Origin of the sequence: Rahnella sp. RcJ3 (assembly GCF_009498575.1) — a bacterium.
Taxonomy (GTDB): domain Bacteria; phylum Pseudomonadota; class Gammaproteobacteria; order Enterobacterales; family Enterobacteriaceae; genus Rahnella; species Rahnella aceris.
Genome location: NZ_QSNX01000012.1, coordinates 1 through 57,507, shown reverse-complemented (window position 1 = coordinate 57,507; position 57,507 = coordinate 1). Strand labels below are relative to the sequence as shown.

The 57,507-nt window shown below is 48.0% G+C and carries 55 protein-coding genes and 6 pseudogenes (1 of these 61 only partly in view); 33 read left to right on the top strand and 28 right to left on the bottom strand.

The genetic code is table 11. The features are described 5' to 3' along the window. Together DXU84_RS16490 and adhP are read right to left on the bottom strand one after the other, a co-directional pair. Positions 1 to 460 carry the 5' portion of an extensin family protein gene (locus DXU84_RS16490; protein WP_013576164.1) on the bottom strand. The gene continues 239 nt to the left of window position 1, outside the view, so only the first 460 of its 699 coding nucleotides appear in the window; its start codon is at positions 458 to 460; its stop codon lies beyond the left edge, outside the window. 342 nt (positions 461 to 802) lie between these two features. Beyond that, entirely contained in the window at positions 803 to 1,816 is a 1,014-nt protein-coding gene (gene adhP / locus DXU84_RS16485) for an alcohol dehydrogenase AdhP (RefSeq protein WP_112152163.1), read from the bottom strand. Between the two features lie 598 nt (positions 1,817 to 2,414). Here adhP and DXU84_RS25415 point away from each other — a divergent pair. From DXU84_RS25415 to DXU84_RS16475, 3 genes and pseudogenes are all read left to right on the top strand, one after another. Further along, entirely contained in the window at positions 2,415 to 4,070 is a 1,656-nt protein-coding gene (locus tag DXU84_RS25415) for a methyl-accepting chemotaxis protein (protein WP_250981401.1), read from the top strand. 56 nt (positions 4,071 to 4,126) lie between these two features. Next, positions 4,127 to 4,382, top strand: a pseudogene (locus DXU84_RS25020) (alkyl sulfatase dimerization domain-containing protein); the annotation flags it as partial. Further along, positions 4,356 to 4,964, top strand: coding sequence for a hypothetical protein (locus DXU84_RS16475; RefSeq protein ID WP_370461798.1), 609 nt, complete (start codon positions 4,356 to 4,358; stop codon positions 4,962 to 4,964). The pseudogene DXU84_RS25020 and the gene DXU84_RS16475, both read left to right, overlap by 27 nt. Before the next feature lie 200 nt (positions 4,965 to 5,164). Here DXU84_RS16475 and DXU84_RS16470 read toward each other — a convergent pair whose 3' ends face one another. Continuing rightward, entirely contained in the window at positions 5,165 to 6,076 is a 912-nt protein-coding gene (locus DXU84_RS16470; RefSeq protein WP_153376244.1) for a cation diffusion facilitator family transporter, read from the bottom strand. 911 nt (positions 6,077 to 6,987) lie between these two features. On the opposite strand from DXU84_RS16470, the pseudogene DXU84_RS16460 reads away from it, so the two are divergent. The 3 genes and pseudogenes from DXU84_RS16460 to DXU84_RS16450 all read left to right on the top strand — a co-directional run. Continuing rightward, positions 6,988 to 7,296 (top strand): annotated as a pseudogene (locus DXU84_RS16460) (replication endonuclease); the annotation flags it as partial. A gap of 420 nt (positions 7,297 to 7,716) precedes the next feature. Continuing rightward, a complete protein-coding gene (locus tag DXU84_RS16455) occupies positions 7,717 to 11,214 on the top strand; it encodes an SIR2 family protein (RefSeq protein WP_370461793.1) in 3,498 nt (1,165 codons plus the stop codon). A 25-nt stretch (positions 11,215 to 11,239) separates the two neighbouring features. After that, the gene (locus DXU84_RS16450; protein ID WP_153376242.1) at positions 11,240 to 11,542 is read left to right on the top strand and encodes a hypothetical protein; all 303 of its coding nucleotides are present in this window, start codon (positions 11,240 to 11,242) and stop codon (positions 11,540 to 11,542) included. 69 nt (positions 11,543 to 11,611) lie between these two features. Here DXU84_RS16450 and DXU84_RS16445 read toward each other — a convergent pair. Beyond that, positions 11,612 to 12,247, bottom strand: a pseudogene (locus DXU84_RS16445) (phage portal protein); the annotation flags it as partial. Here DXU84_RS16445 and DXU84_RS25410 point away from each other — a divergent pair. Beyond that, positions 12,215 to 12,452: pseudogene (locus DXU84_RS25410) on the top strand (phage late control D family protein); the annotation flags it as partial. The pseudogenes DXU84_RS16445 and DXU84_RS25410 sit on opposite strands and share 33 nt — an antisense overlap. Positions 12,453 to 12,532: 80 nt before the next feature. Here DXU84_RS25410 and DXU84_RS16435 read toward each other — a convergent pair. Further along, positions 12,533 to 12,946, bottom strand: coding sequence for a GNAT family N-acetyltransferase (locus DXU84_RS16435; protein ID WP_112152157.1), 414 nt, complete (start codon positions 12,944 to 12,946; stop codon positions 12,533 to 12,535). Positions 12,947 to 13,093: 147 nt separating this feature from the next. Here DXU84_RS16435 and DXU84_RS16430 point away from each other — a divergent pair. Continuing rightward, positions 13,094 to 13,314, top strand: a pseudogene (locus DXU84_RS16430) (DNA-binding transcriptional regulator). A 41-nt stretch (positions 13,315 to 13,355) separates the two neighbouring features. Here DXU84_RS16430 and DXU84_RS16425 read toward each other — a convergent pair. Next, positions 13,356 to 13,724: a hypothetical protein gene (locus DXU84_RS16425; protein WP_223510347.1), complete on the bottom strand. Its 369-nt coding sequence runs from the start codon at positions 13,722 to 13,724 to the stop codon at positions 13,356 to 13,358. A 251-nt stretch (positions 13,725 to 13,975) separates the two neighbouring features. On the opposite strand from DXU84_RS16425, the pseudogene DXU84_RS16420 reads away from it, so the two are divergent. Beyond that, positions 13,976 to 14,143: pseudogene (locus DXU84_RS16420) on the top strand (integrase); the annotation flags it as partial. Between the two features lie 308 nt (positions 14,144 to 14,451). Here the strand turns inward: DXU84_RS16420 and DXU84_RS16415 are convergent. The 4 genes from DXU84_RS16415 to ftnA form a co-directional block, all read right to left on the bottom strand. Then, complete coding sequence (locus tag DXU84_RS16415) at positions 14,452 to 14,787, bottom strand: YebY family protein (RefSeq protein WP_013576173.1); 336 nt, start codon at positions 14,785 to 14,787, stop codon at positions 14,452 to 14,454. A 50-nt stretch (positions 14,788 to 14,837) separates the two neighbouring features. Then, positions 14,838 to 15,722: a copper homeostasis membrane protein CopD gene (gene copD / locus DXU84_RS16410; protein ID WP_153376238.1), complete on the bottom strand. Its 885-nt coding sequence runs from the start codon at positions 15,720 to 15,722 to the stop codon at positions 14,838 to 14,840. A gap of 3 nt (positions 15,723 to 15,725) precedes the next feature. After that, positions 15,726 to 16,112, bottom strand: coding sequence for a copper homeostasis periplasmic binding protein CopC (gene copC / locus DXU84_RS16405; RefSeq protein ID WP_369794827.1), 387 nt, complete (start codon positions 16,110 to 16,112; stop codon positions 15,726 to 15,728). Between the two features lie 138 nt (positions 16,113 to 16,250). Beyond that, a complete protein-coding gene (gene ftnA / locus DXU84_RS16400; RefSeq protein WP_013576176.1) occupies positions 16,251 to 16,757 on the bottom strand; it encodes a non-heme ferritin in 507 nt (168 codons plus the stop codon). Between the two features lie 406 nt (positions 16,758 to 17,163). Between ftnA and DXU84_RS16395 the strand changes: the two genes are divergently transcribed. Continuing rightward, positions 17,164 to 17,394 (top strand): DNA polymerase III subunit theta, encoded by a 231-nt coding sequence (locus DXU84_RS16395; protein ID WP_013576177.1) that lies wholly within the window; start codon positions 17,164 to 17,166, stop codon positions 17,392 to 17,394. Positions 17,395 to 17,413: 19 nt separating this feature from the next. Here DXU84_RS16395 and pip read toward each other — a convergent pair whose 3' ends face one another. The 4 genes from pip to dbpA form a co-directional block, all read right to left on the bottom strand. After that, entirely contained in the window at positions 17,414 to 18,370 is a 957-nt protein-coding gene (pip, locus tag DXU84_RS16390; protein ID WP_112152154.1) for a prolyl aminopeptidase, read from the bottom strand. A gap of 496 nt (positions 18,371 to 18,866) precedes the next feature. After that, positions 18,867 to 20,906: a S9 family peptidase gene (locus DXU84_RS16385; protein WP_153376236.1), complete on the bottom strand. Its 2,040-nt coding sequence runs from the start codon at positions 20,904 to 20,906 to the stop codon at positions 18,867 to 18,869. Positions 20,907 to 21,037: 131 nt separating this feature from the next. Then, the gene (gene yebF, locus DXU84_RS16380) at positions 21,038 to 21,403 is read right to left on the bottom strand and encodes a protein YebF (RefSeq protein WP_013576181.1); all 366 of its coding nucleotides are present in this window, start codon (positions 21,401 to 21,403) and stop codon (positions 21,038 to 21,040) included. A gap of 161 nt (positions 21,404 to 21,564) precedes the next feature. Further along, positions 21,565 to 22,947, bottom strand: coding sequence for an ATP-dependent RNA helicase DbpA (dbpA, locus tag DXU84_RS16375; RefSeq protein ID WP_013576182.1), 1,383 nt, complete (start codon positions 22,945 to 22,947; stop codon positions 21,565 to 21,567). A 250-nt stretch (positions 22,948 to 23,197) separates the two neighbouring features. Here dbpA and purT point away from each other — a divergent pair, with 250 nt between their 5' ends. After that, complete coding sequence (gene purT / locus DXU84_RS16370) at positions 23,198 to 24,376, top strand: formate-dependent phosphoribosylglycinamide formyltransferase (protein WP_119261803.1); 1,179 nt, start codon at positions 23,198 to 23,200, stop codon at positions 24,374 to 24,376. 90 nt (positions 24,377 to 24,466) lie between these two features. Here the strand turns inward: purT and DXU84_RS16365 are convergent, their stop codons facing one another. Further along, positions 24,467 to 24,649, bottom strand: coding sequence for a YoaH family protein (locus tag DXU84_RS16365; protein ID WP_013576184.1), 183 nt, complete (start codon positions 24,647 to 24,649; stop codon positions 24,467 to 24,469). A gap of 161 nt (positions 24,650 to 24,810) precedes the next feature. On the opposite strand from DXU84_RS16365, the gene pabB reads away from it, so the two are divergent. The 4 genes from pabB to DXU84_RS16345 all read left to right on the top strand — a co-directional run bounded on the left by pabB (position 24,811) and on the right by DXU84_RS16345 (position 30,406). Then, on the top strand, positions 24,811 to 26,187 hold the full coding sequence (pabB, locus tag DXU84_RS16360) for an aminodeoxychorismate synthase component 1 (protein ID WP_153376234.1): 1,377 nt from the start codon (positions 24,811 to 24,813) through the stop codon (positions 26,185 to 26,187). Further along, on the top strand, positions 26,184 to 26,786 hold the full coding sequence (locus DXU84_RS16355; protein ID WP_013576186.1) for a CoA pyrophosphatase: 603 nt from the start codon (positions 26,184 to 26,186) through the stop codon (positions 26,784 to 26,786). The genes pabB and DXU84_RS16355 overlap by 4 nt, the downstream gene beginning before the upstream one ends. A gap of 207 nt (positions 26,787 to 26,993) precedes the next feature. Further along, entirely contained in the window at positions 26,994 to 28,358 is a 1,365-nt protein-coding gene (locus DXU84_RS16350; RefSeq protein WP_013576187.1) for an L-serine ammonia-lyase, read from the top strand. A gap of 455 nt (positions 28,359 to 28,813) precedes the next feature. Continuing rightward, positions 28,814 to 30,406 carry an EAL domain-containing protein gene (locus DXU84_RS16345; protein ID WP_013576188.1) on the top strand — a complete coding sequence of 531 codons (1,593 nt, stop codon included), beginning with the start codon at positions 28,814 to 28,816 and terminating at the stop codon, positions 30,404 to 30,406. 76 nt (positions 30,407 to 30,482) lie between these two features. On the opposite strand, the gene DXU84_RS16340 is transcribed toward DXU84_RS16345, so the two are convergent. After that, on the bottom strand, positions 30,483 to 32,042 hold the full coding sequence (locus DXU84_RS16340) for a TerC family protein (protein WP_013576189.1): 1,560 nt from the start codon (positions 32,040 to 32,042) through the stop codon (positions 30,483 to 30,485). A 591-nt stretch (positions 32,043 to 32,633) separates the two neighbouring features. Between DXU84_RS16340 and manX the strand changes: the two genes are divergently transcribed. From manX to mntP, 5 genes are all read left to right on the top strand, one after another. Further along, positions 32,634 to 33,596 (top strand): PTS mannose transporter subunit IIAB, encoded by a 963-nt coding sequence (gene manX / locus DXU84_RS16335; RefSeq protein ID WP_112152149.1) that lies wholly within the window; start codon positions 32,634 to 32,636, stop codon positions 33,594 to 33,596. 90 nt (positions 33,597 to 33,686) lie between these two features. Continuing rightward, positions 33,687 to 34,484 (top strand): PTS mannose/fructose/sorbose transporter subunit IIC, encoded by a 798-nt coding sequence (locus DXU84_RS16330; protein ID WP_013576191.1) that lies wholly within the window; start codon positions 33,687 to 33,689, stop codon positions 34,482 to 34,484. 11 nt (positions 34,485 to 34,495) lie between these two features. After that, positions 34,496 to 35,338 (top strand): PTS mannose transporter subunit IID, encoded by an 843-nt coding sequence (locus DXU84_RS16325; RefSeq protein WP_013576192.1) that lies wholly within the window; start codon positions 34,496 to 34,498, stop codon positions 35,336 to 35,338. Positions 35,339 to 35,444: 106 nt separating this feature from the next. Then, positions 35,445 to 35,903, top strand: a complete 459-nt coding sequence (locus DXU84_RS16320; RefSeq protein ID WP_013576193.1) for a DUF986 family protein — start codon at positions 35,445 to 35,447, stop codon at positions 35,901 to 35,903. 210 nt (positions 35,904 to 36,113) lie between these two features. Next, positions 36,114 to 36,686: a manganese efflux pump MntP gene (gene mntP / locus DXU84_RS16315; protein WP_015690183.1), complete on the top strand. Its 573-nt coding sequence runs from the start codon at positions 36,114 to 36,116 to the stop codon at positions 36,684 to 36,686. Here the strand turns inward: mntP and rlmA are convergent. Then, the gene (rlmA, locus tag DXU84_RS16310) at positions 36,678 to 37,499 is read right to left on the bottom strand and encodes a 23S rRNA (guanine(745)-N(1))-methyltransferase (RefSeq protein ID WP_153376231.1); all 822 of its coding nucleotides are present in this window, start codon (positions 37,497 to 37,499) and stop codon (positions 36,678 to 36,680) included. The genes mntP and rlmA overlap by 9 nt on opposite strands. 147 nt (positions 37,500 to 37,646) lie before the next feature. On the opposite strand from rlmA, the gene pgeF reads away from it, so the two are divergent. Continuing rightward, a complete protein-coding gene (gene pgeF, locus DXU84_RS16305; protein ID WP_112198423.1) occupies positions 37,647 to 38,348 on the top strand; it encodes a peptidoglycan editing factor PgeF in 702 nt (233 codons plus the stop codon). Positions 38,349 to 38,407: 59 nt separating this feature from the next. Here pgeF and cspE read toward each other — a convergent pair whose 3' ends face one another. From cspE to DXU84_RS16290, 3 genes are all read right to left on the bottom strand, one after another. Further along, positions 38,408 to 38,617, bottom strand: coding sequence for a transcription antiterminator/RNA stability regulator CspE (cspE, locus tag DXU84_RS16300; protein WP_002221949.1), 210 nt, complete (start codon positions 38,615 to 38,617; stop codon positions 38,408 to 38,410). Positions 38,618 to 38,658: 41 nt separating this feature from the next. Next, positions 38,659 to 38,775, bottom strand: a complete 117-nt coding sequence (locus tag DXU84_RS16295) for a DUF2627 domain-containing protein (RefSeq protein WP_071823629.1) — start codon at positions 38,773 to 38,775, stop codon at positions 38,659 to 38,661. A 1,123-nt stretch (positions 38,776 to 39,898) separates the two neighbouring features. Next, positions 39,899 to 40,888 (bottom strand): MBL fold metallo-hydrolase, encoded by a 990-nt coding sequence (locus DXU84_RS16290; RefSeq protein WP_153376229.1) that lies wholly within the window; start codon positions 40,886 to 40,888, stop codon positions 39,899 to 39,901. A gap of 187 nt (positions 40,889 to 41,075) precedes the next feature. Here DXU84_RS16290 and DXU84_RS16285 point away from each other — a divergent pair, with 187 nt between their 5' ends. Beyond that, a complete protein-coding gene (locus tag DXU84_RS16285) occupies positions 41,076 to 41,366 on the top strand; it encodes a hypothetical protein (RefSeq protein WP_013576198.1) in 291 nt (96 codons plus the stop codon). A 60-nt stretch (positions 41,367 to 41,426) separates the two neighbouring features. Here the strand turns inward: DXU84_RS16285 and DXU84_RS16280 are convergent, their stop codons facing one another. The 4 genes from DXU84_RS16280 to DXU84_RS16265 all read right to left on the bottom strand — a co-directional run bounded on the left by DXU84_RS16280 (position 41,427) and on the right by DXU84_RS16265 (position 42,910). Continuing rightward, entirely contained in the window at positions 41,427 to 41,663 is a 237-nt protein-coding gene (locus tag DXU84_RS16280; RefSeq protein WP_013576199.1) for a DUF4060 family protein, read from the bottom strand. Between the two features lie 135 nt (positions 41,664 to 41,798). Next, complete coding sequence (locus DXU84_RS16275) at positions 41,799 to 42,101, bottom strand: phage protein NinX family protein (protein ID WP_013576200.1); 303 nt, start codon at positions 42,099 to 42,101, stop codon at positions 41,799 to 41,801. 149 nt (positions 42,102 to 42,250) lie between these two features. Continuing rightward, positions 42,251 to 42,523: a YebO family protein gene (locus tag DXU84_RS16270; protein WP_013576201.1), complete on the bottom strand. Its 273-nt coding sequence runs from the start codon at positions 42,521 to 42,523 to the stop codon at positions 42,251 to 42,253. A 144-nt stretch (positions 42,524 to 42,667) separates the two neighbouring features. Then, on the bottom strand, positions 42,668 to 42,910 hold the full coding sequence (locus DXU84_RS16265) for a PhoP/PhoQ regulator MgrB (protein WP_081481100.1): 243 nt from the start codon (positions 42,908 to 42,910) through the stop codon (positions 42,668 to 42,670). Positions 42,911 to 43,581: 671 nt separating this feature from the next. Between DXU84_RS16265 and DXU84_RS16260 the strand changes: the two genes are divergently transcribed. Beyond that, complete coding sequence (locus DXU84_RS16260) at positions 43,582 to 46,275, top strand: autotransporter outer membrane beta-barrel domain-containing protein (RefSeq protein ID WP_013576202.1); 2,694 nt, start codon at positions 43,582 to 43,584, stop codon at positions 46,273 to 46,275. 183 nt (positions 46,276 to 46,458) lie between these two features. Then, a complete protein-coding gene (locus tag DXU84_RS16255; protein WP_013576203.1) occupies positions 46,459 to 46,695 on the top strand; it encodes a YobH family protein in 237 nt (78 codons plus the stop codon). Between the two features lie 63 nt (positions 46,696 to 46,758). Here DXU84_RS16255 and DXU84_RS16250 read toward each other — a convergent pair whose 3' ends face one another. After that, a complete protein-coding gene (locus DXU84_RS16250; protein WP_013576204.1) occupies positions 46,759 to 47,004 on the bottom strand; it encodes a DUF2766 family protein in 246 nt (81 codons plus the stop codon). A gap of 201 nt (positions 47,005 to 47,205) precedes the next feature. On the opposite strand from DXU84_RS16250, the gene DXU84_RS16245 reads away from it, so the two are divergent. From DXU84_RS16245 to DXU84_RS16235, 3 genes are all read left to right on the top strand, one after another. Next, positions 47,206 to 47,397: a YebW family protein gene (locus DXU84_RS16245; RefSeq protein WP_013576205.1), complete on the top strand. Its 192-nt coding sequence runs from the start codon at positions 47,206 to 47,208 to the stop codon at positions 47,395 to 47,397. A 127-nt stretch (positions 47,398 to 47,524) separates the two neighbouring features. After that, a complete protein-coding gene (locus DXU84_RS16240; protein ID WP_112152144.1) occupies positions 47,525 to 49,165 on the top strand; it encodes an ABC transporter substrate-binding protein in 1,641 nt (546 codons plus the stop codon). A gap of 139 nt (positions 49,166 to 49,304) precedes the next feature. After that, positions 49,305 to 49,520, top strand: coding sequence for a hypothetical protein (locus DXU84_RS16235; RefSeq protein WP_013576207.1), 216 nt, complete (start codon positions 49,305 to 49,307; stop codon positions 49,518 to 49,520). Positions 49,521 to 49,588: 68 nt separating this feature from the next. Here the strand turns inward: DXU84_RS16235 and DXU84_RS16230 are convergent, their stop codons facing one another. Beyond that, complete coding sequence (locus DXU84_RS16230; RefSeq protein WP_013576208.1) at positions 49,589 to 49,876, bottom strand: hypothetical protein; 288 nt, start codon at positions 49,874 to 49,876, stop codon at positions 49,589 to 49,591. Positions 49,877 to 50,209: 333 nt separating this feature from the next. Between DXU84_RS16230 and DXU84_RS16225 the strand changes: the two genes are divergently transcribed. After that, positions 50,210 to 50,407 carry a hypothetical protein gene (locus tag DXU84_RS16225; RefSeq protein ID WP_041673231.1) on the top strand — a complete coding sequence of 66 codons (198 nt, stop codon included), beginning with the start codon at positions 50,210 to 50,212 and terminating at the stop codon, positions 50,405 to 50,407. Positions 50,408 to 50,559: 152 nt separating this feature from the next. Here DXU84_RS16225 and DXU84_RS16220 read toward each other — a convergent pair whose 3' ends face one another. Next, positions 50,560 to 51,057, bottom strand: coding sequence for an anti-virulence regulator CigR family protein (locus DXU84_RS16220; protein WP_153376227.1), 498 nt, complete (start codon positions 51,055 to 51,057; stop codon positions 50,560 to 50,562). A 341-nt stretch (positions 51,058 to 51,398) separates the two neighbouring features. Next, entirely contained in the window at positions 51,399 to 52,652 is a 1,254-nt protein-coding gene (gene icd, locus DXU84_RS16215) for an NADP-dependent isocitrate dehydrogenase (RefSeq protein ID WP_013576210.1), read from the bottom strand. A gap of 132 nt (positions 52,653 to 52,784) precedes the next feature. On the opposite strand from icd, the gene rluE reads away from it, so the two are divergent. The 5 genes from rluE to purB all read left to right on the top strand — a co-directional run bounded on the left by rluE (position 52,785) and on the right by purB (position 57,407). Then, a complete protein-coding gene (rluE, locus tag DXU84_RS16210) occupies positions 52,785 to 53,411 on the top strand; it encodes a 23S rRNA pseudouridine(2457) synthase RluE (RefSeq protein WP_121020071.1) in 627 nt (208 codons plus the stop codon). After that, a complete protein-coding gene (locus DXU84_RS16205) occupies positions 53,404 to 53,850 on the top strand; it encodes an NUDIX hydrolase (protein WP_013576212.1) in 447 nt (148 codons plus the stop codon). Before rluE ends, DXU84_RS16205 begins: the two co-directional genes overlap by 8 nt. A 236-nt stretch (positions 53,851 to 54,086) precedes the next feature. Next, a complete protein-coding gene (gene mnmA, locus DXU84_RS16200; RefSeq protein WP_013576213.1) occupies positions 54,087 to 55,196 on the top strand; it encodes a tRNA 2-thiouridine(34) synthase MnmA in 1,110 nt (369 codons plus the stop codon). A 190-nt stretch (positions 55,197 to 55,386) separates the two neighbouring features. Beyond that, the gene (hflD, locus tag DXU84_RS16195; protein WP_013576214.1) at positions 55,387 to 56,013 is read left to right on the top strand and encodes a high frequency lysogenization protein HflD; all 627 of its coding nucleotides are present in this window, start codon (positions 55,387 to 55,389) and stop codon (positions 56,011 to 56,013) included. Between the two features lie 23 nt (positions 56,014 to 56,036). Further along, complete coding sequence (gene purB / locus DXU84_RS16190) at positions 56,037 to 57,407, top strand: adenylosuccinate lyase (RefSeq protein WP_013576215.1); 1,371 nt, start codon at positions 56,037 to 56,039, stop codon at positions 57,405 to 57,407. Positions 57,408 to 57,507 lie beyond the last annotated feature (100 nt).

The following is a 57,507-nucleotide window of genomic DNA, read 5'->3' as shown; positions in this document are numbered from 1 at the left end:
CGTCGGGCTTGTTATAGACGTTCCTGCAGGCATAACTGCCCAGATGATCAATACGCACCAGCGGCGAACCTAATTCCCGAGTGGCCAGCGGTTTCGCCACCTGCGCGACAAACATTGCGCTGCTCAGTGCAAGGCGACAGCTCGCCAGATAACTCGAACTCAATGAAACATCACCAAATCCGCGAACGCGCACAGAATGAGTCAGCGGACATTTCCCGCCCATATTTCCGGCGCTGTTAAACTCAATCATCCCCTCTTGCTGAGCCCGTTCAAGCACAGCCAGACATTCCTGAGGATTGTTATCCAGCTTCCTTAATTTGTAGCGGGTGATCAGATTCGGCGGGTCATTAATAGTTATCGGTGTGAAAGGATTATATTCAGAAGGCACATGACGGCTTATCCACGGGCCACTGAACCAGGCGATGCCAATAATCACAATGAAGCTAACCCAATATCGCATAGTGTTCCTTTAGCACCACTTAGGTTTAGCAGTACATTGTTTTTCACGCGGAATATTTTGAGTATAGCGCCTGAGTAAATAGTGATCTGACGGGGTTACAAGTCGGGAAATAAACTTACTTAGCTTTGACATAAATAGACATTGAGTTTGTTACTTTTATATCCGAAGACGATGTTTCTTCTCCTGTGTCCACTGTGAACTGTCCTTCATAGTGTGTAAGACCCTCGCATTACCCCTTTCAGCCCGCCCCGAGCGGGCTTTTTTTTATCGGCTATCTCGCACGTAAGTCATGAGTGACGCAGCAAAAGATGCTAAGCCGCGCCACCCGACACACTGAAAACCTTACTTATGCGTAAAGTCGATCACCATTCTGCCTTTAATTTTGCCTTGTTCCATTTCCTGGAAGATCGCATTGATATCGCCCAGCGGACGCTTTGTGACTTTCGGCACCACTTTACCTTCAGCGGCAAACTGGAAAGCTTCAGCCAGATCTTCACGGGTACCGACCAGTGAACCGACGACCTGAATGCCGTCAAGCACCAGACGAGGAATATTCAGGCTCATGGATTCCGGCGGTAAACCCACGGCGACAATACGACCGCCAGCGCGCATCGCATCCACTGCGGAGTTAAAAGCGGATTTCGCCGTTGCTGTTACCACCGCAGCATGAGCGCCACCGACTTTCTCCTGAATAATTTTTGCTGCATCGTCTTTCCGCATATTAATGGTCAGGTCAGCACCCATGTCGGCGGCAAACTCCAGTTGCTGATCATTAACATCAATAGCAATGACTTTGGCATTGAATACATTTTTAGCATATTGCAAAGCCAGATTACCTAGACCGCCCAGACCATAAATCGCGATCCATTTACCCGGCTGAATGCCGGACACTTTTACCGCTTTATATGTCGTCACGCCTGCACATGTCACGCTACTGGCGGCAGCAGATTCCAGACCATCCGGGACTTTCACCGCATAATCGGCCGAGACAATACACTCTTCAGCCATGCCACCATCAGTGGTATAGCCGGCATTGATCACCTGACGGCATAACGTTTCATTACCCGTTGTACAATATTCACAATGCCCGCAGCCTTTATAGAACCACGCGACGCTGGCACGATCGCCCACTTTCAGCGCTGTTACTCCCGGGCCGATTTTCTTAACAATACCGATCCCTTCATGCCCGAGGATGACACCGGTTTTGTCACCGAAATCACCGTTTTTGACATGCAAATCCGTATGACATACACCACAGCACTCCATTTCCAAAAGTGCCTCACCATGTTCCAGGTCACGCAGAGTCTTCTCCACGACGTCCACAGAGTGGTCTTTATTCACAACAGCAGCTTTCATTTTCCTTTCCTTATCGTTGTGGCGGAACCTCAAAGTTACAACGCTATTTATCTGGCTGCAAATGAGAATGAAACGCTTTAACTATCAAGTTTAAAACGTTGGCGGAAAGTTTCATTTCCATTGTTGATGAGGAATATGACGGCAGATACTCAGGCAATATGGGACAGAGTTTTTACTTTAATCATGAAAAATCAATTGGTTAAAAAATCCAGCAGTACAACGAAGGTGCCATATTCCCCCGCTGATTCACGTACTCCACGTTCAGTCATAATTTAATGTGTATTAATTTTATCCACACAATTAACGGTCGGTAATTCTGCTACCCATTTAAATCTGACTGAAACACTTAAAGGACTGGTAATTAGGATGCATATTAGTATTTCCCTATCATTAAGTAATATCTATACTTTTCAACACGAAAGACTCTCCAAATACTTTTCACTTTTATAAATCAAAAAACAGCTCAAGATATAAATTTTGATGCCGATAGTGAGATCAATGAAATATAAAAAAGCTGGCTCAGCTGTTTTATAAATTATAAAAAAATCCGAAGCCTGTTGAGGGCGAATTTATCGTTTAAATACATGAGGATTCTAAAGTGAGATTTATAAGAGATATTAAAATACGAACAGTATTAATAACCATTCTCATCACTTTTTCACTTTTATGGGCCGGAGTATCAGGTTTCGCTTTATACTCACTTAATCAGTTAAAAAGTGAACTGAACTTCACCAATGTTCAACAGCAAAACGGTGACATCATCAATGGTGCCAATGCACAGTATTACCGTGCAGTAACAGCATTGGAACGCGCTATAGCTGGGTTAGAAAAAAACAATAACGGCATTTATGATATTGAAATAAAAGCCACGTTGATTGAATTAGAAAGTCTTAAAAAAGGGTTAGATCAATTTAAAAATATTGATCATGGGAATTTAGACTCCAACACCGTGGACGATATCTATAACAGTTCCTTTACTCTTTTCAACAGTGCTGTATTCCCCATGTATGAATCAGCAGCAGTGAAAAATACAAGTCTGTTCGCGTCTTTAAAAAATGATAAATATCTTCCGCTTAGACGTAACTTTAGTGCAGCCATAGAAAAATATAATGACAAAATTACCTCTCTTAACGCTGAAGCGAATCACAGAATTACCCAGTGGGTTGCATGGTGCCAATATATACTTATAGGTGCTATGGCCCTCAGCGTTGTCATTATGCTTTTGAGCGATCGTTATCTGGCAAACTTTCTTGTTAAACCATTAAACAAAGTGAAAGCTCACCTTGAATCATTGGCAACCGGCATACTTGACAGCAAAATTGCTTTCCAGGGTAAAAACTGCGTTGGACAATTAATACCTTATATCAACAAGATGCAAGATAACTGGGCAAAAACAGTATACGACATCCGAAACAGCGCTGATTCAATTTATAAAGGCTCCAGTGAAATCTCCACCGGGAATACCGATCTTTCCTCCAGGACGGAAGAACAGGCATCAGCACTTGAAGAGACAGCCGCAAGCATGGAACAACTGAGTTCAACCGTTCGACATAATGCAGATAATGCGAGTCAGGCCAGCACACTGGCAGAACAGGCAACTCAGGAGGCAAACCAAGGCGGTGTTATTGTGAACGACGTCATATCTACCATGGTAAAAATTAACGCCAGCTCGCATAAAATCGTAGAAATAATCAGTGTTATTAATGGTATAGCCTTCCAGACCAACATTCTTGCTCTTAATGCCGCTGTTGAAGCAGCACGAGCAGGAGAGCAAGGTCGGGGATTCGCCGTCGTTGCAAGCGAAGTAAGAAATCTGGCGCAGCGCAGTGGACAGGCCGCAAAAGAGATTGGTGTGCTCATTAATGAATCGGTTGAGAACATTCAGTCCGGGTCAGAACAAGTGACTCAGGCCGGGGGAGCCATGGAGAAAATCGTCAGCTCTGTCAGCCGTGTAAATGACATCATGAGCGAGATAGCGGCTGCATCGACTGAACAAAGCAAAGGAATAAACCAAATCGGTATAGCAGTCGTGCAAATGGATAGTGTTACGCAGCAAAATGCCGCACTGGTGCAGGAATCAGCAGCCGCCGCCGCCTCACTTGAAGAGCAGGCACGTCAGCTCACAGAAATTGTCTCGGTGTTTAAAATCGAAGGCAGGGCTCCCCTTTCTTCAGCGAGTCTTCTTCCCAAAAATAAAATACAAAAAAATAGCAGAGTCTTAACCACAGAAGATAGCGGTTGGACGAAGTTCTGATATTCCAGCCCTTCCCGGCATGAATGGGAAGGGCTGGTTCGTCATTCTTGTGGGGCATGGCTAAAACCTGGGCAGCCGTGGTTATTACGGTTCTGTCAGTCACGATGTAAAAGCAACCTATGTCCTTTATCTCGGCTGGTTTGACGGCAAGCCGGCAACATTAGATGAGTTGCTGCCTGAGGAAGCGACGAAAAAGTTTGTCGATTATATGGGCGGTGCCGATAATATCCTGAAAAAGCCAAAGAGGATTACGAGCAAGGGAATTACCGGTGGGTAGTGCAGGCGGTGAGTAAGTTCCGTTATGCCCAGCCATTTTCGCTGGGTGAAAGTCACTGGCTACTGCGCGGCTCTTTACCTGTAAACACATCCCCTTCACCTCCCTCTGGCGGCCATAAAACCGGCACAGGTGATCTTAATCTTTTCGCGTCATGGCTGATTGATACCGGCAATCCTGCTGTCAGCTTTGGCTTTGGACCGCAAATCACTGCCCCTACTGCAAGCGATGATTCACTGGGCACAGAGAAATGGTCAGCGGGTTTGGTCAACGTGTTATTTGATGCGAGTTCACCAAAATTTCAATACGGCTACCTTGCGTCATGGCAGCACAGTTTCGCCGGAAAAGACGATCGCAACGATGTTCATCTCGGGACATTCCAGCCATTTCTCTTTTACCAGTTAGGGGGCGGGACTTATCTTCGCGCAGCACCTATATGGGTTTATAACTTCCAGAATGACAGTTATAGCGTCCCCATGGGGCTTGGGATTGGGCAGGTCATCAGGCAGGAAAAAACCGTCTACAACTTCTTTATCGAGCCACAAGGCTCAGTGGCAGATCACGGACCTGGTCAGCCCAGATGGCAGATTTTTGCCGGGCTGAACCTGCAGTTTCTCTAGTTTACTCCGTTCGCTGAAACATAAGGGGAATGGCTGCCATGCTTACGCGGGTGCAACGTTCCCCTTTCTTATTATGGTAACAGGAAGGGGTTTAATGGGTTGTTTTAAAAGTAGGTTATTGATTTAAAGAATGATCAAAAAAACAACCAAACACTCATTCAATTTATTAAAATCAATAAGTTTAATAAACAGGGAGTGCGTCAGTCGAGCGCCTGGTCATTCATTGACGCCGGATCTTCCAAGGGTTCTACGTGAGTGGTGATATGGATAAAAGGCAGTGCTGTGCGGATATCATTCTCTATACGCTCAGCCCAGTCGTGACCATGTTGAACAGTCCATAGCCCAGGAACGAGGATGTGCAGTGTCATAAACGCGCGTCCGCCCGCCTGGCGTGTACGCAGCGCATGGAAATCGAGCCCCTGCTCACGGTATCCCGCCAGCAGCGACTCGATTTTTTCGAGTTCTTCAACGGGTAGCGAGACGTCCATCAGACCCGCAGCTGAACGGCTCATGAGCTGATAACCGGTCCACACGATGTTGGCCGCGACCAGCAATGCAATAACCGGATCGACCCATAACCAGCCGGTCAGATAGACCAGTCCGACGCCCAAAATGACCCCGACCGACGTCCAGACATCGGTCAGCAGGTGGTGAGCATCTGCCTCAAGCGTGATCGAATTGTGCTGCTTGCCAGCCCTTAACAATATTCGTGCCGTCACAAAATTAAGAACGGATGCAACCACAGAAACCAGTAGTCCGACACCAACCGCGTCGAGTGGCTGCGGGGCCAACATACGCTCAACGGCGGTATAGGCAATACTGGTTGCCGCCAATAGGATCAAGAACCCCTCAAAAGCGCTCGAAAAATATTCGGCTTTACCGTGTCCATATGCGTGCTTATCATCGGCCGGAAGTGCAGCCAGGGTCAGCATCCAGAGCGCCATCAGGGCTCCCGCGAGGTTGACCACGGATTCGATGGCATCAGACAGCAGACCGACCGAACCGGTCATTTTCCACGCCACACCTTTTAGTCCGATGGTGGCAATCGCAGTGGCAATGGACAGCCAGGCGTAGCGCGTAAGGGATGGCGTCAATGCTTTGTTTTTACTCATTATTTCACCCTGTAATGGACGGCAAACTACATTATTGCCACACCAAAAATTAATCACTTAAGTCAGATGTACCATTTTTATATGCTTCAATTAAAAGATGCAAAACTCCCATCGCACCATGTGTATAAAAATAGACCTCAGTGAAATTAGAAAACCACATATAATAAGCCCAAATCCTGAAATAATGTGCATCCAGGTTATAACCCCTTCAAGACTATGTTCAGCAATTGCTTCGGTCTCTGTCAGATTAGCGTTAATAATTTGCGACAGTATTAAAAATGCCACCATGGTGTGAAGAATACGAAAAAAACTAGCATATTCATGGGGTAACATACTCCAGACTCGCAATTTCATTAATGAGCTCTTAGCATATTTACCCATAGTCTGAATCATACAAAAGAATTATTAGCATAACCTTAATTCTGAAAATTTCAGCAGACATTAACTCAGTTCATGATACTGACATCCATGAAATAGGAATGATAACTATTATTATGATTTATTCTCTTCTTGTTACTCAGCAGATCCCCTATATAATTTTAAATAGACGATACCCCCTATACTCAAACGCATAACGTGCGCTCATCGCAAGGCGACCAGCCAACCGGGCATGTAACTGAATTATTTATTACTGAAGATAATCAAGTGAAATGCAATCAACCAATACTCAAAAGCCATCGAGTGATTAATTGAATATGAATACCCACGAAATATTCTTAATTATTTTTACTTACTACAAACAATTTAAGAATACTGTCCACTTTCACTTGCATTAAGCGTTCGAGAGGTGTTTGAAGAATAATGCGAGCGTTTCAGTCTGATCGACAAAGTGATGGCGAGTATTTAAAACCCTGAAATCCGCCGCATGGAGCTAATGAGCACGATCGCCGACACCTTCTGACAACCCGCGAGTTATTGACTCGACAGACACTGCCGCAGTGAGGGCGATTGTGTCGCGTATACGTGAAGAAACGCCGAAGGTGAGTAAATCACAGCGAAGTTTTGACCCGACTAAAGGCCGTGATGTTGCCCCATTGGCAAGATTGACGCCTGAAGAACGGGCGCGATTGCCTCAGATTGAACAGGAATTGCTTAAGAACGATATCAAAGCTCAAAGATGGGAGCAGGAAGCATTAAGCCGGGGAGCCAAAATCAGTTTTGGTGATGTTGTGATCCATCATCCCCCTCTTATGGACTGGCAGGAATTTTATGACGACTAAGACTGTTTAAACATTCATCTAAGCTATTGGTTAAAAAGTAACCTTCAGTTTTTATTGGAATTTGTTAAGGAATGGTAATATTATACTGTATAAATAAACAGTACATTGAAGTGAGTAATGGAATCCTCTCACGAGCTAAAAGATGGCTTTGATAAAAATCCGGCTTATGGCTGACATCGCACAGTCAGGCCAGTGCAGAAATGATGAGTACGCACTGGTGATGGAAATGATCATATGGCCGATAGCTTTCTGGATGAAGAAGACACGCAATCAGTGCCGTTCTCTGTTTACGACGATGAAGAATAGCCAGGAACGCGGGCGATCTCTCTTTGATAGCTCTGCATGCAGTGAGTGCATGATTTTGCATTGTGATCGCCCTGCTCTTTTCTCCCCGCGACACCAGTGCTGGCGTGGATCACAGTGGATCACGCAACTGCATCAAAAGCGACCTATAAAGCGGGCAAGCGTGGCGGGGATAGCATTGCGCGCAGAATTGTTGAGTGCTATCTTTTCAATCATAGATTGTTCAATTTAAAGAATATTATTTTTGTACTTTACATCAAAAAGTTACAAGACTCCGTAAAGGAATTACATATGCCTAATAGAAACAAAATAATACCTCTTTTGAAAAATATTGCCTCAAGGCTGTGGGAAGGTCATGCATCAGTCTTAGTTGGTGCTGGATTTAGTCGAAACGCAAAAGCACTCAGTAGTAAATCACGGAAGTTTCCGATGTGGACTGATTTAGGAGATGTTTTTTATGAAAAAGTATATTGCGAAAAAAATACTAATCGTTATTCCAATGTACTAAAATTAGGTGATGAGGTACAGGCAGCTTTTGGTCGTGCCGTATTAGATAAACTAATTCAAGAAAATGTCCCTGATAAAGAATATGAGCCTTCAGAACTCCATTCTTCTCTTCTTACATTACCTTGGGTAGACGTATTCACAACGAACTATGACACTTTACTTGAACGCGCATCAGTATCAGTTGATTCAAGAAAATATGATTTGGTTATGAATAAAAATGACCTTATCAACGCTGAAAGACCAAGGATTATAAAACTACATGGTAGTTTCCCATCTGAAAGACCTTTCATTATCACTGAAGAAGACTACAGAAGGTATCCAATTGATAACTCTCCATTTGTTAACACAGTTCAGCAATCCCTAATAGAAAACACGTTATGTCTTATAGGATTCTCAGGAGATGACCCTAACTTTTTAAATTGGATTGGGTGGATAAGAGACAATTTAGGCAACGACAACTCTCCAAAAATATTTATCGTAGGATTATTTTCTTTTAACGAAGCCCAGCGAAAGCTATTAGAAAAAAGGAATGTGGTAATTGTTGATCTTACTTTCTTAGGCGATTTCGACAATGACCACTATTCCGCCCACAAGTCTTTTTTTGAATATTTATTTGAAAGTAAAAATAACGAAGGCAATCTAGATTGGCCAAAAGAGACACATTTAGATCTAATCAGTAGAGATGACACAGATTTTGATAAAATACAAAAATTAAAACATTGTGTTGCTAGCTGGAAAAAAACAAGACTTGACTACCCTAATTGGCATATAGTTCCTGAAGGGAATAGGAGAAAACTATGGAGAGGAACTGAGAATTTTTTAAATATTTTTCCAGATGGATTGGACGTCGAAGATAACTTGGATTTATTGTTTAGTTATGAACTTGTTTGGCGTACTGAGAAATCACTGCTACCTATCTTCGATAATTTTTCCCAACATCTTTTCAATGTTGTGGAAAAATATAAAGTAAATCTTTTTCAGAAGAGAATTAGTAACGGAGAAAATAACTATGATATTGATGAGTACCTCCCTTATATTATACTTAGTTTATTGCGCTATTGCAGACAAGAGTCATTAACTGAAAAGTGGAACGAACTATCATTAATACTTACAAATTCTATAGAGAAAATGACACCGGAAATAAAATCAAATTTTGAGTATGAAAGTGTTTTATATTCTTACTCACAGTTGAATTTTGATGAAGCACGCTCTAAGTTAAATAATTGGGAAGTTAGTAAGCAATTACCCTATCACGAGGTAAAAAAAGCAGGATTATTAGCCGAGTTCGGAATGTTAGATGAATCTATTTCGATTTTAGAGGAATCATTATCCACTATAAGGAGAAATGGCTTATTACAATCTACTAACAATGATTATTCGAGTGTCTCACAAGAGGCATATGTAATTTTCATTCTTAGGATGTTTAAGAATTCAATTATTTTCAAAAATAATGAGAGGGATTCCTCAAGTGAATATCGTTCACGATTAGCTATCCTGTCACAATATGGCGCTGCTCCTGACTATGAGGCTAAATACTTTGAAATTAAACTCGAATCCTACTTAAAAAGAAAAAATGGAAAGGAAGCATATGACTTCGATTTAGATAGAAGAACTACAACTACTCACTTCGGATTTGGTAATATTGATCATGCAGCTTTGACATCATTTAGTTTTTTATTATTCTGCGAAGACATAGGTTTACCATTTCATATTCCGAAAATGCAACTTCTTAGCAATACTGCTGAAAGGGCTGCAAGGAATATTTCTAGTTACTGTCCAGGTTGGGCTACTTTCTCCATGTTTAGATTGTATGATTCTCGAAAAGTAGGAAGTGTTTTTAATCGAAACAGATTGTATACATTGGACAGGAAAATAGTTGAAGATCTTTTCGATAAATATTATTCAACTTATAAACTACATATATTTAAAAGTATATCTGATAATCTTGATAAAAAATTAGAAGTCGAGAACTCAACTCTTTCTGTTGTGCCAGAAATACTTTCCCGCTTAGTAACAAAATGCTCGTACTTAAAAAAAGTAGATTGTATAAATCTGCTATGTGATTTGTATAATCATGAAAAATTTGAGGATTTTTCTTCTACCAAAACTTTATTAGAGCGCACAATAAAAAACTTAACTCCAGAACAGTTAATTGAAGTAATTCCTACTCTTGCTGAGTTTCCATCGAGTCCCAAAAGCTTAAATGTCAGACCATATTATAAGTATGAATTCATTAACCCTTTTAGTCTGCTAGTTGACTTAGAAAAAGAAAATATCGCCAATGTAAAAAAGATACAAAGAGCTAAAATAGCTGGCGATCTTAACACCATTAAAAATGGGTCAACTGATGAAAGGAAAACGTCATCGATAAAACTCATAGTTTTACATAAGATGAATATGCTAAACAGATCTGATGAAAATAAACTAATTAAAGCCTTATGGAGCAAAACAGACGATTATGGATTCCCGGTTGATACAGGCTATTGCAACTTTTACTATATCAAAAATCTAAATCCATTGGGTCATAAAATTTTAGAGAAGATGCTTAAAAAAATAGAGAGTTATTCTTTTCCAATTCAAAATGGTAATCAAGTTGGATTAGATCAAGGTTATTCACTTTATTGCCATGAGTTAAGCGGTGCACTATCGGTTATGTCTTTCACAGAAAAAGACTTGAGAATTATTATAGACAAACTTATCGGATGGTACGAATCGGATAGGCATTGGCTTGAAAATAGAGCTTCAGATGATGACATTCTCATAGAATTCAAAAAACGCTTTTCAAATATTACGCGTATCATAGCCTCAATAATAAGCAACCATAATGATAAGTTATCTAGTAAAACTAAGGACGAGGTTGAACTACTTCTGTACAAAATGAAAAATGATGGTAATTTAGTAATAACGGCACTAACTACATTATCATTAGCCAATGGCCAATCCAGCGCAGAAATATTGGTTAGTTTGAAAAAAGATTTTTACCAAACCAGCAGAGACAAAGTTTTAGAGTCATTGAGATCCTTCTATATTTTTCTTAATAGCGACTCAAACGATAACTTTAACTTCATCCTAGACCTCATCGGAAAAAAAAATAAGCTGGAATCGTGAGCCTTGCGTTTCTGAATGTTTAACTATGGCAACTAACATCATTGGTAAAAATGACATCTCTTTTGACTCGGAATTTGTCACATCTTTAATTATAGGATTAGAAAATATACTCAGTACAGAGGATTTCTCTGATGACGAAAATCGAGAGTTTATAGATCACCTTGAAAAGAAAGTAAGCGCTGCAAAATTAGCATCTTGTTTGAAATCGAAATTCTTTGAGTCAAGAGTCACCCCCCCAATAATCATTAATGAATGGGAAAAAATATGCACTTCTATGACGGAATTTGAGGAAATTAGAAATGCTTGGGATAATGGGATAGCTCAATAATTAGGAATATTATATTGTGCTAAATTATACCCCTACAGCTTATGCTCGTAGAATATCAATTTATTCTATTTAGTTATTATTTAAAATATAGATATTGAATTCTACTGCTTGCAACCTGCTGAAATAATTAACCTCCTTCATCCTTTCCTGCAGCGGCGTCAGCTCGTTCCTAACAAACACTTGCGCCGCCTTCTCCACATCCCCAAACCCGCCCGCATTATCAGGAATGATCCCCATCATCTGCGGCGGAACGCGGTGCGCGCTCAGAAGGTCATCACGGCTGGATTTCTTAATGTTAAAGAAATCATCCTTGGTGGCGACTTCGCTTAGCGGCAGGATCTGAATGCCGTCTTTCTTGCCGTTCGGCGCGTACATGAACAGGTTGCGGAAGTTGCCCAGGCCTTTGGTGTCCCTCATTGCCTTACGCATTGAATCGATGTCACTGCTGCTCTGGGCGGCGTCGGTCATATACAAGATGTAGCCGGCGTGCGCGCCGTTTTGGTAATACTTGCGGCGGAACAACGTGGCGGCCTCGTTGAGCCAGGCGGAGTTCAACGCGCTCAGATATTCCGGCAAGCCATAAATCTCCTGGTTAAAGTCCGGTTCAATCAGATGAAAGATGCTGCCTGCTGTGAACTGATGCGGTTCTTTCCACCCTTGTACAAACCAGTAAACGTGTTTGCGCTGACAACGGTCTACGCCACGCAAAAGGCCTCCATGCGGGCAGCACAGGCGAAGTGGGACAAACTCCAGCGCGGAGTTGTCGATCTCCCTGGCTCGCGGGCGGGCTGATTTATTTCCTGAGACGCCGGTGACAGTGTCGGGCTTTAAGTCAGTGATCGACGCGCAGCCGTGGATAATCAGCAAGGTAACGCACAGTCTGGGCGGCAGTGGATTTGTGACGACGTAGAATCTGGAGTGTTAGAGCAATCAGGTATGTTCAATTCCATTGTAAAACCAGGGATTGAACATGCCTGCGGATAGGGCAAATTAAAGGATTTTTTTCATTGAAGGTGAAGTGTGGAAAATGAAATCATTTCTTTCATAGAAGGGAATTGCTTCTTTCCTTGCATCAAGAAAAACAAAATTCATCTCCCTGCTTTTAGCCTCACTGACAGCGAAATCAAGAAGTAACCTACCCGTTCCCGAATGGCGCTCATGTTCATCAACGACCAGATCATCAATATGCAGGTGAGAACCCCGTGCCAGCGTGTGTACAGGCCTTATGCCCATCACACCGATAATTCTTTCCTCGAGCACAGCAGCAACAAGCTCATACCCATTCAGAGTCTGAACTCTTACGCTTTTTAAAAATTCGTCTTTGGTGATATTTCTTAGCTGAGCAATGATCGGGAATGCGCTTTCCCACTCTGAAGGAAGTAATTTTTTAATCAGAACAGTCATAAAACATCCAATTCAATAAGCAGAGTTATTATTTATAGGATTGTTATTATTACGTTGCAATGTAAATCACTGTAATTTCACATGTCTGTTTTTCATCATAAAACGCAATGATCAAATCTGATTAAAAATGATTACATGGTGATTATTATGATGCACTGCCCGAAATGTCAGCACGAGCACACGCCCGTTCAAGCCGTTATCTGAGCATCAATATCAAAGAACGTTATCACCAGTGCCAGAACATTAATTGCAGTTGTACGTTCAAAACGCATGAGTCCATTGCGGACATCATTGTTGAACCTGGCACCGTTCATGCTGTTCAGTTTCATCCGGATAAATATCAGCAACAATCTTTGCAGATGCATTAAAACAAGAAACCCGCCAATGGCGGGTTTTTTAACATTCAGGATCACCAGCTAAGTTGCTCACCGCTGGCTTTCAGATTTTGTTTGTACATCATATCCAGGGTCGCGTAAGTGCACATATTAACCGCACCTTCACAATAATCCCCGATAACCTTATCTAATATTTCTTTATTTTTGGCTTTAGTCAGATTTTTAAAAGCGGTCAGATTTTGCTTTTCCATCATACGAAGCGTTGTTGGCTGGCACATATTAACGGCACCATCACAGTAATCAGCCTTCACCCTCGCCTTGATGTATTCAATTACTTCTTGTTTTTGCGCTTCGGAACCATCGAATTCCATAGGGTTGACAAATGCAGCACTCACGGCAAACGGAAGCACTAAAGCAGCAAATCCCAGAACAAACTTCATCATTAAGTCCTTATAGTGAAAGCAAACTGTTAAGACTAATCTTAACAACCTGACATTAAAATTTCACCGTTTCCGCCGAAACCTTTCCAAAGATATTTGCTTAGACAAACCCATCGGTTGCACCCTTGCATGTATACGACTGACTCAATCAACCCCTCCCGAAAATATCCGCGAGTTTGATCAACCGGAACGTGAAATGGCATGGCTGACCCAGGAACAAATCCTGCGACTCATGGCCGCCAGCGAACAGCATGGGCAATATCATCGTGTTGCAGCGCATCCTCGGGCACTCAGATATCCGCATCACGATGCGCTACGCACACTTCGCTCCCGATCACCTGGAAGACGCTATTCACCTGAATCCGCTGGCTCAAATGGATGGCGACAAAGTGGCGGCAGAAAGTCCAAATGAGCAGCATTGAAGGTAACAGGAAGTGGTTTAAGTGATTGTTTTAACGGTAAGTTATTGATTTAAGAAATGTTCAAAAAAAAGACCGAATACGATTCCTATATTCGGTCTAGGGAAATGGCTCTTGGGAGAGAGCCGTGCGCTAAAAGTTGGCATTAATGCAGGCGGTTAAGCCGTACAACTTAAAGAGTAGACGACAGATGACTATTTTCCACCCAGTTTGAAACATAGTGATAATAACAATGATGTATTATTTTCATTGTGTGACAACATACGCAAAACATGGGATTTACATCAGTCAGTTATCGTCGGCACGGCTGTTCAGCAAAGCGACTGAGCTTTGGCAATAAAAGGGGCCAGACTCATTTTTTGCCCTGGGTTCTGCGGGTCGTCCAGCCAGATTTTCTCCAGTGGCACAGCCTGAACCTGATGGTTTTTTACCTGCTCTTTCGCCACGTCATTGAGAGGATATTGCGCCAGCGTGCTGTCGTTAATCACATACAGCGCATTACCGGGACGGCATTGCAGCATGACTTCTTCACGGGTAAAGGCCCAGGCTTTGCCGTATTGCAGACGGCTGATCGTTTCCAACTGGGGTGCCGCAAAGCTGCTGGCAGATAAGGTCAGCAGCACACAAGCTAGCAGTGTTTTCCTCATAATTTTTCCTCGGTGATATTAAATTCCTGGTACTTATTCAGATAACCCGTTCAGCGCGGTGCCAGTGTGGCAAACACACTCACCAGCAGCAATACGCCCAGCGCCAGCCCCCATTCGAGCCAGGTCATCATGATAAAATAGTGTTGTGCCCTGTCGGGATCTTTACCCATTAAGGGCACCAGCCGGTAGCGGTTAAACACAGCGACAGCCACCATCATTCCTACCATGAGCACTTTGACCACCAGAAGACACTGGTAAAGCGACGTCATATCCGTTGGCCAGCGCTGTAAAATAATGGCCGTGTTGATGATACCGGTGAGGATCACCAGCGCGACGGCGGCATGTCCCCAGAGCGAAAAACGGATAAGCGTGGCAATAGCATAAGGTCTTGCCGAAGGTTGTCGGGTATATCCCATACAGATCAGCAATGGCAGCAAACACCCGAACCAGTAGGCCGCGCTGAGCAGGTGCACCACATGATTCGTCCGCTGTACCAGCCCGGGCAGACCTTCATGCATCGCAGCATGGCCGACCAACGCCTGACTCATCAGTAAACCGCATGAGCACAGGAAGACCAGCATATTCCGCGCGGGCAGCCAGTCCATCAAAAGCACCAGCAACAGCGCGGCCGTCAGTAATAAATGCCAGCGCCAGACTTCACCAAATGCAGTGGTTAAAACCAGCAGCCAGACATTCAGATTCAGCGCATCACTCCAGCCGTTGCCCATCAGCGCAGCCTGAATCGCCAGCATACCGACCGAAGTGACCGCCGCAACCAGGGCGGAGCAGATCATCAGGGTCTGGTTTTTGCGCAACAACACGGCCGAGAAACCTGCAGGCGTCAGCAACGAGCAGAAAACGCTCAGACCGAAGATTTGCATCAGCGAAGCAAAATGCATGAAGCGGCACAGAACAAACAGTGCAGTCAGACTCATCGCTTATTTAACGGTGAAACTGTACTGACCGTGCGTTTTGTGACCATCAACGGAGACAACGTTCCACGAAACAATGTATTTCCCCGCGCTCAACGCATCGGAAAGTGGCAGAACGGCCTGAGTGTTGTCATTCGCTGCCAGCGTCATTTTGCCGGTTTTCACTGTTTTCTGGCTGGCATCCGTCAGGGTAATTTTACTGAAATCAGGCTCGATCCCTTCACTGAAGCCGAGAGACAGTTCAGTCGGGCTGACGGTTAACACCGAATCCGCCGCCGGGGTTTCTGTTTTCAGATGGGCGTGAGCAGAAGCCTGCTGTGAGATAAATCCGCTCAGCAGAACGGCTGAGACTGCCAGGGCACGGCAAAGAGAAGTGGTTTTTTTGAACACGATAATTCCTTGGCTTGCTTAACGATGAATTTATAACGCCGTCACTTTAGCGCAAACCGCCACAAAACGTTTGCCAAAAAGGCATAAAAAAACGCAGAGGCGGAAGCACTCTGCGTTTTTGTGAACACCTCTGGCGGGAAATTAGCCTGCCGGAGTTTGCGTCACCATATTTTTGAGATCTTTATCCACGAAGAACAGGCCGTTACCGGTGTTGCTGACCAGCGCCAGTTTATCAAGGACTGATTTGAACAACGTCTCTTCTTCATGCTGTTCAGAAACGTACCACTGCAGGAAGTTGAAAGAAGAGTAATCTTTCAGCGTCATAGACAGATCAGCCAGTTCGTTGATTTTCTGGGTGATCAGCTGTTCATGCTCGTAAGTCTGTTTGAACAGATCAGTCAGGGATTCAAAAGCCACCGGCGGAGCGGCAATTGCGCCCAGCAAAGGCAGAGCACCCGTATCGCTGACGTATTTGAACAGGCGATGCATATGGTCCATTTCTTCCATTGAATGCTGTTTAAGGAAAGCGGCGGCACCTTCGTAGCCTTTGTCGCTGCACCATGCACTCATCTGCAAATATAAATTGGCAGAATAAAACTCGAGGTTCAGCTGTTCATTAAGCTGATCAATCATTTCTTTTTTAAGCACGATACGGCTCCATAAATTGAATTAAGTCAGGTGGGCTGATTTATTTATCTGCATTATGCCCGCATCAACACAAAATAAATACACCTTATTCACATTAACATGCACAGCAATAACAATTAATTTTAAACAATTGATTTTAAATCATTTTATAAAGCAATAAATATTCAACAATGATAATCATTAACATGTAATTCCCTATTAAAAGGAATCATTCTTATTTACGATATTAATTAACGTCGCCTTGTTGAATATAATTATCACTTCTGATTTGTGAATGGTTCTTATTTACTCCTGATAATTATCCGCATTCTTTGCCGGGCAAAGGAACATAAAAGCCAAATCGCAACATTCACGCTGGCGCCTGCCTCGGGTACAATGTGGTAAAACGGATCATCGGGAAGCAGTTATGAGCATCAATCTGGCTGAAATCAGCAAAGAAGAAATGGATCGTATCAATGTCGATCTTGCGGCCTCAGCGGTGGCCTTTAAAGAACGCTACAACATGCCGGTTGTCGCTGAGATGGCGGAACGCGAGCAGCCTGCGCATCTGCGCACCTATTTTCGTGAGCGGGTGATGTTCTATCGCGGGGAATCACATAAGTTCTCCCGCTTACCTTATGAGCCGAAGCAAAAGTAAACGGGAGTAGCAGGCAACATTAGCGCCGGGCGGCGAAACGCTGGTTAGTGCGGATCAGTTGATCGAGAATGCCAGGCTCGTCGAACGAATGCCCTGCCCCTTCAATGATGTGCAACTCCGCTTCCGGCCACGCCTGCGCCAGATCCCAGGCATTTTGCACCTGGCAGGCCATATCATAACGGCCATGCACAATGACGGCCGGAATGTGGCGAATACGTGTGACATTTTTCAACAACTGGTCGTCACTTTCCAGAAAACCCAGATGTGTAAAATAGTGGTTTTCTATACGGGCAAACGCCAGCGCAAAATTGTCCTCACCAAAGGATGCCGAACCTTCCGCAGGCAACAGTGTCACGGTCTCCCCTTCCCACAGGCTCCAGATTTTAGCAGCCTCAAGCTGCACAGCGCGATCGCCGGAAGTCAGACGGGCCCGGTAAGAAGCAATCACGTCTTTACGCTCTTCATCCGACAGAATCGACAAAATACGTTGCCACTTTTCCGGGAAGAAGCGGGACGCGCCGTCCTGATAATACCAGGACAGTTCCTGCTTACGCAGCGTGAAGATTCCGCGCAGCACCATCTCGCTGACATGTTCAGGATGCGTCTCGGCATACGCCAGCGCCAGTGTTGAACCCCACGAGCCGCCGAACACCAGCCATTTGTCGACACCGGCCATTTTGCGCAAACGCTCGATATCCTCGACCAGATGCCAGGTTGTATTGTTTTCGAGACTGGCGTGAGGTTTTGAGCGTCCGCAGCCACGCTGGTCAAACAGCATGACGTCATAATCATTGGGATCAAACAACTGACGGTGTACCGATGAGCAGCCGCCGCCGGGTCCGCCGTGGAGAAATACTGCTGGCTTGCCTGCCGGGTTTCCGCTGCGTTCCCAGTAAATTTGGTGACCATCGCCGGTATCAAGCATGCCGCAGGCATAGGCTTCCCGTGGCGGATATAACCCTTTAAATTTTGGCATGACATTTCCTGTTCTATTCGGCCAGTGTATTGATTGATGTGCTTACATCTTCATAACAGCGCATCGGCTAGCCCGCCACAAGGTGTTATAAGCAAAAATCGTTATTTTGCATACCGTTCGCATACTTATCGCGCAATTTCACTTTCAGGCACGCCCGGCCCGCCTTAAAGCGGCCGTGCAAAGAGTGAAGAAAAACCTGCGAAGACACTTGCAACCGGAGCGAATTAAGCAGTAAATAGCAGAGCAACCCAATCCACCAGCTTTAAGAGAGGCAAATATGAGTAAAGGAATGGATAGCAAAAAGAATGCGAAGAAAAAACCACTGAAAACTCCGGCCGAAAAAAAGGCTGAGAAAAAAGCCAAGAAAGCTTCTGCCTGACAATGGACTTCGTAGAATAAACCCGCCGAGAGCGGGTTTTTTTTATTCTCCCCGTCCTACTTCGCGCTGCAGTGGCATTGGCTGCAACCCGAATTATTTAGGGGAAAGGTGTGATATTTAGTGCTTCGCTGCCAGCGCCAGCACAAAGGCATATTCCAGCGCGATATCTTCGTAGGCTTTGAAGCGTCCGGATTTACCGCCGTGCCCGGAATCCATATCGGTATGCATCAGCAACTGGTTATCATCGGTTTTAAGCTCGCGTAATTTTGCCACCCATTTTGCCGGCTCCCAGTATTGCACCTGCGAATCATGCAGTCCGGTGGTGACCAGCATATGCGGATATGCCTGCGCGCGAACCTGATCATATGGGCTGTATTGCAGCATATAGTCATAATACGCTTTGTCGTTCGGGTTGCCCCACTCGTCATATTCACCGGTGGTCAGTGGAATGGATTCATCAAGCATGGTGGTCAGCACGTCAACGAACGGCACCTGTGCCACAATGCCGCGATACAATTCTGGCGCCTGATTAATAATTGCGCCCATCAGCAAACCGCCTGCACTGCCGCCCATGGCGTAAACCTGCCCGGCGTCACCGTAGCCTTCAGCAACCAGTTCTTTGGTCACATCAATGAAGTCATGGAAAGTGTTGAGTTTGTTGAACAGTTTGCCATCGTCATACCATTGCTGGCCCAGCTCAGCGCCACCGCGGATGTGCGCCAGTACGAAAACAAATCCTCTGTCGAGTAAACTCAGACGGCTGCCACTGAACGCCGGATCCATACTGCTGCCATAGGAACCGTAACCGTAAACCAGTAACGGATTTTCATTCGGCTTAAACAGTTCGCGGCGATACACCAGTGACACCGGGACTTTCACGCCGTCACGTGCCGTAACCCAGACACGTTCGCTGCGATAATTTGCCGCATCAAAGTCTTTCACTTCCTGCTGCTTGAGCAGCGTACGGTCATGCGTATCCAGATCGAGTTCAAACAGCGAGCTCGGCATGGTCATGGAAGAATAACCATAACGCAGCAATGAGGTGTCCGGCTCCGGGTTGTACGCCAGCCAGGTGGTATAGGTCGGATCGTCAAACGCCAGCGATTTTTCCTCGCCGGTTTTCCAGTGGATCTGACGCAATTGCGTCAGCCCCTGATGACGTTCTTCCACCACCAGCCAGTCACGGAACAGGCTGAAGCCTTCAAGCATCACTTCAATACGCGGCGCAATCAGGGTCTGCCAGTTTGCTTCCACGCCATCTTCACTCTTATAAAGTCCGAAGTTTTTGCCATCTTTATTGGAGCGGATGTAGAAATGCCCGAGGTAATGATCGAGAGCGTATTCATGATCTTTACGGCGTGAGAGAAACACCTGCGGTTTTGCCTGCGGATCATCGGCATCCAGCAGCAGGATCTCGGAAGTCGTGGTGCTGTCGAGGTGGATCAGAATGTATTTTTCAGACGTGGTTTTATCCAGCCCGACGTAAAACGTGTCGTCTTTCTCTTCATACACCAGCGTGTCGGTCTTAGGATCAGTGCCGACCACGTGGCGATAAACCTGATACGGCAGCAACGTTTTCTTGTGTTTGCGCACGTAATACAGTGTCTGAGAATCGTTCGCCCATTCGCTGCTGCCGGAGGTGTTTTTCAGCAGATCGTCAGTCCAGGTTTCGTCATCAAGTTTTTTGATGCGGATGTCGTACTGACGGCGCGAAAGAAAGTCTTCCGCCACGGCCATCAGTTTGTTATCAGGGCTGATATCCAGACCGCCCAGCGTGTAAAATTCGCTGTCTCTGGCACGTTCATTGCCATCAATCAGCGTGCTCCAGTTTTCATGTTCCGCTGCGGGCTGACGCAGATAAATGGCGTATTCGTTGCCCGGTTCATAACGGGTCTGATAACGGTAGCCATGTTTCACGTAGGGAACGGAATGATCCTGTTGCGCAATACGCGCAACCATTTCGCCATACAGGGTTTCACGCAGCGCCTGATGCGGTTGCATGGCCTGTTCGGTATATTGGTTTTCAGCGGTCAGATACGCCAGAACCTGAGGATCGGCGCGGTCATCATCACGCAGCCAGTAATAGTTATCGACGCGGTCATCGCCGTGTACGCTCAGGGTTTGCGGGCGTTTTTCAGCCTTTGGAGGTGTCATCATCTCGGGATCTCTTTGTCCTCTTTGCGGTGTGACAAGAGTGACAGGTTTAGGCAGGGAAACCAAGAGACGTCAATGCAGGGAAATAATGCGTCCGCTAAGAAATAACGGACGCAACCGGAAGTGCAGAACGGCTATACCGGCGTGCTGTAGCTGATTTCGCCGATCTGGCAGTTGAGGGTCACCTGATAGGTTTTATCAGTATGATCACCGCGCACTTTTAGCGGGATATTCCATCTGGCGTTATTGCCGCTGATGCTGTCAGTCACCACCCAGGCCACCGGCGTGGAGGTGCCGAGCACTTTTTTATCTGCATCCCAGCGCGGAATACGGTTTTGCAGGAAATCACGTTTAACCAGTGCCGCCACTTCATCTTTTGTGGCCGTGGAACAGGGTGTTACCGTTGCCGTTCTCACTTCAGGCTCATCGGCCTGTGCAACCTGGCTCAGACCGCTCATTCCTGCAACGGCCATCACAACGCCCAAGATTATCTTTTTCATCGTTCGTCTTCCCAGTCTTTGTCGTTCATTCAGTTGACCTTGCCGGACAATATCCCTACATAAGGCAAGGTCATCGCTTGCGTTAGATAATATAATCCTCAACAAGGCAATAACACAACATTAACAATAAGACGACCAATGCAAAGCGATAATAAACCCGGTTAACGCAAGATAATGGCTTTGCAATTCTTGCCTTTAATTTTCCCTTCCTGCAAACGTTGCAGCGCTTTCTTAGCGCTCTTCTGACGAATCGCCACATAAGCGTGAACCGGGAACATATCGATTTTACCGACTTCAGCTGCGGTCAGCCCGGCGTCACCGGTCAGCGCGCCCAGAATATCGCCGGGACGGATTTTGGCTTTACGGCCGCCATCGATGCATAACGTTGCCATTTCAGGATCAAGCGCCACCGGGGCGGCGGCCAGTGCCTGCGCTGCGGGCTGCCAGGTAAACCGCTGGCGGGTGTAATCTTCCAGCGCCGTTACACGCGGCATTTCCTGCGGTGTCACGAGGCTGACGGCCAGGCCACTGGTGCCCGCACGACCGGTACGGCCCACGCGGTGAACGTGAACTTCCGGGTCGAAAGACAGCTCGTAATTAATGACCAGGCCGAGCTGTTTGATGTCCAGCCCGCGTGCCGCAACATCTGTCGCCACCAGTACGCGGCAACTGCCGTTGGAGAAACGCACCAGTACGCGGTCGCGGTCACGCTGCTCGAGGTCGCCGTTCAGCGCCAGCGCACTGATGCCTTTCGCCTTCAGGTCATCACAAACATCCTGACAGTCACGTTTGGTGTTACAGAACACCACACAGGAAGTCGGCTGATACTGATACAGCACCGCGGCCAGCAGCGATAAGCGCTGATGTTTGTCGGCTTCGATGAAAATCTGCCTGATATCAGCAATGTCATCTTCGCCTTCGATTTCTACCTTCAGCGGCTGACGCTGAAATTTAGAACTGATGCGCTCAATGCCGTCCGGATACGTCGCGGAGAACAGCAGCGTCTGGCGATCCTGCGGCGTATAACTGACAACATCTTCGATATCTTCGCTAAAGCCCATATCCAGCATGCGGTCCGCTTCATCCAGCACCAGTACTTTCAGTTCGTCCAGTTTCAGCGTGCCTTTACGCAAATGCTCCTGAATACGGCCCGGCGTACCCACCACAATGTGCGGCGGATGGACCAGCGATTCAAGCTGTGGTCCGATTGCCTGGCCACCGCACAGGGTCAGAATTTTGATGTTTTGGGTAAAACGCGCCAGACGGCGTAATTCTTTGCTGACCTGATCGGCCAGTTCGCGGGTCGGACACAATACCAGCGCCTGAGCGACGAACTGTGAAACGGTAATGCTGTTCAGTAAACCGATACCGAAAGCGGCTGTTTTACCGCTGCCGGTTTTGGCTTTGGCGCGGACGTCCTGACCCAGCAGGATGGCAGGCAACGACGCTTCCTGAATCGGGGTCATTTCGGTGTAACCCAGTTCATTCAGGTTAGAAAGTTGCTCAACGGGTAATGTCAGGGCAGAAAAGGAATGCGTGCTCAAGGGCGATAACTCTTTATGTGAGGCAAAAATCGGGACAGCGGCAGGAAGCCTGACGCCATGGTTTGAGTAAATGATAACAGAGACGCCCGCAGACTGCCTTAAACGGCAGAAAACAGGCTGAAAAAATCCTGCTTTTATTCCCGCTTAAATTTATCAACAGCACTGCGCAATCGTTTTCGTCGACAATAATTTCAGATATACTGCGCGCCGAAATTCCTATTTTCCTTCACACAGATCTGGGTACGAAGCTATGTTAACCATTGGTACTGCACTGCGCACTGGCGCCACCCGCGTCATGTTATTAGGCTCCGGCGAACTGGGCAAAGAAGTGGCGATTGAATGCCAGCGACTGGGTCTGGAAGTGATCGCCGTTGATCGCTATGCCGATGCACCCGCGATGCAGGTCGCCCATCGCAGCCATGTCATTAACATGCTGGATGGCGATGCACTGAAACAGGTTATCGAAAGCGAACACCCTGATTTTATCGTGCCGGAAATCGAAGCGATTGCCACCAGCATGCTGGTCGAGCTGGAAAAACAGGGTCACAACGTCGTGCCTTGTGCTGAAGCGACACGCCTGACCATGAACCGCGAAGGCATCCGTCGTCTGGCTGCCGAAACGCTGAAGCTGCCTACTTCCACTTATCAGTTTGCCGATGATGAAGCGGCTGTCCGTGAGGCGATCGACGCCATCGGCTATCCGTGCATTATCAAACCGGTGATGAGCTCTTCCGGTAAAGGTCAGAGCCTGATCCGCAGTGCCGATCAGTTACAGGCGGCATGGGATTATGCCCAGCAAGGTGGCCGTGCTGGCGGCGGACGTGTCATCGTTGAAGGTCTGGTGAAGTTTGATTTTGAAATCACCCTGCTGACGATCAGCGGCGTTGATGGTATTCATTTCTGTGCGCCAATCGGACACCGTCAGGAAGACGGTGATTACCGCGAATCCTGGCAGCCACAGCAGATGACAGACCTTGCATTGCAGCGCGCCAAAGACATCGCAGAGAAAGTGGTGAAAGCGTTGGGCGGTAAAGGCCTGTTTGGCGTTGAACTGTTTGTTTGTGGTGATGAAGTAATCTTCAGCGAAGTGTCACCTCGCCCGCACGACACCGGGATGGTAACGCTGATTTCTCAGGATTTATCAGAGTTCGCCCTGCATGTGCGCGCATTCCTCGGTCTGCCGGTGGGCAATATCCGCCTGTTCGGCCCTTCCGCTTCTGCCGTAATCCTGCCGGAACTGACCAGCAACAACGTGACGTTTACCGGCCTGGAAAACGCACTGACCGGTTACAACCAGATCCGTCTGTTCGGTAAGCCGGAAATCAGTGGTAAGCGCCGTCTTGGCGTAGCGCTGGCGACGGCGGACAACGTTGAAGACGCCGTGGAACAGGCTAAACAGGCAGCGGCGGCAGTGGTGGTTAAAGGCTAATCCATTCCTGACGCTGAGATGAAAAAAAACCGGACGCCTGAAAAGAGTCCGGTTTTTCTTTGCAGCAAAGGGAAACTGCGGAGCAACGTTTTATTCGTCGTCTTCGTCATCAAAAATGACGGTCACACGGTCGCCTTTATGCGTTTCGCGGATTTCTTCTGCAACGGTCGCAATGGCTTCGCCGCTGCTCATGCCGTTTTCCATTAACTGGCGGATACGATCGGCGGCCTGTTCTTGTTCGTGATGTGATAATGAAGGCATACCTGTCAGCATGGGAGTGTCCTGTTGTACGGGTGATAATAAAAAGCCCGCGCAGTGCGGGGTTGCACAGTATACGCCTTATTCACGCAAATCGCCTGCGCTGCTTTCAGGCAGCCCGATCTGTGTTAGGATCCTGAAAAATAGTCACTGCGCCAGAGAAACTCATACCCGTCATGCCATTCGCCCAACCCGTTGTTTTCCATTCATTACCTTATCAGCCCGATGCAATAACTGAACGGTTCGCGCCGCTTTCTGCTTTGCCGTGGGCGATGTTACTGCATTCAGGTTCGGCACAGCACCAGCATAATCGTTTCGATATTCTGGTGGCCGATCCGCTGATCACGCTGACCACACGTGGCAAGCTAACGCAGATTGAGCACAACGGCATGGCCGAAACCCGGGCAGAAGATCCGTTTGCTTTACTGGAAGAGCAAATGGCAGTGGCCGGTTTACGGGCAGAAAGTTCAGCGGATTTTCCTTTTCTGGGCGGCGCACTGGGTTTGTTCGGTTATGACCTGGGGCGCAGGATAGAAACATTGCCTGAAACTGCAGAACGGGATATTGACCTGCCGGATATGGCGGCAGGGATTTATGACTGGGCGCTGATTGCCGATCACCATTTACAGCGCCTGACGCTGATTTGCCATGGTGACATTTCTGAACGTTTACGCTGGCTGGCCCAGTACCAACCTGTTCCTTCTCCTGCGCCTTTCTGTTTACATGCGCCGTGGCGGGCAAATATGAGCCGCGAAGAATACGGTGAGAAATTCCGTAAGATTCAGGAATATATTCACAGTGGTGATTGCTATCAGATCAATCTGGCGCAGCGGTTTTCGACGGAATACAGCGGCGATGAATGGCAGGCTTTCCTGCGCCTCAATCAGGCTAACCGCGCCCCTTTCTCCGCGTTTCTGCGTCTGCCGGAAAATGCCGTTGTCTGTCTTTCACCCGAGCGTTTCATCTGGCTGAAAGACGCTGAGATCCAGACCCGTCCGATTAAGGGAACGCTGCCGCGCTGCGAAGATCCGACTGAGGATATGCAGCAGGCAGAACGACTGGCGGCATCGGAAAAGGATCGCGCCGAAAACCTGATGATTGTCGATTTGCTGCGTAACGATATCGGCCGCGTGGCGACACCCGGCAGTGTGCGGGTGCCGGAGCTGTTCGTTGTGGAGCCCTTCCCCGCCGTCCATCATCTGGTCAGCACGATCACCGCCCGGTTACCCGAAACCTGTCACGCCAGCGCCTTACTGCGTGCCTGTTTCCCCGGCGGCTCCATTACCGGTGCGCCCAAAGTGCGTGCCATGGAAATTATCGAAGAACTTGAACCGCACCGGCGCAACGGCTATTGCGGCAGCATTGCATATCTGAGTTGCTGCGGCACGATGGACAGCAATATCACCATCCGCACATTGCTCACCGCACAGGGCAAAATTTACTGCTGGGCGGGTGGCGGGATCGTCGCTGACAGTCAGGAACAGGCGGAATATCAGGAAACTTTTGATAAGATTGCCCGTATTCTGCCTGAATTAGGAGAAATACAGCCGTGACGCTGCTGGAACAACACGCGCCCTTACAGACGTTTTCACCTGCTGTGGAAGATTTCATCCTGCGTTTTCAATTGCAGCAGCCGCGCCTGCCTGCTGCGGCGTTGCGCGGAACCCGCCACGCCGCTGTGTTGATCCCGATTATTTGTCGTCCGGAACCGACCCTTTTACTGACGCGCCGCTCCGATCAGTTGCGTAAACACGCCGGCCAGGTCGCCTTTCCCGGTGGTGCAGCAGATGCTTCCGATGCCTCGATTATTGCCACCGCATTACGCGAAGCGCATGAAGAGGTCGCGATCCCCCCTGAACAGGTTCATATATTAGGCACACTGTCGCCGCAGGACAGCAGCAGCGGTTTTCAGGTCACGCCGGTTATCGGGCTGCTGCCTGTTGATGTACCACTGCATCCCGCGGAAGATGAAGTCGCCGAGTTGTTTGAAATGCCGCTGCGGGAAGCCTTTGATCTCGCACGTTATCACCCCCTGGATATTCACCGCAGAGGCACTCATCACCGGGTTTATCTGTCCTGGTATCAGCAACAATTTGTCTGGGGGCTGACGGCGGGAATCATCCGTCAGTTGGCCCGGCAGGTTGAAGTCTGAGCTCAGTGATTACATTACGATCACACTTTTGCATCAAATAAGTTTATTTCATGCGAAAAATGAAACTTTTGCCTCTCAGCCCTTTTAAACTATAAGTCTATCCATAAGAACAAGAGACCCGTCCATAAGGGCTGTCTCTGGTGTTGGTTCATTTATGGAAGCCAGGGATCCCGTTCCCTGCCGCAATCTATTACAGGAGTATTCGACGTGATTAGCGTTTTCGACATGTTCAAGGTCGGGATTGGCCCTTCCAGTTCCCATACTTTGGGCCCGATGAAAGCAGGCAAACAGTTCGCTGATGACCTGCTGGAAAAGGGCATGATGCCTGCCGTTACGCGTGTCGCCGTGGACGTTTTTGGTTCTTTGTCTCTGACAGGTAAAGGCCACCACACAGATATCGCCATTATTTTAGGTCTGGCGGGCAATCAGCCAGATACCGTCGACATCGACGGCATTCCACATTTTATCCGCGACGTTGAGCAACGTGAGCGTCTGCCGCTGGGCGGAACCCAGCATGAAGTCGATTTCCCACGTGATACCGGTATGGTGTTCCGCGGGGAGAATTTACCGCGTCACGAAAACGCCATGCAAATTCACGCTTTTGCTGGCGACAAGATGATTTACAGCAAAACCTATTACTCGGTCGGCGGCGGCTTTATCGTTGATGACGAGCATTTCGGTCAGCCTGTGCTGGATGAAGTGGCGGTGCCGTACAGCTTTAATTCGGCCAGTGAAATGCTGGCAAAATGTAAGGAAACCGGGCTGTCATTATCCGGCCTGGTGATGAAAAACGAGCTGGCGCAGCACAGTAAGCAGGACATCGAGCAGTATTTCGAGAAAATCTGGCACACCATGCAGGCCTGTATCGATCGCGGCCTGAATACCGAAGGCGTTCTGCCTGGCCCGTTGCGGGTGCCGCGTCGTGCTTCTGCCCTGCGCCGGATGCTGGTGTCAAACGACAAACTTTCCAGTGACCCGATGAACGTGATCGACTGGGTGAATATGTTTGCCCTCGCGGTTAACGAAGAAAATGCGGCGGGCGGACGTGTCGTGACGGCGCCCACCAACGGCGCATGCGGCATTGTGCCTGCGGTGCTGGCGTATTATGACCAGTTCATTCAGTCGGTCAGCCCGGACATTTATCTGCGTTATTTCCTGAGTTCCGGTGCTATCGGTATTCTGTATAAAATGAATGCGTCGATTTCAGGCGCTGAAGTGGGCTGTCAGGGTGAAGTTGGCGTAGCCTGTTCAATGGCGGCGGCAGGCTTGACGGAATTGCTTGGCGGCAGCCCGGAACAGGTGTGCGTTGCGGCCGAAATTGGCATGGAACACAATCTGGGATTAACCTGTGACCCTGTTGCCGGACAGGTTCAGGTACCATGCATCGAACGTAATGCCATCGCGTCAGTGAAAGCCATTAATGCCGCCCGTATGGCATTACGCCGCACCAGTGAGCCGAGAGTTTCATTGGATAAAGTCATTGAGACAATGTACGAAACCGGTAAAGATATGAATTCCAAATATCGGGAAACCTCGCGTGGCGGTCTGGCGATTAAGGTTCAGTGCGACTGATCCGGTCGAAAAGATGACCTCTTCCTGCGGTATTTTCAGGTTGTATTAATTTCAACCAATTTACCGCAGGAAATACCACCTGGCCGGTAGCCGGCAGCAATAAAACCTTCGCTAACAACAACCTGTTGTATTATCAATACATAATGGTAGTGAGACTTGCATTATACCCTGCAGGTGCGGCATGCTGATTTCCGCCTGATTTCCCCTGTCCGGGTCCCCCTTATTACGTCTGCGTAAATGTCGGAAATGGACAGGAAAAACCTCAGTGACACTGTCACCTGTATGTTTTTTTTCGATTTGAACAGAGAAATATAGGGAGTTTACCGCTACTCAAACTGAGCGCCCGACGATTTACAGCTACTCTCTATAAAAACGAAATGGCTGTTACGCATCGGTAACCCTTTAAAATAATAATTTTGAGCCTGCCTTTAACTCGGGATAAAAGGATTAGAACGATGCTGTTCTCCCAGACCGGACTCGCGAAGTATCGCTACTATCGCATTGCCCTCGCCAGTGCAATGGGGATATGTACGCTGCTTCTGACGCTGGGCATTCGTATCTACGAACAAGCCCAGGTTATCGCCGAAGATCAAAAACGTGTGGCTGTTCACACCGTTGAAAAACTGGAAAAATTGCTTGAACCCGCTTCTCCGGCCGGCAAAATTATTCCTTTCGACCAGACACTCGCCTGTAAGGCACAGCAACCTCTGTTGCAACAAACCGTCGCCCGCATGCAAACATTACGTTCAATCAGTCTCGTCAGCAACGGCACCATTGTTTGTTCAAGCCTGGTAGGCACGCTGGATCTGAATTTCAATCAAACCTTGCCTTCCTTCGCACAGGGTAAAACCCAACTTGAGTTGCGCGCCTCGAAATGGAGCCGTGTCAATACACCGACGCTGGTTTTATGGCATCCGACCACACCGGATAATCTTAACGGTGAACTGTTTGTCTATAACATCGGGATCTTGTCGAATTTCCTGCTCGAACCCCAGCCGCCTTATGCCAGCCACATCGTTCTCAACGTCGGACAACAAAATCTCGAATACGGCAAAAATTCAATCATCAACACCAGTGCCCTGCCGCGCGCCCCTTTGCTGAGCGCCCGATCGGAAAAATATGATTTTGCGGTCTCTATTTATGGTGAAGAAGCCAGCACACTGGCCTGGGAGGAGCTGTTTTCACATCTGCCGCTGTCGGTTCTGATCAGCCTGCTGACAGCAACAGCCATATATCTGTTCTCTGGCAGTCGCATCAGTCTGGCTTATCCGATCAGCCACGGCATTTCCCACCGCGAGTTTAAAGTTTATTGTCAGCCCATTATTAACAGTACGGATGGCCGTTGTATTGGCGTGGAAACACTGATGCGCTGGAAAAACCGCCGGCAGGAATGGGTTTCGCCCGATGTGTTTATTCCTCTGGCTGAACAGCACGGCTTAATCATTGCGCTGACACGCTATCTCATTCAGACAGTCGCTGAAAATCTGTCCGTATTTCCGGCAACGCCGGGTTTTTACGTCAGTATTAATGTTGCAGCACAACACTTTAATAATATGGAAATTGTTGATGACATCCGAAAGCTGTGGCTTCCGGCGCAGCCGTCAGTTTCTCTCATGCTGGAGCTGACGGAACGGACGCGGTTACAGGAGTTACGTGCTGCTGAGATTTCACAGTTGAAAGAAATGGGTATTCTGCTGGCCATTGATGATTTCGGGACGGGTCACAGTTCCCTGAGCTATCTCAAAACCCTTAATCCCGATGTGCTGAAAATCGATCAGGCGTTTACGGCCTCAATTGGCACCGATGCGATTAACGCCACCGTCACGGATACCATCATCACACTGGCGCAGCGTCTCAATCTAAAGCTGATTGCTGAAGGGGTGGAAACCCGTGAGCAGGTAGATTATCTGCGCGAACGCAGGGTCGATTCATTGCAGGGCTACTACTTTGCCCGCCCGATGCCTATAGAAGTATTCCCAATCTGGCTGGAACGTTATAAAAAAACTACGCAGAACATGGAATTGCAGGATAATACAGATCCGGTCTGAAGGTGAGAACCCGTTTTCCCCGACCATAAAAAACGGCGACCTGAGTCGCCGTTTTACATCCCGAAATAAAGCCCCGTTACTGGTCTTCATCCCATTTGTCTTCTGATTTCAGCCGCGTAATACGCACGCGTTCGATACGGTATTCCGACACGTCAAGAATTTCAAAGTGCAGCGACGCCATTTCGATCACTTCACCCACGACCGGCATTTGTCCTGATTTCGACAGCAGCAGCCCGGCAAGAGAAGCAAAATCGTCGTCAGCATTCACCAGCGTTTTGACGTCCAGAATTTGCTGCAACAGATGCAAATCGGTTCCGCCTTTAGCAATCCAGCTATCACCGTCAGTCACGACGTCCGGCGTTTCATCTTCGTCCGGGAATTCACCTGCGATGGCCTCCAGCACATCCAGCGGCGTCACCAGCCCCTGAATCACACCAAACTCATTGCTGACCATCACCAGACGACCTTTGGCTTTACGCAGAACGGCCAACAAGTTGATGACGTCCATGGTTTCCGGCACCACAATCGGCGGCGTTTTTTCCGCGAACGCGACAATGCTTTCACCGTTTTCCAGCGCCACCAGCAGATCTTTGGCACGCACCACACCGATAACATCATCCAGTGAATAACGGCAAATCGGGAACAGGCTGTGCGGCGTATCGAGAAGCTGACTGCGGATTTCATCCGGTGACTTTTCACAGTCTACCCAGGAAATCTCGGTGCGTGGCGTCATGATGCTGCGCAGGGAGCGTGACGCCAGCGTCAGCACGCCGGTGATCATGTGACGTTCTTCTTCCGCAAAGGTTTCACCGGCTGGCAATACATCGCCAGCGGGCTCATCTTCATGCTCATTCTGGCGTTTCCCGCCCATCAGTCGCTGAATAGCCTCCGCTGTACGTTCACGCATCGGACGGCTGGACTGGCTTTTCAGGAAGTTGCGGCGCGCAATCTGATTGAACAATTCAATCAGGATAGAGAAACCAATCGCGGCGTACAGGTAACCTTTCGGAATGTGGAACCCGAAGCCTTCAGCAATCAGACTCAGACCAATCATTAGCAGGAAGCTGAGGCATAGCACCACGACGGTTGGATGATTGTTTACGAAACGGGTCAGCGATTTCGATGCCAGCAGCATCACGCCCATGGCAATAATCACTGCAGTCATCATGACGGCCAGGTTATTCACCATACCGACGGCGGTTATCACCGCATCCAGCGAGAAGACCGCGTCCAGCACAACAATCTGCGCCACCACAGCCCAGAAGCTGGCATAGCCGCGATTCGTTGTTCCATGCTCGTCATGCCCTTCCAGCCGCTCATGCAGCTCTGTGGTGGCTTTGAATAGCAGGAATATCCCCCCGACTAACAAAATCAGATCACGGCCGGAGAAACTGAACTGCGCAATACTGAACAGCGGCGTGGTCAGTTTCACCATCCACGAAATCAGTGACAGCAAACCTAAACGCATGATCAGCGCCAGCGAGAGGCCGATGATACGGGCTTTATCACGCTGCTTCGGTGGCAGTTTATCGGCAAGAATGGCAATAAAAACAAGGTTGTCGATACCCAGAACAATTTCAAGCACGACAAGCGTCAGCAAACCGACCCAAATTGAAGGGTCCATCAAAAATTCCATGTCAGACTCCGCAATGAGTTAAAGAAAAAAGACGCACAAAAACACCACACCCCAGGCTGTCAGATGACCGTCCGGAAGTATTGGCTGCAGAAATAGCAGATGAAAGCGGTTTCAGTGCGGCTGAAATCAGGCCCATCGGGGCAGATTTGCCGGTAAGAATGAGGTGAAAAAGCGAAGAATAGTGACGTCGGTGACAGTCCATAGGGAGGGCTGAGGCCCGGTACTCCTGTTCAATTATTCGGAAAATCACTTTATCAGGAATGATTATTTGAAGAAAGAGTGATCTTTTACCTTCAGCATCAGTTTGTAACATCTATGCTGTTTTAATGTGCGATGTGAAACCGTATTCACAATACGTCGTTCAATAACGGACAGTCGTCACAAAAATTATTTTTTCGCACACTAAAATAAATCACGTCGCACAACCCGTTGAGGTTCTGCCATTTATAGTTTTGCAGTCTTATCAGAAATTAAGGACAGTCAGGACGCACGGAATGCCCCGTCCGCCTCAGGAATAAAAACGGGCGGATATCATCAGCACCATTACTTATGTGCATAACTCTTTCCCAGAGTTAACAGAGGAGGTAGCGAGTGAGTATTGCTATTATCATCGGCACGCACGGGTCAGCAGCTGAGCAATTGCTGAAAACAGCGGAAATGATTTTAGGTGAACAGGATAATGTCGCCTTTATTGATTTCGTTCCCGGCGAAAACGCCGAAACCCTGATCGAAAAGTACACGGCTAAGTTGGGTGGTTTAGACACCAGCAGCGGCGTCCTTTTCCTGGTCGACACCTGGGGTGGCAGCCCGTTCAATGCCGCCAGCCGTATTGTTGTCGATAAGGAAAATTACGAAGTTGTCACCGGTGTTAACATCCCGATGCTGGCAGAGACTTTCATGGCACGTGATGACAATCCTGCTTTCGCAGAACTGGTTGCCATTGCAGTGGAGACGGGTCGTATCGGCGTAAAAGCGCTGAAAACCCCTGAACCTGCCGCTCAAGCCCCTGCCGCCGCCCCTGCGCCAAAAGCAGCCGCCCCGGCGAAACCTGCCGGTCCGAACGACCATATGAAGATCGGCCTTGCCCGAATCGATGACCGTTTGATCCATGGCCAGGTCGCGACCCGCTGGACCAAAGAAACCAACGTGACACGCATTATTGTTGTCAGCGACGAAGTGGCTGCCGATACCGTGCGTAAAACGTTGCTGACTCAGGTTGCTCCTCCTGGTGTTACCGCACACGTTGTTGACGTTGCGAAAGCCATTCGTGTCTGGGATAACCCAAAATACGCGGGCGATCGCGTCATGTTCCTGTTCACTAACCCGACAGATGTTCTGCGTCTGGTTGAGGGTGGCGTGAAAATCACCTCCGTAAACATTGGTGGTATGGCTTTCCGCCAGGGTAAAACTCAGGTGAATAACGCCGTGTCTGTCGATGAAAAAGATATCGAAGCATTCAGGAAACTGAATGAAAAAGGTATCGAACTTGAAGTGCGTAAAGTCTCTACTGACTCACGCCTCAAGATGATGGATCTCATTAATAAAATGAATTAATAAGCGCGCCGTTGTTGGCAGATTCCCTCAACGTTATCTGTCTGGTGTGCCTGTTTATACTCAGCGTCCTTTGGTCATAGGAGAAGTGCAATGGAGATCACCACACTACAAATTGTGCTGATATTTATTGTCGCATGTATTGCCGGGATGGGTTCGATCCTGGATGAATTTCAGTTTCACCGTCCGTTAGTCGCCTGTACTTTGATCGGTTTTGTTCTTGGTGATGTAAAAACCGGGATCATCATCGGGGGTACTCTGGAAATGATCGCGCTTGGCTGGATGAACATCGGTGCTGCTGTTGCGCCAGATGCTGCCCTCGCCTCTATCATTTCTACCATTCTGGTTATCGCAGGCGGTCAGTCTGTCGGTGCCGGTATCGCACTGGCGATCCCGCTGGCAGCAGCAGGTCAGGTATTAACCATCATCGTTCGTACCATCACCGTCGCCTTCCAGCACGCAGCGGATAAAGCGGCTGAAAAAGGGAATCTGAGCGCGATTAGCTGGATCCACGTTTCAGCGTTGATCCTGCAGGCAATGCGTATTGCCATCCCTGCTGTGATTGTTGCTGTGTCTGTGGGTACTGCTATTGTTCATGACTTACTGGCTTCAATCCCTGAAGTGGTTACCAACGGTCTGAACATCGCTGGTGGTATGATCGTCGTCGTGGGTTACGCCATGGTCATCAACATGATGCGTGCTGGCTACCTGATGCCGTTCTTCTACCTCGGTTTCGTTACTGCTGCATTCACCAACTTCAACCTGGTTGCACTGGGTGTGATTGGTGTGGTGATGGCTGTTCTTTACATCCAGTTGAGCCCGAAATACAACAAGTCTGCGCAAGCGGCGGCTGCACCGGGTGTTAACGATCTCGACAACGAATTGGATTAAGGGTGAAGGACATGGTTGATCAAACTGCAGTTAAAAAACTCACGGCCAGCGATATTCGCGGTGTGTTTATACGCTCCAACCTTTTCCAGGGGTCATGGAACTTCGAACGTATGCAGGCTCTGGGCTTCTGCTTCTGTATGGTGCCTGCAATCCGTCGTCTCTACCCTGAAAATAACGACGATCGCAAAGCGGCTATCAAACGCCACCTGGAATTCTTTAATACCCATCCTTACGTTGCGGCTCCGGTTCTGGGTGTGACGCTGGCGATGGAAGAACAGCGTGCCAATGGCGCACCTATCGACGACGCGGCCATCAACGGCCTGAAAGTCGGTCTGATGGGGCCTCTGGCCGGTGTGGGTGACCCGATCTTCTGGGGTACTGTGCGTCCGGTGTTTGCTGCATTGGGTGCGGGTATTGCGATGACCGGCAGCTTGCTGGGTCCGTTGCTGTTCTTTGTTCTGTTTAACCTCGTACGCCTGCTGACCCGCTACTACGGCGTGTCTTATGGCTACAAAAAAGGTGTCGATATCGTTAACGATATGGGCGGCGGCTTCCTGCAAAAACTGACCGAGGGGGCGTCAATTCTCGGCCTCTTTGTTATGGGGGCCCTGGTTAACAAGTGGACACACGTTAACATTCCGCTAGTCGTGTCGAAAATCACCGACCAGACGGGTCATACCACCGTCACCACTGTCCAGACTATTCTGGACCAGCTGATGCCGGGTCTGGTGCCATTACTGCTGACCTTCGGTTGTATGTGGCTGTTGCGGAAGAAAGTGAATGCGTTGTGGATCATCGTTGGCTTCTTCGCCATCGGTATCTTCGGTTACTGGATTGGCCTGCTAGGTCTCTGATAACCTTCAAAGCCGGGGAAATCTTTCCCCGGCTTTTTTGTTTCTGCTATTGATCTCTTTGTCATTTTTACTTTGCTTTGCCTGATGGCTGTTAGCTGGAGTTTTCATGTCTGTAACCGATATCGTCCTCGCCCTTTTCACTCTCCTGTTGCTTGCCTACGCCATCTATGACGAATTCATCATGGGTACACGCAAGGGTAAAACTCGCCTGCGGGTCAACCTGCGCCGCCGTAACAGACTCGATTCGATTATCTTTATCGGTCTTCTGGCTATTCTTCTTTATAATAATATCCATGCGAATGGCACCGTTATTACCAATTATTTACTGATCGGCCTGGGGCTGATTGCTTTTTATCTCTCTTTTATTCGCTGGCCAAAAATGCTCTTCAAAGAGGAGGGTTTTTATTTCGCCAACACTTTCATCACCTACGATCGGATCCGCAGTATGAATCTTTCTGAAGACGGTATTCTGGTATTTGAATTAGAACAGAAAAAGTTATTAATTCGCGTAAACGAACTGGATGATCTTGAAAGAATATATAAAATTATGGTTAATAATCAATAATTTGAATTTATACCATGAGTTATCAGTTATAGCATGGTGCATATTCCCCAGAATTTAACTTAACCTTACAAATAACAATGTTGATAAATACTTTGTCAACAATATTGTTACTCCCCAATATACGGCATTATTTAAAACCCCATTTTATTTGGTGTTGTCCCGAATAAAAATAGTGTGGTAAGGTTGCGCCGTCATTTGGGGGCTATTCTCGTGAACTTATCCGCTACGCTTATTCTTGCATTTGGCATGTCCATGGACGCCTTCGCCGCATCAATTGGCAAAGGCGCCAGCCTTCATCGTCCTTGCTTTCGCGAGGCCTTCCGCACGGGTTTTATTTTCGGCGTCATAGAAGCCATAACGCCACTGATTGGCTGGTATATGGGCTTATTTGCCAGCCAGTACATCATGCAGTGGAGCCAGTGGGTCGCGTTTACCCTGCTGTTTATTCTGGGCGCGCGCATGATCATCGAAGGGCTAAAAAATAAGCCGGAAGATAACCTGACAACGGCAACCCGTCACGGGTTCTGGATCCTGGCTGCAACGGCTATCGGCACCAGCCTTGATGCTCTGGCGATCGGCGTCGGTTTAGCTTTTCTTGAAGTGAACATCATCCTTACCGCGCTGCTCATCGGTATGGCGACCATGGTGATGTCAACGCTCGGGATAATGGTCGGGCGTTTTATCGGCCCGCTGTTAGGCAAATGGGCCGAAGTTTTAGGAGGTGCGGTTCTGATCGGAATTGGGTCGAGCATCCTGCTGGAGCATCTGGGTTATTTACGCTGACGCACGCTGATGTATCCTGATGAGGAAGTCTGTCTCGCATTCAAAGGCTGTCTGAGCCTTTAAGTTGGCCATCACTTCTTCTGTCGCCCGCCATGCAAATGGCGTCATCTGCAATAAATCAAACGCCTGCTCTCCGGAAAGCATCATGTCATAGGCGAGCGCTTCCGTACTTATCCGGTCAAAACCTTCCAGCTGCTCATCGAGATCAGCATGCAGTTGTACATCCTGGTATATCAACCCTTTCAGCTGATATAAATGACGTGGTCCCGGTGCCACCGTAACCACCAGGCCGCCCGGTTTTATCGCCCGGTACAATTCCTGCGCCTTACAGGGTGCATAAATACGAATGACCGCATCCAGTGAACCCTCAGCAAAAGGTAAGCGATGGCTGGAAGCCACACAAAATGACACATCGTGATAACGTTTGGATGCATAACGGATGGCCACTTTCGCGACATCCAGCCCAAACACTTTCAGCGCACGTTTTTGTGTGAGCCTCTCAGCGAATGCGGCGGTGTAGTACCCTTCCCCGCAGCCAATATCCAGCAATGTGTCCGCCGTTTGCGCGATGACGTCGTCCAGAATATCTGTCAGACGGTCACGCAAAGGCTGGTAATGGCCTGCATCAAGAAAAGCACGACGCGATATCATCATTTCCGGGCTGTCACCCGGCTGCTTTGAGCGTTTGTGCTGTACGGGCATCAGATTGACATACCCCTCTTTCGCGTTATCAAACTGATGGTTGGCGGGACAACACCATTGCTGACCGGCCAGCGTAAGCGGCTGGAAACAAAGCGGGCACTGATAAGTCATGCGGAAAACCTGCAAGAAAAGTCTGAGGGGGCGAAAATTCGCAATAGTGTTAAGTCTAAAGAAGGTGCTCAGGGGTTGCAACTGCTGGAAAATCCCGCTCAAAGGCGGCTACACTGGTTGCATCACATTTCTCTAACGAGACACAAGATGAGTGACCACTCAGCTTTACTCAGTCAAATCCCCGGTATTGTGCATGGCTTCGGCGATAAACAGGCGTTGCTGCCTGAACATCTGCAAAGCTATGAAGCGACCTGTCCCGGAAAAAAACAGGTACACGGCACACGGATTGTCGATGTCACAGTCGCAGGCCAGGAATGCGGTGAGGCGGATGGCTTCATCACCGCTATGCCGGGCATTCTTCTTGCCGTTTTCACTGCAGACTGCTTACCGGTAATTTTCTGTCGCAAAGATGGCAGAGAAGTTGCGGCAGTGCACGCAGGCTGGCGCGGGCTGATTGACGGCATTCTGGAGCAAATGGCACAGTGGATTAATCAGTCGGGTGATACTTCTGACTGGTTTGTGTCTGTCGGCCCGTCCGCAGGAGCCTGCTGTTATGAAGTCAGTCAGGAACTGATTGATACTTTTCTGCAACGTCTCGATTTACCCCCTGCACTCATCTCACCAAGCCACCGCCATCTTGATCTGGTTGCCATTGCTGAAGCCAAATTGCGGGCGTTAGGATTTGCAGGCGTTGATCGCGCAGGCCGTTGCACGATTTGCTCGCCCGATGCAGCCGGAACCGGATTCAGGTACACGAGTTTTCGCCGTAACAGCCATCAGCGGGCGCAGGACCCGACACACCCGGGTATCAGCGGACGTAACCAGCAATCAGGGATCATGATCCTCTGAGCCTGAACGGCTGACACAAAAAAACCCGCCTTGGCGGGTTTTTTTACAGCTAACGCTGCTTAGATTGCAGTTACGTTAACTGCTGACGGGCCTTTCTGGCCGTCTTGGATTTCGAACTCTACGTTCTGGCCTTCAGCCAGAGTTTTGAAGCCGTTACCCTGGATTGCAGAGAAGTGTACGAACACATCTTTGCTGCCGTCAGCAGGAGTAATGAAACCGAAACCTTTAGACTCGTTGAACCACTTAACTTGACCTTTGATCTTTGCCATCTTGAGTATTTCCTTTGGATTGTTTAAACCGCCCAGCGGCGTTACATAGACAAACTAGAGTCGTTACTGCTTGAGGCACTAAGATTAGAATCGGCAGAGAAGCGGTATTCAACGTGAACGTCTTTACTCAGAACTTCTATACTGAAAATGCCACACATATACAGAACTGTACCTCGTTTTACCCAGATGCGTTATCACATACTCTGAATTCGATGGCAAGCCATTTTTAATCAGTGATGGACATGTCGCACATATTTGAGCCGGTTAAAGGCACTTCGTGTTCAGTTAAGCTGAAATATGTTGATAGACATGCTTTTTTCTGCTTTGCAGTTTTACCTGCATATCAAACAAAACAATAACGACCTGTTTCGATTATTGATCATTTAATGCAGAACCGTAAGCGTAAAACACACCTTTATTTGAATTTTTATTGCGGGAGCCAGCTAAAACTCTCCGCTTCTGTGCCCATTCGGCACCGCTTTACAGGCCTTACAGCGTGAGATCAGGTCCGGTGACAGCGCATCACACGGCGTTTGCGGCACTTGTGCAACAGAACGGGTATATGCACAACGTCAGTGCCTCCCAATATGACTGGTTATGCAATAATCAATTACGCCATAGACGGATAAAATGGTGCAAAACAAACAGTGAAAATCAATAAATGCACCTTAACTGTGCGCCTGTACTTCCTGCCTGATAATAGCCCAAACCCAACCGGCTTCAGGCAAAATGAATTCCAAATTACGACACCCGGTAATGACTATTTTTTATCGTGGTGATTTTGACAATATAATGAATTAAAGTTTGCGAGTTGGTTAAAACAACATAACAGTTTGCCGATACTCCCGGCCGCCTTATTCAAATACTAAATATCCATATGAAAAACTAATATTAATTACCGTGATCAAAATCCCATATCAGCTTTCTATTCATACTCAGATCACGCTAAAATCGTCTCATTACCTGCCAGAAGCCAACCACGATAGTCTGACAGACAACCCGCCTGCGTTGCAGGCAGGCGAAGCGCAGTTCAATGCCCTGTTTAGCAACAAAAAAATCCATTTTTTCTGACAAAAAGAAGTCTCTCCGCGCTTACAAAAAACATTCTGTTTTGATAAAGATGAATTGAGCAGGTAATTAATCTATCTGACCTAATAATTAACATTCACATAACACACACGAAGTGTAAGTGTTATAAAAAATGTCACCCAACTGATAATACTTCTCATTTCATAGGTGAAGTAGCTACTTATATATTCCCAATACCGGTGGAAATGATATTCAATCTTTAGAAATGCTTGCGCCAATTTTTAATGGTTTAAATTCCATTTCAGGCGATTCACTTTGACTTATGGCTTCCGCTAATTCAATCAATGGCTGATCCAGTGATTCATCGGCTAATTCAAAAACCCCCCAATGAATGGGAACCGCCTTTTTACAACACAGCTCAGTAAACACAGCCACTGCCTGTTGCGGGTCCATATGTTGCGCACGCATGAACCATCTTGGTGCATAGGCGCCGACAGGAATTGCGGCTAAATCGAAAGGTCCCAGACGTTGTCCAATTATTTCAAACTGATTGCTGTACCCGCTGTCGCCGGAAAAAAAGAACCGCAAACCGGGATGGCTGACCACCCATCCACACCAGAGAGACCGGTTTCGATCCCATAATGTCCGCATACTCCAGTGGCGCGCCGGCACAGCTGAAAACTTCAGCTCACCAAACTGCTGCTCATCCCACCAGTCGAGTTCCTCGATGTATCGCGCCCCGCGCCGCTCCAGCCAACGCTTTATGCCCAAAGGCACCATAAATTGCACTTCCGGGAAACGTCGCAATAGCTTGCGGACCGTCGCGCTGTCGAGATGGTCATAATGATTGTGGGATAACATAACAACATCAATCGGTGGAAGTTCTTCTACCGTAACAGCAACCGGCGTTTTTCGCTCAGGCCCGTAGAAACTGAATGGCGAAGCACGATGAGACAATGCAGGATCCATCAGGATATAGCGCCCGGCAACACGCAGCAATAAACAGGCATGTCCTAAAAACCATAAACGATCATCAGACCCGCTGAAGTCGGCAGCCTGCCACCACTGGCTGACAAAATGTTCGTAACCTTTCGCCGGAGGCGCAGGCAGGCGAAGTTCCTTGCGCTCTTTCCTCCAGCGCTTGAGATCACCCTCCTGCCGGTCATGGGGTTCGGCATTGGTAAAACCATCCGGTGTGTGATGTGTTTTTGACGGGTCGTAAAAGGGATTTTTACCTGACATAAGGCTCCATGAGATCACTATTTTATCGGCGGCAGCGTAAAGCCATGAGGCAGATTAATTAGCATACTTATTGAGCGCACTACAGATCGAAAGTGAAAAATTATGTGGCAGTTCAGCCACTACGTGGGGTTAAGAAAATCTTAATAACTTCATGTTTAACTGATGATGTTCAAAAAGGAGATTATTTATGACCAGGAACACAACAAAAGACCGCAAAACCTTTGCGTCAAGGCTGACCCATATTATGCAGATCCAGGCACAATATGGACGTTTATGGCTGCGTTCCCGCTTTCGCCGGATGACCGTTCCGACCTCAGTAAAGATTTTCCTTCTCGCCCTGCTGGGGCTGACGGCGTTAGCCATCACCGGAACATTGCTGTTGATCCTCGATGTCATCGCACTGATGCTATCTGTTATGAAACGGCCTTTTCAGCGGGGTAACCTCCGGCAGCGTTATCTGATGAGAAAGCCTGTATAACGAAAAACCGTGGCGGATATCTCCGGCACGGTTTGAAGTTACAGGAATACTTCCCGATTATCAGGCAGGCATACCACAAAGTTTGGTGAGATTTCTGGCACCGATCATGAGGGTGGCAACATAGGATTGTCTGCGGGTCACAACTTCGACCGCAACACGCGCATCTTTATATTTGATGAGATAGGTGGAAGGCCAGCCCTGCCGGCGTTTGCCGTAGGCTTTTTCATGACTGTCGATAGCTGCATGAGCAACCACCAGATGGGAGAGAGTTTTATCACCTTTAATGATGCGCTTCATAATGGACTCCGCCTTAGACACAACTGTCAAAATGAGGAAACATTAATCACTTGATACGCATCGCTTTATGCGACGCTTATTCGAATCACTTCTTTGCAAAACTTTGTCACTATCTGAGTATCTCTGCGCTTTTGTTTATACGCAAGTCTTACTAAGCAGGAAACATACCATAGCGGCACGAAGGGGACGTTTGCTTTGCGCCTGCCATTGGCCTTGAGGACTGCTGATTTCAGCAAGCCAGAGAGGATTGCTTTGCAACTCTTTAAAATTAATGCTGATTTTGTTGGCGCAAATGATCGGCCACGCATCGGAGGGGTTGTTGCAATAATCTTTGCCTTTCATTCCGCCATAGGGATACCACTTCTCAGGTTCCTCTCCGGTCAGTAAGGCTATGTTGTGGTTCACTTCACTGTCGTTTTCTTCAGACCATTTGATCATCAGTTATTCCATCCTGCAGGGCACATGCGTGGAGACTACCGGAGGAATAAGACAGTTTTATGAAGGAAGATCAGAGAGGAAGAGAAGGAAAGATATGCACGCCGCGTATCAACGAAAAACCCGCCGGAAGGCGGGTTAACAAAACAACATTATCTTTCAGGAATAAAACCACGCAGGCTGAGCGCAGAGTCATCGTCTGCCTCAACAGAAGACACATTGCCCTTTGCCTGTGCAGCCAGAATTTTAAGTAATTCGGTCTGCTGGCGTTGCTGCTCAGCGATCTCCTGTAACAGAGCAATCTGTTCATTTGCCCTGACACTGGCACGGCTAACGAAAAACCATACCAACAGAAATAACAGTGCTGAAAGTGCACACAGCACCAATGAGGCCAGGCTGTTTTGGCCCATTGCGAAATCAAACATTGACTACCCTACCACTGAATGTTCAGAGCGTTCATCTTACCATCCCCGACAGGCCAGGGAAGCTATTCGCAAAAAAACAGGGTTTTCTTACTCCCCCGCAATCAGCGCAAGCATTGAGCAAAAAGTCATTCAGGCAGGCATCCGCTAAAAAGGAATGAATGAGGTGATGGCACATACGCCCAGATCAAAGTTGCCCCCCTGATCACAGTAACTGTTTAACGCCAGCAGATACAGGCCGATGCAGATGAGCAGAAAAAGAACGAACGTAATGATCCTTCGGACATTGAAAACAGGCTTTTTCAATTTAATGGCAGGTCTCTTTTGGTTTAAAAAGCGTCTATCAGGGCTCAAAGGCGACGTCCGGCATTTGACTGAACAGAAGGACATAGTACGACGAATATCCTAAACAACGATATAACGAAAGTACGGCTTTTACACGTGATACAACGTGTAATAATCACCTACGTAAATCAAACAATAAAATGTATAAACTTTATCTATAAATAGCAGGTAACGCTTGTTTGATCCTGGTCAAGCAAAGTAATGTTTACTCCGCTGCATTTCTGATAACTCTCATTCAATAATTTCTATAAAATAGACATTTTAATAAAAACCATAACCCTATTTATTAAGAAAGGAACAGAACGTGAAATAATGCATTAATTCTCGCAAGGCTCATGACAGAAACCTGACTCCTGTTTCGGGTGCTGACAAGATAAGCGGGATTACGCCTTGCGTTATATCCACAAGGCCGGAGGAACGCAAGCCTAATAGCAGTAAAATTATATAATGACTTTATAAGTATTATTCAGAAACCGTTAAAGAAATTACTTTCATTATGGTTGCCAAATAAATCCAATAATATTACCCCCGCCGTTAAAATAATTTAATTTTAGTGAGTACTCTCAGGAACTTCTTTGTTGAATTATACCACCCATTAAAATATCATCCCGCCGTCGAACAGTTCTTCTGTCTCTTCGGTTATATAAATGAAAGCATAGTGGCTGAATTAATTTCAGCTGATTCATGCTGACTATTTTTTGTTGAGGGATTAATAAATGCATGCATGGAATAAAAAGTTCTTCGTTTCTAAAATAGCGCTGGCCTGCGCTGTTGCAGTAACAGCACCTGCCGCAATATCAGCTGATATTTCTGGCACCGTATACGATACGTTCTATCATGACTCCACTCTGGCGGGTCATATCGGCTATCGTGGATATGTGGATAACGACGGCGCAGATAACGGTTACGTTGGCGGAGACATCTACTCTTCAATCAATAACGCTGTGGTTAACGGCGTTATTTCCACTCATTATCTCGGTTTTGATAGCAATAACAGCAACACGCTGAATATCACCAATACTACTGTCAACGGCATGATCACTTCTGAGTGCATGACGAGCGATTGCGGTACAACCCGTAATGAATATGATCAGTCACCTTTGCAGCTGACTATTGATAACTCCACCATTAACGATACTTACGAACACTTCGATTACGACGTTACTGATGCTAACAACGTTCGGGATCATGAAACCCTGAACACCTTTGACAAGGGCGTTGCGGTGACATTGGATCAGGAAAGTGACATCGTTATTAAAAATAACTCTCACGTCGCGGGCATTGCGCTGACGCAAGGCTACGAATGGGTTGATACTGACGTAAATAATGGCAATACTTTTGATAATACCCTGACAGTTAATGATTCCGTGCTGACTTCAGGTTCTTATACAGAATTGCAGACCAGCGGTTTCTACGGCCAGTCTGATAAGCCAAGCGATTACGGTAATATCAGCGCTGCCGGTACTCAGGCTGACGATATCGCGTTATCTGTTGTTGCCAGTGCCACCGCAGATAACGCAATGAAAACCCATGCCGTATTCAATAATTCAACCATTACCGGTGACGTCGCTTTTGTCAGCACCTTCGACGAGAACTATTACGTCGGCGGTCATGACAGCAATGCGGATGGCGTGCTGGATACCAATGGCTGGGATGATACAGACGAACTGAATCTGACGCTGGATAATGGCAGCAAATGGGTTGGCGCAGCTATCTCAAATGTTCAGATGGATTCAGCCCTCTATAACCGCAGCACCAACAGCATCTGGCCTTACTCTGTCTTCAGCAGTACCAATGGCTATCTGGTTGGCGATGACGTTTATCAAAGCGGATTGTTTAATGTCGCGCTAAACAACGGTTCCGAGTGGGACACCACCAAATCATCCAACATTGACGATCTGACTGTTAACAACCGGTCTCAGGTGAATGTTGTTGAATCTGCCCTGCTGGCAGATCACATCTCCCTCACCAATGCATCAACCCTGAAAATTGCCGCGCACGGCGGCGTTAAAACCGATGTGTTGAACCTGAACTCAGGCAGCCAGGCATCATTGACCGAAGAAACTGCGTCTCTCTACGCCAACACCATCATTGTGGGCAGCGGTTCTGAGCTGAACTTAGGTTTAGGTCAGGTTGATACACATAACATGGTTCTGACCGATAACGGTACTTTCGATATCGGTAGCCGTGAATATGTTCTCAACTCTGATTTGAACAACGCACGCGACAAAACTGCCGCTGACTATGTTTATGATCAGGGCACTATCGGCATTAACTCAGACGGTCATCTGGCCGTTAATGGCGTGACCAACGGTAATTATCAGGTACGCATCGATAACGCGACAGGTGAAGGCCAGGTTGCTGATTATCAGAATAAAGAGCTGATCCGCATCTACGGCGGCAATGCGACCTTTAACCATGCTAACACCGCTGATCTGGGTGCTTATAAATATCAGGCTGAGCAGTACGGCGATACTGTCGTGCTGGCAAAACAAGGCATTACCTCTACTGCAAATGCGGCCCTGAGCCTGCCTTCTTCCAATGCGGCAACATGGCATATGGAACAAGACACCTTAGAAAACCGCATGAATAGTTCGCGTCACACCCAGGGCAATGATAAAGGCGGTGTGTGGGTTAACTACTTCGGCGGTCAGCAAAACGGTGACAACGGCGTGATTGATTACGATCAGGACGTTAATGGCATCATGGTGGGTTTGGATAAAGTGACCGAAGGTGGCGGTGAACGCCAGTGGCTGGTCGGTATGGCGGCAAGTTTCGCAAAATCCAGCCTGTCTATGGATGATGCCGATGCGGATACTGACAGCCAGTCAGCACGCGTTTACTCAAGCCTGGACTTCAATAATGGCGCATTCTTCGATACTTCTCTGAGCTACAGCCACTTCAGCAACTCAACAGAAAGCACCATGAGCAACGGTCAGCAAGTATCAGGTGATAACTCGACTGATGCATGGGGCTTTGGTCTGAAACTGGGTTATGACTGGAAATTCGCTCCTCAGGCTTATTTGACACCATACGCAAGCATTACTGGCGTGTTTATCGGCGATGACGATTACAGCATGAGCAACAACATGCATGTCAGCGATCAGGCTTATGACAGCATGCGTTATGAGCTGGGTGGTAATCTGGGTTATACCTTCGACCTGGGTGCAGATCAGGCAATTAGCCCGTACGGCACACTGGCGTATGTGTATGAAGATGCTAACAACGATGCAAACATCAATGGCGACCGTATCGACAACGGCGTTGATGGTTCTGCTGTCCGCGTTGGTTTAGGCGGTCAGTTCGACATGAGCAAAAACTTCACCGTTTACGCAGGGGCTAACTACCTTGGCGGCAGCGATGTTGACCAGCCTTGGGCAGCAAACCTGGGTATGAAATACCGCTGGTAACTTGCCGGTCTGAATAACACTCTTCAGTAATTTTTTGGCCCCTTTTCAGGGGCCAATTTTTTTGGCATCTTCACGACTTTGCTGATTAGGATTCTGCTGCAGTGACATTTTCTGAAAAATAACTTCTACTATACTTATCAATATCCTGAATCGTTCAGGACGAGATGTTTAGGGAGTTACAGAATGGGAATAATTAAAACCGTTATCCTGCTGGCCGTCATTTACGCGATTTTTCTTTTTTCGGGTTATGGCGTGACGGTAGGCAGCAGTGAGAATGCCGCAGGACTGGGACTGAAATGCCAGTACTTAACCGCCAGAGGAATTGTAAGTTCGCAATATATTCACTCTGACAGTGGCGTCATCGGTGTTGCAAACTGCCCGATTTTCAAGCGGGTGGATGAAGTGGTCGACAACAAATAAAACAAATATTTTACCGCACTACATTATTGTCATGCCCGCGGATGCAGGCATGACAATTATTTATCAGCTGTCGTGCCTGGTAAATTTCAGCTCGATCAGTGAGATTGCTTTCTCGATAGCGCGCTTCGTCACAGGATCTGCACCGGCAGGATGCTTGCTGAAATCAATGCTTTTCAACTGATGAGACATCTTCTCGCGCACTTCTGCTGGCGCAATAATTTCAATCACATCCAGAATTTGTTTAATTACCAGCTGGCATGCAACCAGATCGGATTCGATTTCCTGTTCTCTGTTCAAAGACTCAGACATGAGCTGCTCCTTCCATAATGGTCATTCATAAAAATTATGGCCGCGAGGATATCACGCCCTTTCCTGAAATTCTCTTTTCTGCCACTTCACATTTTTTCGTCCGATAAAGACGGACAAATAAGCAGCAAACGCACCGCGTCGGATGTTGCCAGGGGCATAATGGTTCTATGCTTAACAGGATGACAAAAATGGAGATGCGCTATGTTCGCACTTGTTTTGACTATTTGTTATCTGGGCGGAGGATGTGAAGACTTAGTCGTTGATGCCTTTAATACTCAGAAACAATGCATGGTCGCGATGCATCAGCAAGGTTTACGCCAGGCTGGCTGTTACCCAATCGAAGATTTTATCGACGGCTACTGGATCCCTGCACATGAGAACGCTGACTACTGAACATTTGTGTCAGCATTCACACAGCGCGACAAAAAATGCCATAACGATTGCCAAAGTGTTCGAAGAACGGTATGAATACCCTGTTACTCATTGATATTTAACCATATTGACAGGGCAGGAAATGGCAATGACGATACGTAAAACTTATGGGTGCTTCAAAAAACTTCCTCTCGCACTCCTTTTCTCCGGCTCTTTCATGGCTTCTTTTGCTACCTACGCTGCGACCGTTCCCGCAGGTGTTGAACTGGCAGCCAAACAGGAAATTGTCCGCAACAACGGTAGCGAACCCGCGTCACTTGATCCGCACAAAGTGGAGAGCGACGTTGAATTCAATATCCTCAGCGATCTTTTTGCCGGACTGGTCACGGTAGATAACAAAGGCAATGCGCAACCTTCTCTGGCGGAGAGCTGGGAAACTAAAGATAACAAAACCTGGGTTTTCCATCTGCGCCCTGGAATCGTCTGGTCTGATGGTTCGCCCATCACCGCGCAGGATGTCATTTTCAGCTGGCAACGCCTTATAGACCCGAAAACGGCTTCACCTTATGAAACCTATCTTAGCAGTATGCATGTAATGAACGCCGGCGACATCATCAACGGCAAAAAGCCTGCTGAGCAACTGGGCATCAAAGCGCTGGATAAGCAGACGCTGGAAATTACCCTGGATCAACCGCTTTCCTATTTCCTTGGTATGCTGGCACACCCTTCTCTCTCCCCGATCAGTCAGGCAGATGTGGAGAAATACGGCGATAAGTGGACTCAGCCAGGCAATCTGATCAGCAGCGGTCCGTTTAAGCTTGATACATGGACGGTTAACGAACGCATCACGGCTGTCCGTAACCCGAACTACTGGGATAACGCACATACTGTCATCAACAAAGTCACTTATTTACCGATCGCTTCGGGGACTGCGGACGTTAACCGCTATAAAGCCGGTGAAATCGACATTACTTATACCGTCCCTTCCCCGCTGTTTGCATCGCTGAAAAAAGAGCTGGGTTCGCAAGTCCATGTCAGCCCTTATCTGGCCGTTTATTACTATGCAATGAACACGCAGAAGCCACCGTTTAACGATGTTCGCGTGCGTAAAGCGCTGAATCTGGCGATTGATAAGTCAATCATTGCCGATAAAGTCATGGGTCAGGGACAAACGCCAGCCTGGCATCTTTCTCCGGATAACACCGGCGGTTTTACTTTCGCCAAACCTAAAGAGGCCAGCCTGACACAGGAACAGCGTAACGAAGAAGCTAAAAAGTTGCTGACAGAAGCAGGTTTCGGTCCGAACCATCCGCTGAAATTCAACCTGCTGTATAACACTTCTGAAGCGCATCAGCGCATTGCGATTGCCGCCGCATCAATGTGGAAAAAGAATCTGGGCGTCGATGCTGTTTTACAGAATCAGGAATGGAAAACCATGCTGGATACCATGCATCAGGGCACATATGAAGTGGTGCGTTATGCGTGGATTGCAGACTATAACGAGCCGTCCACTTTTCTGAATACCCTGCGCACGGGTAACAGCGAGAACACGCCAAAATTCAGCAATGCCGCCTACGATAAGGCACTGGATGATGCGTTAAAAGCCACGGACAAAGCGGATGTGGGCAAAGCCTATCAGCAGGCAGAACAGGTGTTAACCGAGCAGTCGCCGGTCATTCCTTTGTATCACTACGTCAGCGCCCGTCTGGTCAAACCCTATGTGGGTGGTTTCAACGACAGCCTGCTCAATTACATTTATACCAAAGATTTGTATGTAATTAAGCATTAAGCTGCCTTCCTCTCCTTGCGGCGTGACTGCCTGAGGAGAGGCTTTTCAAATGCTACGCACCGCCCTTCTTCCTCTAACCCACTTGCCACGCGCCGCCCAGATGATAGATTGTACGTAAATCACACAAACGGGAGCCGTTATGAAATTCTCGGAAAGTGAGATCCAACCGCTCTGGGATGAAGTCGCGCGTATTATCGGTGATGGTGTCATTAAGATGCGCCACAGAGGAGAACCTCTGAGTGCCGATGCGCTGATTAATTATCTCGACGAGCAACTGGCCTGCGCGACGGGGGTCCAGCGCCGTATTATGCTCGGTGCAGCGATTAATATGCTCAAAGCCGACCGGCGTTGCTGATTGTGCGACACAGCAAAATCTCGCAGCCTTTTCAGGCAACGAGTTACTTATCAATGATCCGTCAGTCGCTACTTAGATTGTGCCGCACGTCCCTGCGCAAATAAGAAAATGCGCTGGGTGATATCATCAGCGCCCAGAATATTCCCTTTCTGCTCCAGATTAGCTCTGGCATATGCCACATCATGAGCCTGATCGACCATGCTGATCACCCGGTCACGGGTTGGTTTATCCAGTATTCCCAGTAATGTTGTTAAAATCGCCTGATAAGCATTTGAAGCATAAGTCAGTTGTCTTTCACGTTGTTCCAGCGCGTCAATGCGAACCATCAGGGCCTGCAATTGCTCTTGATGCGTCATAGCAGCATCCTTCTTCACGGGTGGAAAATAACCGGAGACAGCGGAGAAAGCAGACCTCCGCCGGTTACTGAATATAAGTTTAGCAGACTTAAAAAAAGTGCAGTCCCTCGCCTTCTATATATAAAGTAAACCTTTGGTCAATGAGCCGTTAACTGCCTCGGCAGATGTAACCGGGATAAGCCACTCATGGCCGTCGGCAACCAGTTTCTCTTATCTGAGAAGTAACAGCAGCAGTACCTGCTTACAGATAGCAAAATGACAAACCGGGGCTGTTATGACATTTTCTGCCACAGCACTATGTGTTCATTTGGGAGAATTCAGTTGAAAAAAACGATGTTGAGTGCAGCCATTTTCAGCATGATGTTAGTGAGTTCATTTGCTCAGGCAGAAGGATGTCTCAAAGGGGCTGTGGCGGGGGGTGTAGTCGGTCATCTGAAACATCACGCTGTTCTCGGCGCGGTGGCAGGATGCGCTATTGGGCATCATCTCGCAGCACAAGCTAAAAAACAGCAGGTCGCGACCGCTAAATAAACAGCATCAGGGCCGCAGAATCCCCTGATGAAATAAGTTTCTGGTTATTCCTGAGCAGCGACCTTTTTCGGGATACCATTAATCGTCATCTTCATATTAGTTCAAATAAAAAGCCTCGCTAATGCGAGGCTTAAAAGAATGCTATGTCATTTTTAATCAAATACGCCATTGATAATCGTAGTGACAATTGCAGTACTCAGGGCAATGAGAACTAAATCATCCCCCACAGCTCGCCATTCATAACCAGGATAATACGGCAACTCGTTCAGCATTGAGGCCGGAACAGCTTTCCTGGCAATGCCCGGAGGCAATGGTTTGCCACGCATTAAATTTTTTGCGATTCCTGGTGGTAGAGCCTGATATCCGGTTAATCCATAGTTAACTGCGAGTGAACGGGCACGTGAGAAGCTTATATCTGACGAGACATGGTCTGGCTTACCATAATTTTTGCGATTCCCGGAGTGCTCAGATGATTTACCATTTCCCTGACCTTTATTGGCGTGGCCATTGCCGTTGCCATTGCCATTGCCGTTGCTATTGCCGTTACCATTACTATTCCCATTCCCGGGATTAGCAAAAACGGGCGCTGACAGCAGCGTCAGAGAAATAACCGCCGCCAGAGCAATCTGGAGTGTGCGACGCTTAAACATGATGGTTGTTCCTTGAGGTGAATGACACTTTTTAAATCTATGTGAGAAAACGCCCTTTCACAATCTCATGTATTCCTATTTTATATTTTTAAGACGATGTAAAGCTTAATAACGCTGTTCTCATTATTTATCAGGATCATCGCCCAAATTATTAATCAAATAGCTCTCATGTTTTAACGGACAAAGACTGCAGGAAAGGTTTGTGGTTCTGACTATTTAAATCAGGTGTTTTCAGTCTGGGTTTGCAGAAGATTTTACAGGGATTTTGCAGAAGAATTTTTGGAGGGATGAAAAACAAAGGGGGCGCGATGCCCCCGATGTCGATTTCAACAATTTCGCAATTACATATTTGCGATCATGTCGTCGGCAAACTCGCTACATTTGCGCAGCTTAGCGCCTTCCATCAGACGTTCGAAATCGTAAGTCACAGTTTTGGCAGCGATTGCGCCTTCCATGCCTTTGACGATCAGGTCTGCGGCTTCGAACCATTCCATATGACGCAGCATCATTTCTGCGGACAGAATTATTGAACCCGGGTTCACTTTGTCCTGACCGGCATATTTCGGTGCAGTGCCGTGAGTGGCCTCGAACAGTGCACAATCAGAACCGATGTTTGCGCCCGGTGCGATACCAATGCCGCCAACCTGCGCCGCCAGAGCGTCAGAAATGTAGTCACCGTTGAGGTTCATACAGGCGATAACGTCGTATTCAGCAGGACGCAGCAGGATTTGTTGCAGGAATGCATCCGCAATCACGTCTTTAATGATGATGTCTTTGCCGTTATTCGGGTTCTTGATTTTCACCCACGGGCCACCGTCGATCAGCTCACCGCCGAACTCTTCGCGCGCCAGTTGGTAGCCCCAATCCTTGAAGGCACCTTCGGTGAACTTCATGATGTTGCCTTTATGAACCAGCGTCAGTGAATCACGGTCATTGGTGATGGTGTATTCAATCGCCGCACGAACCAGACGTTTGGTGCCTTCTTCGGAGCAAGGTTTGATACCAATACCGCATTCTTGTGGGAAACGGATTTTCTTCACGCCCATTTCTTCTTGCAGGAACTTGATCACTTTATCAGCTTCAGCAGAACCGGCTTTCCACTCGATACCTGCGTAGATATCTTCAGAGTTCTCGCGGAAGATCACCATGTCGGTATCTTCAGGACGTTTCACCGGGCTGGGTGTGCCGGTGTAATAACGTACCGGACGCAGACAGATGTACAGGTCGAGTTGCTGGCGAAGTGCCACGTTCAGGGAGCGAATGCCGCCGCCAACTGGAGTTGTCAGTGGGCCTTTGATAGCAACACGGTAATCACGGATCAGATCGAGGGTTTCTTCTGGCAACCAGACATCTTTGCCGTACAGTTCTACGGATTTTTCGCCGGTGTAGATTTCCATCCAGGAGATTTTACGCTCACCTTTGTAGGCTTTCTGAACAGCCGCATCAACGACTTTGATCATGGCAGGCGTCACATCAACACCGATGCCATCACCTTCGATAAATGGGATAACAGGATTATTAGGAATGACCAGTTTACCCTGAGCGTCTACTGTAATCTTTTTACCTTCAGCCGGAACAACTACTTTGCTTTCCATTAACCTCTCCTTCGAGCGCATTTTTGTTAAAAATTTGTAAGATGCCGGTCGATATTACTCGAATATTTCTCGCTAGCCAATCCGAAACATTTTTCAAGTATAATGCGCTAATTCTCTCTAACTTCAATGCCTATGAACCCGCTATCTTTTAAAAATCACAACGTTAAACGTTTCAGCAAAAGGCCGTCTAAAGCACAATCTGCCCCAAAAGGGCCAGTAAAGGTGATTCTTTTCAATAAACCGTTTGATGTGCTGCCACAATTCACTGATGAGGCGGGTCGTGCGACACTTAAAGATTACATTCCATTAACAGATATTTATGCCGCAGGCCGTCTGGATCGGGACAGCGAAGGTTTACTGGTGTTGACCAACGATGGCAAACTGCAGGCTGCGCTGACCCAACCCGGCAAGCGCACCGGTAAGATTTACTATGTCCAGGTCGAGGGCGAACCGGATGACGCCGCAGTGAAATCATTGCGTGAAGGCATCACGTTGAAAGACGGCCCGACGCTGCCCGCAGGTGCAGAGATTGTGCCAGAGCCGGAATGGCTATGGTCGCGCAATCCGCCGATCCGCGAACGTAAATCTATCCCGACAGCGTGGTTAAAAATCACGTTATACGAGGGAAGAAACCGTCAGGTGCGCCGCATGACGGCTCATGTCGGTTTCCCGACATTGCGTCTGATCCGTTACAGCATGGGCGAGTTTACTCTCGGCGATTTACAACCCGGCCAATGGAAGGAAATTCCACATGTTTAAACCGCACGTTACTGTCGCCTGCATCGTTCAGGCACAGGGAAAGTTTCTGGTTGTCGAAGAAACCATTCACGGCAAAGTCACCTGGAATCAACCTGCCGGACATCTTGAAGCCAATGAGACCTTAGTCAGCGCCGCAAAACGCGAGCTGTATGAGGAAACCGGCATCCACGCCGAGCCGCAGTTTTTCCTGGGTTTACATCAGTGGCAGGCGCCGGACGATACGCCGTTCCTGCGTTTCGCTTTCGTGATTGATTTGCCTGAAATGCTGGAAACTGCGCCGCAGGACGATGATATCGACCAGTGCCGTTGGGTCAGCGCCGAAGAAATTATCGGCTCTGCGCAATTGCGCTCGCCGCTGGTGGCCGAAAGCATTCGCTGTTATCAGCAATCGCCGCGCTATCCTCTGGAAATCCTGCATAATTTCAACCTGCCGGAATAACACCCTCCCCCGGTTGTTGCCACGCGGTGAATCAGCGATGCAGCAACCGGCCCGACGTGATAAAATTTTGCGCTTCACGATTTACCTCGTGTAATGCAGTACCTCTCTGTTCGGGTTTCTGTGGTGTTCGGGTTTTCTGTGAACTATGAGTTGCGCGCGGCCTTCATCCTCGTGGGACAAGCTTCAGAAAAACACCGTCAGTACCGGGCAATTAATTCATGCGTTTCGGGACTATTATGTCTGACAACAGCCAGAAAAAAGTGATCGTCGGGATGTCCGGCGGTGTCGATTCCTCTGTCTCTGCGTACCTTTTGCAACAGCAGGGTTACCAGGTCGAGGGCCTCTTCATGAAAAATTGGGAAGAGGATGATGACGAAGAATATTGCACAGCAGCCACCGACCTTGCGGATGCGCAAGCCGTGTGTGACAAGCTGGGTATCGAACTGCACACCGTGAATTTCGCGGCGGAATATTGGGACAACGTGTTCGAATTATTCCTTGAGGAATACAAAGCCGGACGCACGCCAAACCCGGATATCCTGTGCAACAAAGAGATCAAATTCAAAGCCTTCCTGGAATTTGCGGCTGAAGACCTGGGCGCGGATTATATCGCGACCGGCCACTACGTGCGCCGCCAGGATATCAATGGCGTCAGCCATTTGCTGCGGGGCATTGATGGCAATAAAGACCAGAGCTATTTCCTCTACACGCTCGGTCACGAACAGGTCGCACAAAGCCTGTTCCCGGTCGGTGAGCTGGAAAAACCGGAAGTTCGCCGCATCGCCGAAGAACTGGATTTGATCACCGCGAAGAAAAAAGACTCTACCGGCATCTGCTTTATTGGTGAGCGTAAATTCCGTGATTTCCTGGGCCGCTATTTACCGGCGCAACCGGGCGTGATCAAAAGCGTTGACGGTCAGGTGATGGGACAACATCAGGGTCTGATGTATCACACACTCGGTCAGCGTAAAGGTCTGGGCATCGGCGGGCAGAAAGACGGCAGCGAAGAACCGTGGTACACCGTCGAGAAGGATGTGGAAAACAACATTCTTTACGTCGCACAGGGCCACGAGCATCCGCGCCTGATGAATGTCGGTCTGATTGCTCAACAGTTGCACTGGGTGGATCGCAAAACGCTGACCGGCCCGCTCACCTGTACCGTGAAAACCCGTTACCGCCAGGAAGATATCCCGTGCGTAGTGACACCGCTCGGTGACGACCGCATCGAGGTGCGTTTCGATGCACCCGTTGCCGCCGTCACGCCGGGTCAGTCAGCGGTGTTTTATCTCGGGGAAGTGTGCCTCGGCGGGGGCGTAATTGAACAGCGTCTGCCGCTTCAGGCCTGATATCGGGTCAATATGTGATTGAATAAGGGACGCTTTCGGGCGTCCCGCTTTATTTCTGCCCGACTGTGACGCCCTGCACTGATTCCGAACTGTGTTTAGGGGCAGTTTTATGGCATGATCTGTCGCCATGAATTTGGGCTATTTCATTGTCACTGCGTCTCATCGTTTCAAAACGCTTACAGGAGTAAACGTGGCTAAAAATTATTACGACATTACGCTGGCTTTGGCGGGGATCTGTCAGGCAGCACGCCTGGTTCAGCAACTGGCACATGAAGGCCAATGCTCACAGCAAGAAATGTCAGTGTCACTGCGCAGCCTGCTGGAGATGAATCCAGCCTCGACGCTGGCAGTTTACGGTAATAATGAAGCCAATTTGAAGATGGGGCTTGAGACGCTGCTGGGCGTGCTGAACGCGAACCGCCAGGGACCGGGCGCTGAGTTAACGCGTTATGCGTTAAGCCTGATGGTGCTGGAGCGCAAGCTGTACGCCAACAAAGCCGCCATGAATCAGCTCGGTGAACGTATCGACCAGCTCGACCGTCAACTCGCGCATTTCGAACTGGAATCTGAAACGATGATCAGCTCTCTGGCCTCGATTTATGTCGACGTAGTCAGCCCGGCCGGTCCGCGTATTCAGGTGACCGGTTCACCGGCAATTTTGCAAAATTCGCAAGTGCAGGCAAAGGTCCGCGCCATTTTACTGGCCGGGATCCGCTCCGCGGTGCTGTGGCACCAGGTCGGCGGTGGCCGCCTGCAACTGATGTTTTCCCGTAATCGCTTGTTTGAACAGGCGAAGAATATTCTCGCTCATTGTTAATAAGATCCCAGGAGTTGCTACCGATGGAATTATCCTCACTGACCGCCGTTTCCCCCGTTGATGGACGCTACGGTGATAAAGTCAGCGCGCTGCGTACTATTTTCAGCGAATTTGGCCTGCTGAAATTCCGTGTGCAGGTTGAAGTACGTTGGCTGCAAAAACTGGCAGCCTGTGCAGAAATCAAGGAAGTTCCTGCTTTTGATGCCGACGCAAACGCTTTCCTCGACCAGATTGTGGCAAATTTTGATGTTAATGACGCACAGCGCATTAAAGATATCGAAAAAACCACCAATCATGATGTCAAAGCCGTTGAGTATTTCCTGAAAGAAAAAGTGGCTACGCTCCCTGCCCTGCATGCGGTGTCTGAATTCATTCACTTCGCCTGTACTTCTGAAGACATCAATAACCTGTCTCACGCACTGATGCTGCAAACTGCACGTCAGGATGTCGTGCTGCCGTACTGGAAACAGATTATTGATGCCGTGAAAGACCTGGCACACAAATACCGCGACATTCCGCTGCTGTCCCGTACCCACGGCCAGCCTGCTACGCCATCCACCATCGGTAAAGAACTGGCTAACGTCGCTTACCGTATGGATCGTCAGTTTAAGCAACTGCAAAACGTCGAAATCCTGGGTAAAATCAACGGTGCTGTCGGCAACTACAATGCTCACATCGTGGCGTATCCGGAAGTGAACTGGCACCAGTTCAGTGAAGAGTTCGTTACCTCTCTGGGCATTACCTGGAATCCGTACACTACCCAGATCGAGCCACATGACTACATCGCCGAACTGTTTGACTGCGTGGCGCGTTTCAATACCATCCTGATCGACTTCGACCGCGACATCTGGGGTTACATTGCCCTGAACCACTTCAAGCAGCGCACTATTGCAGGCGAAATCGGTTCTTCTACCATGCCGCACAAAGTGAACCCGATCGACTTCGAAAACTCCGAAGGCAACCTCGGTCTGTCAAATGCGGTATTGCAGCATCTGGCCAGCAAATTGCCGGTTTCACGCTGGCAGCGCGACCTGACGGATTCTACTGTACTGCGCAACCTCGGCGTGGGTCTGGGCTACGCACTGATTGCTTATCAGGCAACCATGAAAGGCGTCAGCAAGCTGGAAGTGAACGAAGCGAATCTGGCGAACGAACTGGATCACAACTGGGAAGTACTGGCTGAACCTATCCAGACCGTGATGCGTCGTTACGGTATTGAAAAGCCTTACGAGAAGCTGAAAGAGCTGACACGCGGCAAGCGTGTTGATGCTGCCGGTATGCAGGCATTTATCGATTCGCTTGAATTGCCCGAAGACGAGAAAGTGCGTCTGAAAGCCATGACACCGGGCAACTACATCGGCCGCGCCACCACCATGGTTGACGAACTGAAGTAAGTTTTTGCTCTGCACGTCAAAAGGCGACCTTCGGGTTAATGCCGGTCACTTAAGGTGACCGGCATTGTTTTTTAAGGGATATTTCGACCTTTTTTCTCTC

What these genes read in the sequence shown, in the direction of transcription:
- adhP (WP_112152163.1), bottom strand. Translation starts at nt 1,816, where the DNA reads ATGAAAGCTGCTGTTGTGAATAAAGACCACTCTGTGGACGTCGTGGAG.
- DXU84_RS16470 (WP_153376244.1), bottom strand. Translation starts at nt 6,076, where the DNA reads ATGAGTAAAAACAAAGCATTGACGCCATCCCTTACGCGCTACGCCTGG.
- DXU84_RS16450 (WP_153376242.1), top strand. Translation starts at nt 11,240, where the DNA reads ATGGCAACTAACATCATTGGTAAAAATGACATCTCTTTTGACTCGGAA.
- DXU84_RS16435 (WP_112152157.1), bottom strand. Translation starts at nt 12,946, where the DNA reads ATGACTGTTCTGATTAAAAAATTACTTCCTTCAGAGTGGGAAAGCGCA.
- DXU84_RS16425 (WP_223510347.1), bottom strand. Translation starts at nt 13,724, where the DNA reads ATGATGAAGTTTGTTCTGGGATTTGCTGCTTTAGTGCTTCCGTTTGCC.
- DXU84_RS16415 (WP_013576173.1), bottom strand. Translation starts at nt 14,787, where the DNA reads ATGAGGAAAACACTGCTAGCTTGTGTGCTGCTGACCTTATCTGCCAGC.
- copD (WP_153376238.1), bottom strand. Translation starts at nt 15,722, where the DNA reads ATGAGTCTGACTGCACTGTTTGTTCTGTGCCGCTTCATGCATTTTGCT.
- DXU84_RS16395 (WP_013576177.1), top strand. Translation starts at nt 17,164, where the DNA reads ATGAGCATCAATCTGGCTGAAATCAGCAAAGAAGAAATGGATCGTATC.
- pip (WP_112152154.1), bottom strand. Translation starts at nt 18,370, where the DNA reads ATGCCAAAATTTAAAGGGTTATATCCGCCACGGGAAGCCTATGCCTGC.
- DXU84_RS16385 (WP_153376236.1), bottom strand. Translation starts at nt 20,906, where the DNA reads ATGATGACACCTCCAAAGGCTGAAAAACGCCCGCAAACCCTGAGCGTA.
- yebF (WP_013576181.1), bottom strand. Translation starts at nt 21,403, where the DNA reads ATGAAAAAGATAATCTTGGGCGTTGTGATGGCCGTTGCAGGAATGAGC.
- purT (WP_119261803.1), top strand. Translation starts at nt 23,198, where the DNA reads ATGTTAACCATTGGTACTGCACTGCGCACTGGCGCCACCCGCGTCATG.
- DXU84_RS16365 (WP_013576184.1), bottom strand. Translation starts at nt 24,649, where the DNA reads ATGCTGACAGGTATGCCTTCATTATCACATCACGAACAAGAACAGGCC.
- pabB (WP_153376234.1), top strand. Translation starts at nt 24,811, where the DNA reads ATGCCATTCGCCCAACCCGTTGTTTTCCATTCATTACCTTATCAGCCC.
- DXU84_RS16345 (WP_013576188.1), top strand. Translation starts at nt 28,814, where the DNA reads ATGCTGTTCTCCCAGACCGGACTCGCGAAGTATCGCTACTATCGCATT.
- DXU84_RS16340 (WP_013576189.1), bottom strand. Translation starts at nt 32,042, where the DNA reads ATGGAATTTTTGATGGACCCTTCAATTTGGGTCGGTTTGCTGACGCTT.
- DXU84_RS16330 (WP_013576191.1), top strand. Translation starts at nt 33,687, where the DNA reads ATGGAGATCACCACACTACAAATTGTGCTGATATTTATTGTCGCATGT.
- DXU84_RS16325 (WP_013576192.1), top strand. Translation starts at nt 34,496, where the DNA reads ATGGTTGATCAAACTGCAGTTAAAAAACTCACGGCCAGCGATATTCGC.
- DXU84_RS16320 (WP_013576193.1), top strand. Translation starts at nt 35,445, where the DNA reads ATGTCTGTAACCGATATCGTCCTCGCCCTTTTCACTCTCCTGTTGCTT.
- rlmA (WP_153376231.1), bottom strand. Translation starts at nt 37,499, where the DNA reads ATGACTTATCAGTGCCCGCTTTGTTTCCAGCCGCTTACGCTGGCCGGT.
- pgeF (WP_112198423.1), top strand. Translation starts at nt 37,647, where the DNA reads ATGAGTGACCACTCAGCTTTACTCAGTCAAATCCCCGGTATTGTGCAT.
- cspE (WP_002221949.1), bottom strand. Translation starts at nt 38,617, where the DNA reads ATGGCAAAGATCAAAGGTCAAGTTAAGTGGTTCAACGAGTCTAAAGGT.
- DXU84_RS16295 (WP_071823629.1), bottom strand. Translation starts at nt 38,775, where the DNA reads ATGTGTGGCATTTTCAGTATAGAAGTTCTGAGTAAAGACGTTCACGTT.
- DXU84_RS16290 (WP_153376229.1), bottom strand. Translation starts at nt 40,888, where the DNA reads ATGTCAGGTAAAAATCCCTTTTACGACCCGTCAAAAACACATCACACA.
- DXU84_RS16285 (WP_013576198.1), top strand. Translation starts at nt 41,076, where the DNA reads ATGACCAGGAACACAACAAAAGACCGCAAAACCTTTGCGTCAAGGCTG.
- DXU84_RS16280 (WP_013576199.1), bottom strand. Translation starts at nt 41,663, where the DNA reads ATGAAGCGCATCATTAAAGGTGATAAAACTCTCTCCCATCTGGTGGTT.
- DXU84_RS16275 (WP_013576200.1), bottom strand. Translation starts at nt 42,101, where the DNA reads ATGATCAAATGGTCTGAAGAAAACGACAGTGAAGTGAACCACAACATA.
- DXU84_RS16270 (WP_013576201.1), bottom strand. Translation starts at nt 42,523, where the DNA reads ATGTTTGATTTCGCAATGGGCCAAAACAGCCTGGCCTCATTGGTGCTG.
- DXU84_RS16265 (WP_081481100.1), bottom strand. Translation starts at nt 42,910, where the DNA reads ATGTCCTTCTGTTCAGTCAAATGCCGGACGTCGCCTTTGAGCCCTGAT.
- DXU84_RS16260 (WP_013576202.1), top strand. Translation starts at nt 43,582, where the DNA reads ATGCATGCATGGAATAAAAAGTTCTTCGTTTCTAAAATAGCGCTGGCC.
- DXU84_RS16255 (WP_013576203.1), top strand. Translation starts at nt 46,459, where the DNA reads ATGGGAATAATTAAAACCGTTATCCTGCTGGCCGTCATTTACGCGATT.
- DXU84_RS16250 (WP_013576204.1), bottom strand. Translation starts at nt 47,004, where the DNA reads ATGTCTGAGTCTTTGAACAGAGAACAGGAAATCGAATCCGATCTGGTT.
- DXU84_RS16245 (WP_013576205.1), top strand. Translation starts at nt 47,206, where the DNA reads ATGTTCGCACTTGTTTTGACTATTTGTTATCTGGGCGGAGGATGTGAA.
- DXU84_RS16240 (WP_112152144.1), top strand. Translation starts at nt 47,525, where the DNA reads ATGACGATACGTAAAACTTATGGGTGCTTCAAAAAACTTCCTCTCGCA.
- DXU84_RS16235 (WP_013576207.1), top strand. Translation starts at nt 49,305, where the DNA reads ATGAAATTCTCGGAAAGTGAGATCCAACCGCTCTGGGATGAAGTCGCG.
- DXU84_RS16230 (WP_013576208.1), bottom strand. Translation starts at nt 49,876, where the DNA reads ATGACGCATCAAGAGCAATTGCAGGCCCTGATGGTTCGCATTGACGCG.
- DXU84_RS16225 (WP_041673231.1), top strand. Translation starts at nt 50,210, where the DNA reads ATGTTGAGTGCAGCCATTTTCAGCATGATGTTAGTGAGTTCATTTGCT.
- DXU84_RS16220 (WP_153376227.1), bottom strand. Translation starts at nt 51,057, where the DNA reads ATGTTTAAGCGTCGCACACTCCAGATTGCTCTGGCGGCGGTTATTTCT.
- icd (WP_013576210.1), bottom strand. Translation starts at nt 52,652, where the DNA reads ATGGAAAGCAAAGTAGTTGTTCCGGCTGAAGGTAAAAAGATTACAGTA.
- rluE (WP_121020071.1), top strand. Translation starts at nt 52,785, where the DNA reads ATGAACCCGCTATCTTTTAAAAATCACAACGTTAAACGTTTCAGCAAA.
- DXU84_RS16205 (WP_013576212.1), top strand. Translation starts at nt 53,404, where the DNA reads ATGTTTAAACCGCACGTTACTGTCGCCTGCATCGTTCAGGCACAGGGA.
- mnmA (WP_013576213.1), top strand. Translation starts at nt 54,087, where the DNA reads ATGTCTGACAACAGCCAGAAAAAAGTGATCGTCGGGATGTCCGGCGGT.
- purB (WP_013576215.1), top strand. Translation starts at nt 56,037, where the DNA reads ATGGAATTATCCTCACTGACCGCCGTTTCCCCCGTTGATGGACGCTAC.